General features: G+C 47.7%; 31 protein-coding genes (1 of these 31 cut by a window edge). 1 reads left to right on the forward strand and 30 read right to left on the reverse strand.

The genetic code is table 11. From position 1 onward, the window contains the following. The 10 genes from JFC11_RS08635 to JFC11_RS08680 all read right to left on the reverse strand — a co-directional run. Positions 1-236, reverse strand: partial view of a glycosyltransferase family 2 protein gene (locus JFC11_RS08635; protein ID WP_198349224.1) — the start only. 2,074 nt of this gene lie to the left of the window's left edge; the window shows 236 of its 2,310 coding nt (coding positions 1-236); its start codon is at positions 234-236; its stop codon lies beyond the left edge, outside the window. 9 nt (positions 237-245) lie between these two features. Continuing rightward, positions 246-3,380 (reverse strand): glycosyltransferase, encoded by a 3,135-nt coding sequence (locus tag JFC11_RS08640; RefSeq protein ID WP_198349226.1) that lies wholly within the window; start codon positions 3,378-3,380, stop codon positions 246-248. Between the two features lie 28 nt (positions 3,381-3,408). Further along, positions 3,409-4,575 (reverse strand): nucleotide sugar dehydrogenase, encoded by a 1,167-nt coding sequence (locus JFC11_RS08645; RefSeq protein WP_038485898.1) that lies wholly within the window; start codon positions 4,573-4,575, stop codon positions 3,409-3,411. Between the two features lie 72 nt (positions 4,576-4,647). Next, positions 4,648-5,991 carry a phosphoglucosamine mutase gene (glmM, locus tag JFC11_RS08650; protein ID WP_038485902.1) on the reverse strand — a complete coding sequence of 448 codons (1,344 nt, stop codon included), beginning with the start codon at positions 5,989-5,991 and terminating at the stop codon, positions 4,648-4,650. A 539-nt stretch (positions 5,992-6,530) separates the two neighbouring features. Further along, positions 6,531-8,378: a glutamine--fructose-6-phosphate transaminase (isomerizing) gene (gene glmS / locus JFC11_RS08655; RefSeq protein WP_095603273.1), complete on the reverse strand. Its 1,848-nt coding sequence runs from the start codon at positions 8,376-8,378 to the stop codon at positions 6,531-6,533. A 2-nt stretch (positions 8,379-8,380) separates the two neighbouring features. Next, positions 8,381-8,614 (reverse strand): hypothetical protein, encoded by a 234-nt coding sequence (locus JFC11_RS08660; protein ID WP_198349227.1) that lies wholly within the window; start codon positions 8,612-8,614, stop codon positions 8,381-8,383. Positions 8,615-8,746: 132 nt separating this feature from the next. Next, positions 8,747-9,517 carry a 3'(2'),5'-bisphosphate nucleotidase CysQ gene (gene cysQ / locus JFC11_RS08665; protein ID WP_198349229.1) on the reverse strand — a complete coding sequence of 257 codons (771 nt, stop codon included), beginning with the start codon at positions 9,515-9,517 and terminating at the stop codon, positions 8,747-8,749. Between the two features lie 97 nt (positions 9,518-9,614). Further along, positions 9,615-11,519: a sulfate adenylyltransferase subunit CysN gene (gene cysN / locus JFC11_RS08670; protein WP_198349231.1), complete on the reverse strand. Its 1,905-nt coding sequence runs from the start codon at positions 11,517-11,519 to the stop codon at positions 9,615-9,617. Then, positions 11,519-12,421 (reverse strand): sulfate adenylyltransferase subunit CysD, encoded by a 903-nt coding sequence (cysD, locus tag JFC11_RS08675; protein ID WP_038485914.1) that lies wholly within the window; start codon positions 12,419-12,421, stop codon positions 11,519-11,521. Before cysD ends, cysN begins: the two co-directional genes overlap by 1 nt. 115 nt (positions 12,422-12,536) lie before the next feature. Further along, positions 12,537-13,349, reverse strand: coding sequence for a helix-turn-helix domain-containing protein (locus JFC11_RS08680; RefSeq protein ID WP_198349233.1), 813 nt, complete (start codon positions 13,347-13,349; stop codon positions 12,537-12,539). A 139-nt stretch (positions 13,350-13,488) separates the two neighbouring features. Between JFC11_RS08680 and JFC11_RS08685 the strand changes: the two genes are divergently transcribed. Continuing rightward, positions 13,489-15,216 (forward strand): SLC13 family permease, encoded by a 1,728-nt coding sequence (locus tag JFC11_RS08685; RefSeq protein WP_198349235.1) that lies wholly within the window; start codon positions 13,489-13,491, stop codon positions 15,214-15,216. 39 nt (positions 15,217-15,255) lie between these two features. Here JFC11_RS08685 and JFC11_RS08690 read toward each other — a convergent pair whose 3' ends face one another. From JFC11_RS08690 to rfbA, 20 genes are all read right to left on the reverse strand, one after another. Beyond that, entirely contained in the window at positions 15,256-17,382 is a 2,127-nt protein-coding gene (locus JFC11_RS08690) for a heparinase II/III domain-containing protein (RefSeq protein ID WP_232482828.1), read from the reverse strand. 139 nt (positions 17,383-17,521) lie between these two features. Further along, positions 17,522-18,244, reverse strand: a complete 723-nt coding sequence (locus JFC11_RS08695; RefSeq protein ID WP_198349238.1) for a DUF6270 domain-containing protein — start codon at positions 18,242-18,244, stop codon at positions 17,522-17,524. Positions 18,245-18,352: 108 nt separating this feature from the next. Continuing rightward, on the reverse strand, positions 18,353-19,390 hold the full coding sequence (locus tag JFC11_RS08700) for a hypothetical protein (protein WP_198349240.1): 1,038 nt from the start codon (positions 19,388-19,390) through the stop codon (positions 18,353-18,355). Between the two features lie 112 nt (positions 19,391-19,502). Next, on the reverse strand, positions 19,503-20,093 hold the full coding sequence (locus JFC11_RS08705) for an LbetaH domain-containing protein (RefSeq protein WP_198349241.1): 591 nt from the start codon (positions 20,091-20,093) through the stop codon (positions 19,503-19,505). A gap of 37 nt (positions 20,094-20,130) precedes the next feature. Then, complete coding sequence (locus tag JFC11_RS08710; RefSeq protein ID WP_232482829.1) at positions 20,131-25,419, reverse strand: glycosyltransferase; 5,289 nt, start codon at positions 25,417-25,419, stop codon at positions 20,131-20,133. Positions 25,420-26,016: 597 nt separating this feature from the next. Next, positions 26,017-27,780, reverse strand: coding sequence for an FkbM family methyltransferase (locus JFC11_RS08715; RefSeq protein WP_198349243.1), 1,764 nt, complete (start codon positions 27,778-27,780; stop codon positions 26,017-26,019). Positions 27,781-27,821: 41 nt separating this feature from the next. Further along, a complete protein-coding gene (locus JFC11_RS08720; RefSeq protein WP_198349245.1) occupies positions 27,822-29,243 on the reverse strand; it encodes a phosphomannomutase in 1,422 nt (473 codons plus the stop codon). A gap of 2 nt (positions 29,244-29,245) precedes the next feature. Further along, positions 29,246-30,679 (reverse strand): mannose-1-phosphate guanylyltransferase/mannose-6-phosphate isomerase, encoded by a 1,434-nt coding sequence (locus JFC11_RS08725; protein WP_232482830.1) that lies wholly within the window; start codon positions 30,677-30,679, stop codon positions 29,246-29,248. A 100-nt stretch (positions 30,680-30,779) separates the two neighbouring features. Further along, positions 30,780-33,038, reverse strand: coding sequence for an asparagine synthetase B family protein (locus JFC11_RS08730; RefSeq protein WP_198349250.1), 2,259 nt, complete (start codon positions 33,036-33,038; stop codon positions 30,780-30,782). A gap of 8 nt (positions 33,039-33,046) precedes the next feature. After that, complete coding sequence (locus JFC11_RS08735) at positions 33,047-33,979, reverse strand: hypothetical protein (RefSeq protein ID WP_198349251.1); 933 nt, start codon at positions 33,977-33,979, stop codon at positions 33,047-33,049. A gap of 12 nt (positions 33,980-33,991) precedes the next feature. Continuing rightward, a complete protein-coding gene (locus JFC11_RS08740) occupies positions 33,992-35,530 on the reverse strand; it encodes a heparinase II/III domain-containing protein (protein ID WP_198349253.1) in 1,539 nt (512 codons plus the stop codon). Further along, positions 35,531-36,688, reverse strand: coding sequence for a glycosyltransferase (locus tag JFC11_RS08745; RefSeq protein WP_198349255.1), 1,158 nt, complete (start codon positions 36,686-36,688; stop codon positions 35,531-35,533). Continuing rightward, positions 36,681-39,899 (reverse strand): glycosyltransferase, encoded by a 3,219-nt coding sequence (locus tag JFC11_RS08750; protein WP_198349257.1) that lies wholly within the window; start codon positions 39,897-39,899, stop codon positions 36,681-36,683. The genes JFC11_RS08745 and JFC11_RS08750 overlap by 8 nt, the downstream gene beginning before the upstream one ends. 107 nt (positions 39,900-40,006) lie before the next feature. Next, the gene (gene wecC, locus JFC11_RS08755) at positions 40,007-41,287 is read right to left on the reverse strand and encodes a UDP-N-acetyl-D-mannosamine dehydrogenase (protein ID WP_198349259.1); all 1,281 of its coding nucleotides are present in this window, start codon (positions 41,285-41,287) and stop codon (positions 40,007-40,009) included. A gap of 160 nt (positions 41,288-41,447) precedes the next feature. After that, the gene (wecB, locus tag JFC11_RS08760; RefSeq protein ID WP_198349261.1) at positions 41,448-42,566 is read right to left on the reverse strand and encodes a non-hydrolyzing UDP-N-acetylglucosamine 2-epimerase; all 1,119 of its coding nucleotides are present in this window, start codon (positions 42,564-42,566) and stop codon (positions 41,448-41,450) included. Positions 42,567-42,678: 112 nt separating this feature from the next. Continuing rightward, a complete protein-coding gene (locus JFC11_RS08765) occupies positions 42,679-42,993 on the reverse strand; it encodes a hypothetical protein (protein WP_198349262.1) in 315 nt (104 codons plus the stop codon). Positions 42,994-43,076: 83 nt separating this feature from the next. Beyond that, the gene (locus JFC11_RS08770) at positions 43,077-45,482 is read right to left on the reverse strand and encodes a coiled-coil domain-containing protein (protein ID WP_198349264.1); all 2,406 of its coding nucleotides are present in this window, start codon (positions 45,480-45,482) and stop codon (positions 43,077-43,079) included. Continuing rightward, on the reverse strand, positions 45,479-47,305 hold the full coding sequence (locus JFC11_RS08775) for a coiled-coil domain-containing protein (protein WP_198349266.1): 1,827 nt from the start codon (positions 47,303-47,305) through the stop codon (positions 45,479-45,481). Before JFC11_RS08775 ends, JFC11_RS08770 begins: the two co-directional genes overlap by 4 nt. 41 nt (positions 47,306-47,346) lie before the next feature. Continuing rightward, the gene (gene rfbC, locus JFC11_RS08780; protein WP_198349267.1) at positions 47,347-47,895 is read right to left on the reverse strand and encodes a dTDP-4-dehydrorhamnose 3,5-epimerase; all 549 of its coding nucleotides are present in this window, start codon (positions 47,893-47,895) and stop codon (positions 47,347-47,349) included. Positions 47,896-48,146: 251 nt separating this feature from the next. Continuing rightward, on the reverse strand, positions 48,147-49,037 hold the full coding sequence (gene rfbA, locus JFC11_RS08785) for a glucose-1-phosphate thymidylyltransferase RfbA (protein ID WP_038485957.1): 891 nt from the start codon (positions 49,035-49,037) through the stop codon (positions 48,147-48,149). Between the last annotated feature and the right edge of the window lie 130 nt (positions 49,038-49,167).

The following is a 49,167-nucleotide window of genomic DNA, read 5'->3' on the forward strand; positions in this document are numbered from 1 at the left end:
CATTTTTCTAAAAGCATTTGATAAGCAGGCAACTGGGGAGGCGTCTCTCCTGTTGGCACTGAAATCAGTGTTACCAGGCCCTGCTCAGCAAGCACCGACAAGAATTCGTTCGTGCCATCAGTACTGTCGTTATCAGCCATTAAAAAATGGCTGGCCCCCACCGCAAGATGGAACGCCAGCCACTCAACCAAGCTGTCTAATTCATTTTTAACAATGGCAGCAATCGCAAGCTTCAAATAAAACCCCTAGTCATTCGATACCAGATCAGAAAATTCATCGCGCTGGATGAGTGCGTAGGCGTTGGCTAAAGCCTTGCGTAGCTCAGCGGCGCTAAAGCACGCTTGTGCACGGTGTCGAGCAGACTGCCCTAGCTGCCTGCACTGGTCAGGATCATTCGTCAACATCGCCACCTGCTGGGCAGCCATCAATGAGTCACCAAAAGGAACTAATATGCCAGTAGTCGCATCGCCATTTTCAGCAGCAACGACAAGCTCACCCAATGCGCCCCAATCATACGCCACAACAGGCCTAGCCGCGGCCATCGCTTCTAACACAGTACGGCCAAAAGACTCCTGGAAACGAGATAGGTTCACCACGATATCCAGCTGAGCCAAGGCTGCCTCAGGATTTTCCACATAGCCCGCAAAACGTATATTAGTAGGCGCTTTGCCTTGAGTTTGACGACGCAGCAGGTCATCAATAGCGGGCGTTTGCGCACCAAACAGCACTACTTCAACCCTTGGGGCCAAGGTGAATAAATGACCCGCCATTGCTTCTACATCTTTCAAGCCTTTTTTAGCCACATTACTGCTCAACATACCCACGCGAACGCCGCTTTTCTGAGTAAAGCCAACGTCTGGCAGTGCAAGCAAGGGCAACATATCAATAGTGTTAGGTACGATCGCAAGATGCGCAGACGAGCCAGGCAATGAAAACGCCTCAGCCACACACTGAGAATTTACGATAACGACATCTGCAAGCTGATGCACGTGGTTCACAAGCTCATTCGGCGTCGCCCCGAGCAATGCACATAAGCTCTCATCGAAGGCAGGCAGTTCTCTCACATGCACAAGGGAAGGAATACCTGCACGCTTTGCCGCAAGGTATGGCTCATGCAGCACCGCCGTATTGCCATGCAGTGCCTTAACGTTATAGCGAGATAGTAGCGCTTCAAACTGGGCTACCGTTGTCTGGTCGGCTTGTTTGCCTACCTGCCACCAACCATAGGGCATTACGACCAGTGCACGACAACGTGTTAGCAGCGCCTGTTCGTAGGCCACGTTGCTGGCTTCCGGGAGTGTTACCACTACGTTCCAACGCAGTTCGCCCATCGCGTCTAGCACATCTAGCAGGCTGCGTTCCGCGCCAAACAGCGTACTGCCCGCCTGATGAGCACAAAGCATTACGGTAGGCCGGTTTGCAAAAGTCCGCTTACCCTGCCATTCGGGCAGTGGCTGATAACCCTTTGCCTGCCCCACACTTAGAAAATGAGCCAGCGGATTAAGGTTAGTTTCTGCAACCTCCGGATAACGGCGCATATAACCAGAGGTCGAAAAACCTGGGCCAGGATCACGCCCCTCGCCTGCACCACTTTCCATGTAGTGGCTTAACGGCTCTACCGGCGTCTGTTGCAAATCGATATAGCGGGTAAGGTACCAGCCCGCATCTAACAAGCCAGACTCACTCACCAGCTCAAACTCACTTGGTGGGGGATTCGGAGGAGCCGTCTCTCGAAGCATGCCTGCCGGAGCGGTAAACAATCGCTCCGTAGGCGCGATAGGCATATTCAGCCCCTGTCTCAACCCCTGTCTCAACCCCTGTTTCAACTCCTGTGCCGACTGATGCCAGCGCCCTGCCACTTGCATATAGCGGAAACGATCGCCGGTGAATTGGCTCACCAAATGAGACGAGGCATGCTGGCTTAACGAACCACTATCAGCGAGTCCAAAGGAAAGCGGTATGCATGGCAGCACGTCATTAACGCTGCCTGCACCGAAGGCGGCTTCTACCCGCCAGCGCCATTCAGTATCCGCATTGACCTTTACACCATCCCAATAGCCCAGGGCTTCAAACACCTCACGACGGAACATCAGCGACGACATGTTTGGATACACCCAGCCGTACTCATCCAACCGCCAACGGTGGAACATAAGCTCAGGAGTTACCCGCACCCAGTGAGACAAACAGGCTTTTATGGTCGGTTGTTCCATTAACGCCCGGCATTGCAGCGAAAGCTTTTGAGGATGCGACCAGTCATCGCTATCGTGGGTGGTAATAAATGGAGCAGTGGCCGCCGCCATACCCGTATTACGGGCAGCGTAAGCTCCTTGATTATGGGAGTGACGCAGCAACACCAGTTCTATATTTGGCGGCAAACTGTTCTGAAGCTGTTCGACCTTAGCAACGCTACTATCGGGGCTAGCATCGTCCACCACGATAATTTCCAAGCGCACGTCGCGTTGGCAAAACAAGCTAGTTAGCGCCATCGTAATCGTACGTTCCGCGTTATACAGCGGAATAATGACGCTCACGTGAGGAGTGAAGGGTGAAGGGTGAGTGGTGTGAGGTAAATGGTGAGGAGTAGCGCCACTACCGCTTGATAAGCCTCCACCGAAGTCAGTATCGGAATAATCAGGCGCGAGATTATACAAATGCAGCAGCTGTTCGGGGTCAGCTAAGGTAATTGGCTGCAATCCCTGGGCCTGAAAATAGCGATTAATTACCGCCAAACGCTCCAGATCTGTATCTGGAGTTAACCGTTCTTTCGATAAACTGAACGCATTCGCCTTGGCTAACGCGGTATCAGCATGGCCTGGATAATGCGCTTCTAAAAACACGAGCGCCTGAGCTAACGCGCTTTTACACTGAGAAGAATCGTCAGACTGCTGGCAGCAAGCGTCTACCACCAGCAATGCTGGGCCAGCAAAGCCAAAATTCGGAAGTTTCCCTTCCGGCAGCAGAACCTCTAACACCGCTGACCAGTTCGCCTGCCAGGCGTACCACCGAGCAAGCTCCCAACGAGCGGTTAAGCGCTCAAGTGGCGTTGCATTATTAGCAGTAAGTAAACGTTGCAAGCGTGGCAACACAACGGCTTCAGCCCCACGCCACAACGCGTGCCCCCAGCCAATGGCTTGATTGCGACATGGTAAGCGCCCTTCTGCCTTACCATGGTGCTGGTAATGCTGCCAAGGGTCGATACCGGCCTTGGCCACATCTGGATACGCAGCCAGGTACCACTGGGCATCAAAGACATCGTTATCAAGGAACTCATTATTAAGCCCTTGGTTAAGCCCTCCCTTAGAAGCACTTTTAAGGGGGGCACTGGCAAGTGATTTACCGGTATTTGCCTTACGTAACCACTTAGCTAAAAAAGAGAGCATGGCAACCTATTATCAAAACACACTAAGCTTAATCGCTGCCGAACAGGTCACGGGTATATACTTTATCCGCTACATCCTGCAGCTCATCCACCATGCGGTTCGCCAAAATCACATCGGCTTTTTGTTTAAACACATCTAAATCGCGCATTACTTCAGAATTGAAGAACTCATCTGCATCAAGCGCCGGCTCATAGACCACCACTTCAATACCCCTAGCCTTTAATCGCTTCATCACACCCTGCATAGCGCTGGCACGAAAGTTATCAGAGCCAGTTTTCATAATCAGCCGGTACACGCCCACCACTTCTGGGTTTCGGCGCATAACGGATTTTGCGATAAAATCTTTACGGGTACGATTTGCCTCAACAATAGCTTGAATTATGTTGCTAGGCACATCTTGATAATTGGCCAGCAACTGCTTGGTATCTTTCGGCAAACAATAGCCGCCATAACCAAAACTTGGGTTGTTGTAGTGTTTACCAATGCGCGGATCCAAGCCCACACCCTCAATAATCTGCTTAGCATTCAACCCATGCGATTCCGCATAGGTATCCAGCTCATTAAAGTACGCCACGCGCATCGCTAAATAAGTATTAGCAAACAGCTTGATGGCCTCAGCTTCCGTGCTGTTAGTCAGCAGAACATCAATATCTTTCTTAACCGCCCCTTGCTTTAGTAGCTCGGCGAAGACCGCTGCACGCTCGGAACGCTCACCCACAATAATTCGCGAAGGATAGAGGTTATCGTGCAGGGCCTTTCCTTCACGTAAGAACTCTGGAGAAAACAACAGGTTTTGTGTGTTAAAACGTTCGGCGGCTTCCGCGGTATAACCGACAGGCACGGTAGATTTAATAACCATCACCGCATCAGGGTTAATACGCATTACCTGAGTAATCACCGCCTCAACGCTTTTGGTATTGAAGTAGTTGGTTTCTGGATCGTAGTCGGTCGGGGTAGCAATAATGACAAAATCCGCCCCTTGGTAAGCGGCCTCGGCATCCAGGGTTGCCGTAAAGTGCAAGTCCTCCCTCTCAAGAAACGCTGTCACCTCAGCATCCTCAATCGGAGAAACACGGTTATTTAGCTTTTCGACCTTTTCAGGAACGATATCAACGGCCACCACCTCGTTGTGCTGAGCCAATAACATCGCGTTTGAAAGACCCACGTAGCCCGTGCCAGCGACTGCAATTTTCATCCACCCTCACCTAAAGTCGTTACATACGATGCCAGACTATTGATTTAAAACGCTTAACTAAAAACCGTCAGGTTAGCCAGTGGGTAACGCTTTGGCAATATGCTCTGCACACCATTTCGCCAACTGCGCATCACCCGCTTCTACCATCACGCGAATCAACGGCTCAGTGCCAGATTTACGTAGCAGCACACGGCCATTGGTAGCGAGCTTATCTTCAGCCTCGGTAAGCGCTTTCTTAACCGGCACACTTTCAAGTGGGTCTTCGTTTTTACTGGCTTTAAAACGCACGTTAACCAACACCTGGGGCAGCTTGCTCATGCCTTGTTTAGCCACATAAAGCGTCGTGCCCTGGTTGAGCAATGAAGTCAGCACGCGCAGGGAAGCAATCACCGCATCTCCCGTAGAGGCATGGTCCAGGCTCAGCAAATGGCCAGAGCCTTCCCCGCCTAAGCGCCAACCTGTATTTTTTAGCTGCTCCATCACGTAGCGGTCGCCTACTTTTGCGCGCACAAAAGGCACTTCAATCGCAGCCAATGCTTGCTCAAGCCCCAGGTTGCTCATCTGGGTGCCAACAATGCCGCCCGTATAACCAGCATCTTTGGCATCTTTCGCCAACAAAAATAGCAGCTCATCGCCATCAACGACGGCCCCTGTGTGATCAACCATCATCAGACGATCGGCATCACCATCCAACGCGATACCAAGGTCGGCTTCGTGCTCTAATACGGCTGTGCACAGGCTGCGCATAGAGGTCGCACCACAGTTCGCATTAATGTTCACACCGTTAGGCTGGTCATGAATGCTAACAACCTCAGCACCTAACTCTTTGTAAACAGCAGGCGCTACTTTGTAGCCAGCACCATTCGCGCTATCCACTACAATTTTCAGCCCGCTCAAGCTTAATGTGCTGGGCAGCACGGCTTTGCAGTATTCGATATAACGGCCAGCCGCATCGTCTACACGGCGCGCTTTACCCAATGCTTCTGAACCTACACACTCCATACCGCCTTCCAGGGCAATATGGAGCTTATTTTCAATTTCCTGCTCTTGGGCATCAGTTAGCTTATAGCCCCCTTGCCCAAATATTTTGATACCGTTGTCGTCAAACGGGTTATGAGAAGCGCTGATGACTACCCCGGCATCTGCACGGAAGGTAGAAGTAAGGTACGCTACACCCGGTGTAGGCAGAGGCCCAACCAGCGCCACATTAACACCCGCCGCTGAAAAGCCCGCTTCTAACGCAGACTCCAACATGTAGCCACTGGCCCGGGTATCTTTGCCAATCAACACTTCTTTAATACCTTCCGCCCCCAGCACTTTGCCAGCGGCCCAACCCAACTTCATTGCAAAGTCCGGGGTCATGGGGAATTCGCCAACACGGCCACGAACGCCATCGGTGCCAAAATATTTACGCATGTCAAAACCTGAATAGTGAGTGGTGAATAATGAAAAGTGAATGGTGAGCCCCCCCGCGGGTGCGCTGACGCTTACGCCGCGCTACAAAACCTGTGCATTCAATACGTTTGTAGCGCGGTGTAACGAATCTCGCGAGGAACAAGCCAATGAGGCACCCTCAGCGGCAGCCCGACGTGAAAGACGGCAGAACAACGCTCAACGGCACTAAATCCCGCCACACCCAGCTCTACCACGCGGGTGCGCTGACGCTTACGCCGCGCTACAAAACCTGTGCATTCAATACGTTTGTAGCGCGGTGTAACGAATCTCGCGAGGAACAAGCCAATGAGGCACCCTCAGCAGCGGCCCGACGCGAAAGACGGCAGAACAACGCTCAACGGCACCAAATCCCGCCACACCCAGCTCTACCACGCGGGTGCGCTGACGCTTACGCCGCGCTACAAAACCTGTGCATTCAATACGTTTGTAGCGCGGTGTAACGAATCTCGCGAGGAACGAGCGAATGAGGCACCCGCGAAGGCGGCGAAGCCGCCCCTGGATTACTCCACGGTGACGCTTTTCGCCAAGTTACGGGGCTTGTCTACATCCGTGCCCTTAACCAGCGCTACGTGGTAAGACAACAGTTGCAGTGCTACCACGTGCAACACGGGCGAAAGCAGGCCGTAGTGTTCTGGCATCACCAGTACATTAACGCCTTCACTCGGCTTAACAGCGCTACCACCATCAGCAAACACATAAAGCTGACCGCCACGGGCGCTCACTTCTTGCATGTTAGCTTTTAGCTTTTCAAGCAGCTCATCATTAGGCGCCACCACCACCACTGGCATGTCTGCATCAACTAATGCTAGCGGGCCATGCTTCAGTTCCCCAGCAGGGTAAGCTTCTGCGTGGATATAGGAGATTTCTTTCAGCTTCAGCGCACCTTCCAACGCAATCGGGAAGTGGCGGCCACGGCCTAAGAACAGCGCATGATGCTTATTGGCAAAATGCTTCGACCACGCCTTGATGCTTGGCTCTAGCGCCAGCACTTTTTCGACCGCGATGGGCAAGTGGCGCAGCTCATCCAAATAGGCTTTTTCATCTGCTTCATCTAGCCGCTGATTCGCTTTTGCCAACAACAGCGTAAGCAAAAATAGTGCGCTGAGCTGAGTGGTGAAGGCTTTCGTAGAGGCAACACCAATTTCCGGACCAGCACGGGTAATAAAGCGCAACAGCGTTTCGCGCACAATGGCAGATTCAGGTACGTTGCAAATCGCCAATGTATGGGTGTGCCCCATTGATTTAGCGTGCTGCAACGCGGCGAGGGTATCAGCGGTTTCGCCCGACTGAGAAATAACCACGACGAGCTGATTAGGATTCGCTACGCTGTGGCGATAACGGTACTCACTAGCAATTTCAACATGGCACGCAATACCGGCGACTTGCTCAATCCAGTACTTAGCCGTCATACCCGCATAGCTAGACGTACCACAGGCCAGAATCAATACGGAATCTACCTGCTCAAAAACGCCTTGCGCTTCTGCGCCAAAAATACCCGGCTGCAGTTGACCTGCACCGCTCAGCATTTCCAGCGTGTTACCCAATGCCTGGGGCTGCTCAAACATCTCTTTTTGCATGTAGTGATTAAACTCGCCTAGCTCAACTGCATTCGCAGAAAGGCTAGAGGTAATCACTTCCCGCTGAGCGGGCTGGCCAAGCGCATCAACCAACGTGATCGAGTCACGCGTTAAGCGCGCGACATCACCATTTTCCAGGTACATCATACGCTGAGTGACAGACAGCAGCGCCGAGGCATCTGAAGCGGCATAGTGGCCGTCATCAGCAATACCTAACATCAGCGGCGAACCTTCACGAGCCACCACTAAGCAATCCGGCTCTTCTTCGCTTACCACTGCCAGAGCAAAAGCGCCTTGCAATTGCGCCACAGCACAACGCACTGCAGAAAAAAGATTTTCCGCTGGTTCGCCAATTTCGCCTTTAAAGCAGGCTTGAATGAGGTGCGCAATGGTTTCAGTGTCGGTGTCTGAAGTGAACTCGTACCCTAACCCCTGAAGCTTTTCACGGAGGGTTTCATAGTTTTCAATGATGCCATTGTGCACAACGGCTAACCCGCTAGAAATATGCGGATGAGCGTTACGTTCAGCAGGAACACCGTGCGTTGCCCAACGGGTGTGCGCTATGCCCACATTACCCACTGCCCCCTTCTCTGCAACGCGGGCTTCCAGTTCAGACACGCGGCCTTTAGCACGGGCGCGCACCAAAGTTCCGGATGCATCTAGCACGGCTAACCCAGCAGAGTCATAGCCGCGGTATTCAAGCACTTTCAAGCCTGACAGCAAAAACGGGGTACATTCCATTGCGCCAATGGCGCCGACGATTCCGCACATACTCAATCCTTTAATAACGACTTATAACGACGATGGCTTTCACTCGCATGCAAAGAGCCATGTGCAAAGAACCATTTGCAAAAAACGACTAGCAAAAGGCCATTTGCAAAGGACTGTTTACAAAGATCCATCACAAAGACCAGCCTCAAAGACCATTCACAAAAAACAGTCACAAAAATCAGCGGCAGAAGACCGATCACAAGAGACCAATCATTGCCTGTATAAAGACCGTTCATGGAAAGCATCCCATGAACAGCCTCTTAAAGGGGAGCATCTTACACTCCCCATGGCTCAGCCTTCAAAGCATGTCCTTCAAAACATGGCCTTCAAAACATGGCCTTCAAAACATGCCCTTCAAAACATGCCCTTTACGCATTTCCCCAAACAATAAAATATGGGTTGAGCTTTTCGCTAGGGTTGGCATAGCTAAGCGGCTCGCCTTCTAGCGTTTCAACCCGGCCACCCGCTTGAAGCACGACCGCATGAGCGGCGCCGGTGTCCCAAAGGCAGGTAGGGCCTAAGCGGGGGTAAGCATCGGCCTTTCCTTCTGCGATTAAGCATAGTTTAAGCGAACTGCCCATGGGCAGCATTTCGTGCTTGCCTAGTTTTTCAAGCCATGCTGCCAAGTCAGGGCTGGGGTGCGAGCGACTACCCACGACACGCCAAGCAGAAGCAGCCTCCGGTTTGCCCGCAACACAAATTTCATGGCGCTCGCCACTCGCTTCCACCTTGAATGCACCTAAACCCTCAGCGGCAACATAAGCGGTTTCAAGCGCCGGAGCGGTAACAACGCCCAACACGGGTTTGCCGTTTTCAATCAGCGCAATATTAACGGTGAACTCGCCGTTACGCTTGATAAACTCTTTTGTGCCATCAAGCGGGTCTACCAGCCAATAGCGACCATTGCTATCTACCCCGGCAAAGCCTTCTGCATCTTCTTCAGAGAGTATTGGCAACTGCACTGGAAGACTTTGCAGGCCACGCATAATCACATGATGGGCAGCTTGATCCGCTTCAGTTAATGGGCTTTTGTCTTCTTTTTCTTCCACGCTAAATTCGCGTGCATAAACCGCCATAATGGCATCGCCCGCTTCACGAGCAATACGTTCCACAGAATCCAATAACGCTTGATCAATCATCTTGTCATTTCCTTATGATTAAGCCACCAAACAGCGACTAGCTGCTTGGTGGCTTATCAGTATTTACATTACACGTTTAACCTACACTGCGTGGAGATCAGCTAATCAAGCCACGCTCCCGTAATGCCTTAATCACACTATCAGCCGCTTCTTCGGCACTCATTTCTGAAGTTTTCAGATGAATATCTGGTGACTCAGGTGCTTCATACGTTGAATCAATGCCCGTGAAGTTTTTCAGCTCACCGCGACGGGCCTTTTTATAAAGCCCCTTAGGATCCCGGGCCTCCACTACATCAAGCGGCGCATCTACAAAAATCTCGATGAACTCACCCGCTTCCAGCAAATCTCGCGCTAGTTGACGCTCGCTGCGGAAAGGCGAAATAAACGCGGACATAACGATCAACCCGGCATCAACCATCAGCTTGGCGGTTTCAGCTACACGGCGCACGTTTTCAACCCGATCAGCATCGGTAAAGCCTAAGTCACGGTTTAAACCATGACGAACGTTATCACCGTCCAGTAAGTAGGTATGCTGGCCCTGGGTAAATAGCTTTTTCTCAACCAAATTAGCGATCGTTGATTTACCAGCACCAGAAAGACCTGTGAACCACAGAACTGCGGGCTTCTGGCTCTTCGCCAACGCACGTGCCTGCTTATCAATATCCACATGTTGCATATGAATATTCTGGCTACGACGAAGGGCAAAATGCAGCATACCTGCACCCACCGTATTGTTCGTCATACGGTCAATCAGGATGAAGCCACCGGTATCGTGGTTATCTTGATAAGCATCAAAAGCAACCGCACGGTTGAGGCTAATCGTGCAGATACCAATGCCGTTCAAATCAAGCTGCTTGCCAGCCGTGTGTTCCAGCGTATTAACGTTAACCTGATATTTAATATCGGTAACGGTCGCTGACACCATCTGGGTGCCTAGCTTCATTAGGTAGGGGCGGCCCGGCAGCAGCGGCGCCTCATGCATCCACACCAACGTTGTTTCGAACTGATCAGCCGTATGCGCAGGCTGCTCTACACCGGAAATGACATCACCCCGGGAGATATCAATTTCATCTTCCAACAGTAGCGTTACCGACTGGCCTGCCACCGCCTCATCCAAGTCACCATCAAAGGTGTAGATGCGTGACACCGTACTGGTTTTACCAGAAGGCTGAACACGGATCTGATCGCCAGGGCGAACAACACCGCTTGATACCATGCCACTGAAACCACGGAAATCCAGGTTAGGACGGTTAACCCACTGCACTGGCATCCGGAAGGGAGAACGCTGCAAATGCTCGGCATCTAGCTCTACGGTTTCCAAATAGCCCATCAGTGTAGTGCCGTGATACCAAGGCATGTGCGGGCTTGGCTCAATAACGTTATCGCCTTTTAATGCCGACATGGGGATAAACGTAATATTTTCCAAACCGAGCTGTTTGGCAAACGTACGGTACTCTTCAACGATTTGGTCAAAACGCGCTTTAGAGTAATCTACCAAGTCCATTTTATTGATGGCAACGACGACATGCCGCATGCCCATCAAAGACATTAAAAAACTGTGGCGACGAGTCTGTGTCAAAATGCCGTGGCGCGCATCAACCATCAAAATAGCAGCGTCTGCCGTGGAAGCACCGGTCACCATGTTACGGGTGTACTGCTCATGCCCAGGCGTATCAGCAACGATAAACTTGCGCTTTTCGGTGGAGAAAAAGCGATACGCTACATCGATAGTGATGCCTTGCTCGCGCTCTGCTGCCAAGCCATCAACCAGCAGCGCGAAGTCCATGTCGCCGCCCTGAGTACCGAACTTTTTAGAGTCAGCTTCAATAGCAGCCAACTGATCTTCAAAGAGCAGTTTAGATTCAAACAGCAAGCGGCCAATCAGGGTGCTTTTACCGTCATCGACACTGCCACAGGTAATAAAACGCAGCAGGCCTTTATGCTCGTGGGCCTTCAGGTAACCTTCGATGTCTTCGGCAATGAGTTCAGATGAATGCGACATTAGAAGTAACCCTCTTGCTTTTTCTTCTCCATGGAGGCAGCGCTATCGTGATCAATCACACGCCCCTGACGTTCTGACGTCTTGGTCAACAGCATTTCTTGAATGATGGCAGGAAGCGTATCGGCTTCAGACTCCACCGCCCCTGTTAGGGGGTAGCACCCAAGCGTACGGAAACGAACCTTGCGCATCATCGGGACTTCACCCGACTCCAGCGGCATGCGCTCATCGTCCACCATGATCAACGCACCATCGCGTTCAACCACCGGGCGCTCTGCTGAGTAGTAAAGCGGCACAATGGGAATATTCTGCAGATGGATATACTGCCAGATATCCAGCTCGGTCCAGTTAGAGATGGGGAACACACGAATAGACTCTTTAGGGTTCTTACGCGTGTTGTACAGCTTCCACAGCTCAGGACGCTGATTTTTCGGGTCCCAACGGTGTTGAGCAGAGCGGAAAGAGAACACGCGCTCTTTGGCACGAGACTTCTCTTCATCACGACGAGCACCACCAAAGGCCGCATCGAACCCGTACTTATCAAGCGCTTGCTTCAGGCCTTCAGTTTTCATCACATCGGTGTGAATCGCCGAGCCGTGCGTAAACGGATTGATGTCTTTCTCGATCCCTTCCGGGTTAATATGCACCAGAAGATCCATGCCGATCTCTTCGGCCATTTTATCGCGGAATTCATACATCGCGCGGAACTTCCAACGCGTGTCTACGTGCAAGAGCGGAAACGGCGGTGGTCCAGGCGCAAACGCCTTACGTGCCAAGTGCAGCATAACCGCAGAATCTTTACCGACGGAATACAGCATGACTGGATTTTCAGCCTCGGCGACCACTTCGCGCATAATCTGAATACTTTCTGCTTCCAGACGCTGCAGATGGGTGAGTGATGTCATCATCTATCCCAATGTTATATGAAAAAATCGTTCTCAAGTGGCCACTCGGGGCGCTGACTTAAAAACCCTTAACTTCAGCAATTTACGCAACTAGTGCGGCCCTATTAACACAGCCCTATATGGTAAGCGTAAAATCAGCAGGCACTGGCACTAGCCAAAACGCAGGCTGCTGCGCTAACCAGTCAGTAACTTCTGGGCTAGCTGAAAGCAAAGCCCCATGAAATACCAGGGCAGCAGCACCGGATGAATTTAATGCATCAAATACCGCTAAGTAATCTTGCGCTTTAGGCGGCTTTTTAAAGCAACGCATTAATAACCGCCCCCTGGGGCCATGCAAATAAATCTGGTACACGGAACCGGATGGACGAGCCACCCGCCGAACACCACCTTGCCAACGTTGGTCCGCATCTTTCAGCTTGGTAAAAACGGGAGCCACCGCGCTGCGAAACCAACGCCCCTCTTGGGAACGCTGCTTTGCTAGGTAGTTATTTGCTAGGTGGCTATTTGTTAAGTACTCAAGTTTCCAAGGCTTATGCTTCAACCCTTGCGCTTCCCACCAGTGTTCAATCGCCCGCTGAGATAGCACAACGCCGTGTTGCGTACTAAGCCATTCAGCCAATCCAGCACTGCTCCAACCTGGTGCTAGGTGCAATAAACTATTTCGTGGCTCCTGATAAAGCGCCTGCCACAAAAGCGCCTGGACATCTGTCCCAAGGACGTTAGCCTGACCTTTTAAACGCCCGCGGGGTTTGACGGGTACCGCTGCCCAGCCGCCTTCACGAAAGGCCTTCCAAGCAGCCGAAACAGTCGGCGCAGAAAGCCCTGTTTGCTGGCTGGCTACCGCAACGGTATGGCCGTCTAAACGAAGCTTAACCGCCTGCTTACGGCGTTCGTTTAGCAATTCAGGCGATAAATGTTTAATGGCCAATATTGAGCATAAACCTTTGATTTAAAACAATTAATAAACAACACATAACGCTATCGTTGGCAATTATTAGACACCATCATAAAAGCCCGCGTAGAATCCAGCAAGTTTCTAACATGAATTATGTTTTGTAAGGATTAACATGAGCCCATGGGCCGTTTTGTTATCAATAGTTGTATTGCTGGTACTGTTAATCAGCGGAAAAGTTAAGCCTGCGATTGCCTTTGTTACCCTTGCTGGCCTGTTTTTGCTGTTTGGGTTTGTTGATACCAGCACGTTGCTAATGCAATACACCAACCCCGCATTGGCTACGCTACTCTTACTACTATTGGTATCACTTGCATTAGAGCGCTCGCCACTGCTGGACTGGCTTTCCCGCCACTTACTCAAAGGCCACCCCCGCTTAGCCACGGCTCGGCTAATGGGCAGCACCGCGGTGCTTTCTGCATTTTTGAACAACACCGCAGTCGTTGCGGCATTTTTAGGGGCTATTTCCCGCCAACAGCGCATTGCACCATCACGGCTATTAATTCCGCTTTCTTACGCCTCGATTTTAGGAGGGATCACTACGCTGGTAGGCACATCCACTAACTTGGTGGTGAATTCATTTAATCTTAGCGCCAGCGGTAGTGAGCTAGGCATGTTTCAATTCAGTTTAGTGGGGGTGCCCGTTGCATTAATCACGCTATGCATACTGCTATGGCGGGCGAATGCCCTACCTCACCATCGCTTGGAAGACACCGACGAAAAGCTCTCCTACTTTCTTGCTGCAGATGTAGAAGCCGACTCACCGATGATTGGCAAGAGTATTGAAGAGAACGGCTTAAGAAGCCTAAATGGGCTTTATCTATTGGAAATTGAACGCCAAGGCCGCCTAATCAGCCCCGTTGCGCCAGAAGAACGCCTTCAAGCGGCCGATACGCTCGTGTTTACTGGAGAAGTGAGCAAAGTTCAGGCACTACAACGCTTTCCTGGGCTCAATCTATTTGGTCATCAAGCTGATAACTTGCTAGCCACCAATTTAGTAGAAGTGGTTATTTCCCACGAATCAGAACTTTCCAGCAAAACACTACAGGACGTCGATTTCCGCAGTATGTTTAGTGCAGGGGTTGTCGGCATACGTCGTGGCGGCAAACGTCTGGAGGGTCAGCTTGGCAAAATCCCCCTGCGTGTAGGCGACTGCTTGCTCCTCGCCGTAAGCGCCGACTTTCGCCAACACCGCAATATAGACCGTAACTTCCATCTGCTCAGTGGCAGTTTCACACGCCCGCAGCTTACGCTAAAAGAGAGCATTATTACGCTAGGTGGGTTTGCAACAGTTATCGCACTCGCGACAGCCAACTTACTGCCGCTGTTTCATGGTTTGCTACTATTGTTGGGCGGCCTATTGCTATTAAAAGTGATTAGCCTGGCAGAATTACGTCGCCGTTTTCCGTTTGAGCTTTGGCTAATCATTGGTTCTGCCTTAGGGATAGCGCAAGCGTTAGAAAACTCAGGAGCCGCCGCTGTCCTGGCAGGAGGAATGCAGTGGATGTTTAGCGGTTACGGCGTTTACGCTGCCTTTATTGGCTGCTATCTACTAACCCTATTATTAACCGAAACAGTCACCAATAACGCCGCTGCCGCCCTGGCTTTCCCTATTGCCTGGAGCACCGCCCAAGCCTTTGGTGTCGACCCTTTGCCATTTGTGATGGCAGTTGCCTACGGTGCAAGCGCCTGCTTTTTAATTCCCTTTGGCTATCAGACCCACCTGATGGTGTATTCACCAGGGCGCTATAAAATTACTGATTTCTTCAAGATTGGTTTACCCGTCAGCATCACTTACTCGGCCGCAGTATTGGTTATAACACCCATGGTGTTCCCTTTTTAGGCTATTTTGGCTAGGGGCACGCGTCATCAACTAGCCACCTCAATTAGCCAACTCGGCTACTTTGAAGCCATGCCGCTCAGCCCATTGCTGACACAAAGCTTTTAAGGATACATTCATATTATCCGCTAACCACACCTGTGCAGTAGGCGCTAAGCGTGGCAACAGTATGGGCAAAAGCTTACAGAGCAACGCTTCTAGATATTCGTCTGAAAAATCTGATGTGCCAATAACCAATAAACTTATGCCTTTAAGGCCCCTTAAGGCATGCTCAGAGACAGCCCCTTCTTCGCTATCAGCCGCCCCTGTAAGCGACAACGACTGCGCCCATAGCCCAAGCCCTTTGCTCTCCAACTGAGCCTCTACGTGCTGACGGGCATTATCACTGTCAGTCATGACAGACACAAAGCCCCGGCTTTTATCCTGGTGCAACCTGCCTAACCTAGAAGCTAACGCGTTATTACCCAATAACAACGTGTGCTGCCACAACCCTGTTCGGTCCATCAAAGCGGCCAGTGCTTCAAGGGAATCTCCATTGCTTGACTGAGTATGTGATGCAGCAAGTCTGCGCTGTGGCGATAGTGTCAGGTGAAACCTTGTGGTCACCTCCAATGAGCTACTCGGCGCAAACACAACTTGCAATAGCTGGCTAGACTCAAGCTGGTTTGCCTTAGTAGAAAAAGCACTGAAAACACGCTCTTCTTTCCAACCACTTACCACCGATAAGCTATCAGGTTGCGCGCCTTGAATTTCCATTAGCAGCTGGCTGCCCGTCGCGCTGCTGATGATCGCACGATTACCTTGAAGACTAATCTTCTTATCTTGCGGAAAGTGCCACTGCAAAATCACTTCGCGAGGCTGTGCATCATTGCAGTGAAAACGTTCAACCACTGTTAACTCCTGCTGTGCCGCATTCAGGGCGACGCGACGCTTATGCGCAACTTGGGGCAGGACATTCAAGGTCATGTCAATAAAAGGAGAAGAGGACGATTCATCAAACGTGGTTACTTCCCAGGCACTCAGACGATGCTCAAAGTCCGCATCATAGCCAGCATCCGACACCAGAGGGATATTATGCGCTGCACGACTGCGCATATAACGGCGTATCGGATCTTTGCCGCTATAGTTATATAAACCTGAGTCAATTAACCAATCCTCGCCACCAGCATAAAGACTAATATGCCCTTCATCTTGTTGGTGATGATAGCGGCTGGAACAACCCACTTTTACGATGCAGTGTAGCGCGTTACGGAAACCCTCCTGACTGGGCCATAAATCGCGAAACACAGCATAGCCAGAGCGGGGATAAACCACGTTAACTTCTGGTGGCCGCTCCCCCTGCTTGCCATTCGTCAATGCATACAGTAGATGTTGATATTCCGCCATATCGCCAAAAGCATCGCGGTACATATTGGAAGTAGGCAGCTGTTCAGTATCTCCAATCGGCGGTAAAAGGCCATCGGGGCGGAGTATATGGGTAATAAAACGCAGTGCTTTGTGGGCAAATACATCGAACTGGCTAGAGAGCCCTCCTAGCACTTCATCGGGATAATCCTTGATGATTCCCAGAAAAACCTTGAAGACAAAAATATGGTATGCAGGGCTGTTTTCAACATGGACGCCTTCGTCCGTAAATGAAAACGTCAATTCACTGCTGATTCGCTGTTTAGCTATCTGCTGCCACGTTAAGGCCTGCTCACCTTCAAACACAGTTCCGAGCAACAACAGCACACGGGCTTGCTCCAACCCATGGTTAGTATGTTCGGAATAGAAACTGTCCTTGGCTAGCCATTGACCGTGTATTTCTACTGCCCTCTCCACATACGCTAAAAATTTAGCGTTTGATTTTGCCCAGTCAGAAGCGTAACGACGACAGTAATAGGTTAGTAGCACCAGCTGCTCAGCTCTTAGTGCGGTAGCATGGTCATGCCAAATAAACTCAAAAGGATACGTCGTATCTGTTTCCAGATAGGTATCCAACCATGACGCAACTGCTTCGCGAGCGCAGTCCAGCACAGCATCATTTTCAGAGGAACGGTGGTAAGCCATCAAATAAGATAAAAACGACAGCCAATTCAACCGCCACTGCCAACTGCGGTCTTTAAGCGGATCTTGCTCCCAGTCGCCCCAGCCACTAAAGTTAACAGCCTTGAAAGGGCCTAGCACCATCTGATGCTCATTGAAAATTTTATCACCATATGACTGGTTATTTTTAGATTTTATTAAATTCTCAAGACGCGAATACACACACATATCAAAGGTGTCATTAAATATGTTACCGCTCATAAAACTTGGCATTAAAATAGCCTTACTTGTAAAAACTGGATAATTTATCAAGTTGAAATTTATAAAATTCATCTACAAAGTGATATGGACTCAGTCCCCAGCGATGGTTTGGATTAGCCATCAATACAGAGTCTGGATATTCTATAAATTGCTTATAAGATATATCCTTCTCAATAACTCTGTAGATAAAGACAAGCAAGTCATTAACCTCAGCCGCAAACCTTTTGTCTTTTTCTTCAAAAACACCACCACCATGAATCCTATCTGTTAAGAACAACTTATTTATAACAATATTATCTACTACACCCAGCTGCTGAGCTTTGGCAAAAAATTCATTCCAAGCAATTTTAAACAATTCTTTCTTTTCATCCGAAAAACGACGAATAGTCCGCCGTGTAGGTATTTTTTTTATTTTATTAATCTTCGCCAACTCTGTGGTTCTAGTCAAGATGCCGCCGGATGGCGTTTCAATTAAATCAAGGCGTTCAACTAGAAAATCCATGATAAGGATATTATCGCTTAAGGATCTAAAAAGAGAGTCTTTGGCTGTTTTAGTCACATCAGCTTGAACCATCCTTTTTTGAAACGGCGAACTGACCAAACTGTAATCAAAAGACTCTTTTGGGGGTGGAGAAAACATACTAACAACAGAAGTTCTCGCAATGTAATTAACAACTGAATAGCTATTATCAAAACCAAAAGCATCCCGACTACAACAGCCACCATAAACTGCTATTCTCTTCACAAACACCTCTCAAAATAACTCATCAACTTTAATTAACTTTTCAGCTTAATTAAATCACATAGCGCCATAGCCAAATATATTTAAAATCTGCTCGATATGAATCTACAATTAAAAAAGGCTCAACAGCATTTCGGCTCTTCTATTAGGTGCTATATCCATGGACCTTAGCGCCATTTCTTTTGCTACCTCTTTGTTATCATCTCTGTATAAAAACCATGCTTTTTCAGCCAAATAAGTTGAGTTTTCAACATTTTCTTCAATATCAATACATTCATTTATCACAAGAGAGTCAATCAATTCTGTCAAACAACCAAGTTCTTTAACATATTTCAGTAATTGATGACCTGCGTGAGGCAGAGGATGCAGCTTACAGTTATCAGAATATGGAAGTATCAACCCTTCAAGAAATTTCACATCTTCGACTTTATAAGGATCGAAAAAAATATTTACATTACCCTTAGAGGTTGGTGTGTCACGAATTTCTTTATGCTTAAAGTTCAACCCTTTAAATCTTTTCTTTATAAATTTTGGATGAGCTGAATTTTTAGGAGAAATCGCGATAACATTAGCATTTATTACTCCTGCATAATAAAGAGCACAGTAACCACCGAGACTCGCTCCATAATTTATATTTGATGACGTTAGGTAATTTCTAACAGCCTCGTGAAAAATGCTCAAACTTAGGTCTTGGTACTGACTATCCCCATCCTGATTAACAGATATCAAATTAAAATTTCTTTTTTTACAATATTTTAAAGCAAATGGAAGAGACTTTTTTCTTGAGCGGGTTCCGTTAAAAGTTATAAACGTCACTTCAGCATGATTATCAAAAAATAATATTCTAAAATTCTCACCTTCTGCTATATTTCTTGATCGGTATTCAGTGTCGTCAACCAAGTACTTAACTTTTTCTCGAATAAAAAAAGATTTGGCAAGGTACTTCACCCTTTCACCATTAATAGCAAAAAAAAACCTAACTGAATACACACCTTCGCCGTACCAAGAGAATACCTTTTCTTTTTTTTTCGTATAGTGCTGCTTTTCAACTACCTCGCCATTTTTTATAAGATAAGCTGCGTAACTCCCTTTAAACGAAGACTCACACTTAATCTTTCCGTTCATATAATAAAAATAAGAATCATACATCAAATTCACCAAAAAATTTTAAACTAAATTAACATTTTACATTAAAAATACAGCAAGCTCTTAATGTCAATTTAAAAATTTTCATAACTTTACTTGCTAGCATAGAAAAAAATCACATATCAGGAAAACAAGACATATATTCTTCTTTTCCAGCTTCTTTAGTGTAGTGAAAAAAAGATCGATACTTTAGACAATTATCTTTAGTTATTTTAATTTTCTTACTCGCAGGCTGCCCGACATAAACTGAAAAATCTTCAACATCAGTTACTACAACAGAATTAGCCCCTATAATACTAAACTTACCTATATTCACCCCACCAAAAACCCTGCAACCTGCTGCTATGTAAACATTATCTTTAATATTAGGAACAAAAAACCTAGAACCATCATCATTAGTCCCAAATTTACCTGGAGAACCTCCGATAGTTACTCCTTGCCCTATGGCTACCCCATTGCCAATAACCGCATCTTTATGCAACACAGTACCAATACCACCATAAGCGAATTTAACACCCTCCCCTAATTTTGTCTTAGGTGACACCACTGAGTTATGGATAAGAAAAATTAAATTTTCAATCTTTTTAATCTTCTTTTCATCCCCTTTTTCTACATAGGGTTGTGCTTTTTCCCATAAATAATATATAGAAGGTATTGCATCCAAAGCATCGTTATAAATATCTAAATATCTTTCTAGATAATCCATAGAGACTCCAAGAGTGAAATTGGATAAACAATCAATATCAACATGAATGTAAAATCTGCTCTTTAACAAGCTGCAAATCAAAATCTGATCTAGAGAGATTTAAATATAAATTTTGGTTAAATATATTATTCTGAATTCCCCTTACTGCCTTTTCAGTATCCAGGTAGACCCACTCCTTCGGATAAATCTCATCCGCACCTTCCCATGGCAATACAATGGGGGTACAGCCACTGGCCGCGCCTTCGGCTACCGCTAGGTGGAAGCTTTCGTGGTCACTTACCGAAAGAATGAAATCAACCCCTGCATACCATTGGGGCATATCATTGCCATGCGGGTCGAAAATCACGGCATCTTTTAGAAGCGGGTCATCTTGTAGTCGACGATACTGTTCTTCATACCAAGCCATTTCTTCAGGCCGGTGCATGACCATCCAAGCAAAGTCTTCTGGCCGCTTTCCTTTTACCCGCAGAATATAATCGGTGTCTTCTTTGCGTAGCTCTTTCAGAATATCCAGCGCACGGTCTAAGCGCTTGCTTTGCGGCACCATACCGACTAAGCCCAACACTTTGCCATTAGTGGGTTGTCGCGGTACCGCCTGCATGGCATCGATATCAACGCCGTTATAAATGACCACGCCATTTTTCTTCAGTGCTGGATTGCGTTGCTGGGCGTTACGCAGCATATGCGGGCCGACAAAAATCACCTTATCAAAGGCATCGAAGGGCACTTGGTCAAACAACACATTGCGCAGTTCTTGAGCGTGTAAGCGCCCTACCAATCGTTGTCCTTCAATTTTATGCTTGGCATACCAAATAGCGTTACCCAGGGTCCACTCACAGAACACGGTATCGGCTTGGCGCACTAAGCGCTTACTAGCGGTTTCATTGTGATGATTATGGCCGGTCCAAAAATCTAGCAATACCCGCATCCCTGCTTTCGTGAAGTAAGGATAAAACGGCTTAATAAATTTGAGATCGTGCCCTGCAATCACGACCGTTTTCTTAGGTGGCACATTGGGAGCCTTAGCATGAACTTGAGGTGGTTTGCGAAGCGTCAAGGTGGGCTTACGCGACCCCCATTTCTGAAGCTGGGAAAGTGCCATTTCCGCATCTGGGCGAAGCAACTGCAATGACGTATCGATAGAAGAATTTTCCACTGCCACCCCCGGCCAGGCACCTTCTTCAAGCACCGCTTGTCGACTGAAAGCAATGCGCTTATGGGGGGCATAAAACGTTGGCCAAATCAGGTCTTCGAGGTCTTCCGCTTCCAATCCTTCCAACGCACGCGGATTAGCCAGCAACCAAAGCGTTTCTGCAGCCACACGTTCGCCATCCGGCGTTGCGCAGCGAATACCCTCCGCTTCTAGCTGGGCACGAGTACCCGCCTGCCATTCACGACTAACAATACATATCGGGCGAACGGTTTGTGCTAACACGCGCTGCGCACCCGCCGGGGTCATTTCAGACGTATAAATAGAGTACGCCGGTGGTTCGGGTGCCTGAACAACCATGCCGGCAGTGCGCAGCATTTGGGTCAGGCGTAGCTCTGTGGTGTGGGCACGCATAACCGCACGGGCACCTTTCAGCGCCACGCGCCAGCGGTATGCAGGATAATGCATCAGATTTTCAAGCGCCTGGGCGGCATCGCTTTCGGTGCGAACCACATGACCCGCCCCTTCCAGATAACGGTTCATGCCAAGGGCTGGGCCGGAAAGCATAGGTGAGCCGCAGGCAGCGGTTTCCACAACACGGCGCGAAAACATTGTTGGCGAATCCAGCACCGAGTTGACATTAATTTGCACCGGATGAGCTTTGTAAGCCTGGATCATCTCCTCATAACTGAGGCTGCCTGCCACATAGTTACCCAAGCCGCCAGGGTATTTGTAGGGCGATGTGGGATCATCGTGCTGGCGATCATAAAGCGTCAAGCCTAAGGGGGCTGCCGCGCTCATGATTTTGTCCATGTATTCGGTGCGCTCAGGATAGCGCTTACCATAATAGGTACCGCCATAAGCGGCCGTTGGCTGCCATTCACGGGTAGAAGGCAGTAAGTTGTGAATCTTCGGTGAGGCATAGAACGGCGCGCTACTGGCCGTTTGAGTCAACGCACCGGGCGTAGTGAGGTAGGGAATAATCCGCCGACTATCGGTCGTAAACACATGGTCACACTTAGCGGCGGTCGCGCGGAAGCGGTCAAAGTGAACCGGGTCTTCCTTATTCCAGAATAACGACGGAATACCCTTGCGGCGGCAATGCGTCAACAAGGCATCAAGCGTTGCAAACTCATGCACGCTGTAATGCCCTACTTGGCGGAACCACTGCCAGTCATTGCCCTTCCAAGCGGATTCTACAAACAGCGCATCAATGGGCTGTTCTTTAATCTGCTCACGCCAGTTGTCCGGTGAAAGCGGCACTACTGTGACGGCACTTGCCAGCGTGTCGGTCGTGAACGTATCGCCAATCAACCCCAGCGTTAGCTGCGAAAGGGTTTTAGCTTCGGGCTCTTGCGCCTGCTGGCGTGAAGCCAGCGACTCACGCAACTGCTGCAAGCTACGGGCATAAATACTAGTAACGTGATTCCAGGTGCGCTCTCGGTCAATCCAAGCACGGGCTGCCTTGCCCAAACGCTCACGCTCTGTGGGGTTGTTGATTAGCGCTTCAATCGCATCGCTTAGCGCCACCGCGTTGTCTTTTTCAAATAACCGCGCACGTTCGCCAGTTGGGCCCGCCATTACCTGATGGGGCGACACATCGGAAAGCACCACCGCCTTCCCCATTGCCATAGCTTCAAGCGGTTTGAGTGCCGATACCATTTCAGTAACCGCTGAGGAAAGCCGCGGTATCGGCATAATATCCATGCACGATAAATAACGTGGCACCTGTTCAAACGCTACCCGCCCTGTAAAGCGGCAGTTCTTTTCAATTCCTAACGTCTTGGCGGTGGCTTTAACGGCATCAATAACCTTGCCATCCCCCACCAGCACAAAGACAAACTCTTGCCCCCGTGACTTAAGCTTAGCTAACGCTTCCAGCAGCAGTTCCAGCCCTTCATAGGCTACCGCGCTACCCGCATAACCGATAACCGGTACACCCGCAGGTAGTTTTAGTTGGCGCGCCACGTCGATATCGGCAGGCCTTGGGGTAAAGCGTTCAGCGTTAACGGCATTAGGTACTACCGTAATTCGCTCACGCGCTACGCCCCAACTGGCGAGTTCATCGGCCAGTTCTTCGGTTAGGGTAATAACTAAATCTGCCTCGAGAGCAGCCTGCTGCTCTAGTTCACGCATCAGTTGGTAACGTTCGGAGCCTGCCCATTCAGGCTGGGTAGAGGCTTGCGTGATTTCCCACAGACCGCGAACTTCATAAACAAACGGTAAACCCAGGCGTCGTGCCGCTATTAACGCTGGCAAGGCGGTAATATGATTCGACGCTGCCACGATAACTTCCGCACCACTGGTTTGCGCTTCACGCAGGTAGTGGTCAGCAGCCTCTGCTAGGTAGAGGTCCAGCGGAGTTTTGGCAAGGTTCCAGCCAGCACACGCCGCGTAGGCCACGCCATCGACAGTGGCTTCATGGTAACCACGGGGCAATCCTTTAGCGCCGCCGTCCCACGGAAAGCCAGGTCGTGTCGTCGCACGCACGTTCCAGCCAGATTCTTGCAAGCCCACCGCGATACCATGAGAGCGAGTCGAATAGCCGTTAGTGGCATGGGGAACCGACTGGTGTAAACAGTACAACACTTGCTGGCGGCGGCTCATCAGCCCGGCGTTGGGTTGGCGAGGCGGCAGCGCCATACCACCTTTAAGGCGCGCTAAGCCCGCTACGAAGGCCTCGAAATCGCGCTTAGGTTTATCAAATTTAACCCCACGAGCTTGCAGGCTTTGTAACGCCAGCAGCGTATCGGTCAGGCGACCCTCTTTATAGAACCATTGGCTGGCCATTGAGTAAGTAACGTCGTCTAAGCCTTCAGGCTCATTCTGGGGTTGCGGCAACGCTAATAGCGGTGTTGGCTCGTTTACCACCATTTCCAGGGTCTCTACCATTCCCTGAGTCAAGCGGCTAAATGTCAGCACGTTGGTGTCTAGCCCTTGAAGAACAGCGTTACTCTGCACGCCTTCCTGCTCAGCACTCTGCTCATTACTTAACCGCTCAACACGTACATCTTCCAGTACTTGCGCCATGGCAGCGACTAACGCCTCTACGTCATCCGCTTTGGCAAAGCTAACCCCCTTCACCACCGGGCAAGCATCTTCTAGAGCAGGAAGCTTCGACATGACCAACCGCTTACCATAGGCCAGCGCTTCCAGTACTTTTGTGGGTGGAGTCAGCTCACATAGCGGCACGGCTTTACGTGGAATAACCACACAGTCCATAAGCGCGTAATACTTCGCTAACTGCTCTTCAGATGCCCGGCCTACTTGAATGAGCCATGGTTTATCTGCATCACGCTGATGACTATTAACAGCGCTGGTGAGCGGCTGCTCATCTCCCACCAGTAACAACTTAATGTTAATACCTTTACTTATCAGTGATTCACAGGCTTGAAACAGGACATCCAACCCTTCGTAAGCATGAAAGCTACCAAGGTAACCAATAACATTGTCACCTTCCCAGATTTCCAACTGACGCTTCAGTCCTGCGTCAATAAACTGAATCTCAGGCAACTCGCGGAGGCCATTCGGTACGACACTAATACGCTGCGGCTGAACCCCACGCTTAATCAATTCCGCTTTCATTGATGCATTAAGGGTAAAGACTTGGTTAGCGTTACGAGCAATAAAACTATCCCGCGCTGCCTCTTCTCGAAAACCTAGTGTGTGGGCATACCCTGGCTCGCGGGCATCGTTGGCAATCTCCCCGAAGCTGCGCACTTCAAAGCAAAATGGTAACCCCATCCGCTTCGCCGCCACCCAGGCAGGTAACGCCGTTTCCCAATTAGACGCAGCCACCACCACCGCAGGCCGATACACCCGAAACCGTTCAACAAAACACTCCACACTGGCATTCAAATTAGCCAGCTGCCCCCGCGGCACCACACCATAAGGCCAGCGCGATTGAATGTAGGTTACCCCATTCACCTCGACATCAGGCGAAAGTTCGCGTTTGGCATAAAATGCCCATGGGCATCCAGGGCGTACAAGACACAGCACCTCTAACCCCTGATGGTTCAGTGCTTCTGCAATACCCTGTGTGCGAACTGCATCACCATTGGTCGCGTCGTACTGACCATGATTAACGACATAAGCCACCCGCCCAGCAACCGGCTGAGCAATAAAAGGAAGGCGATGCTGGGCTAACTGTTCCGCGTGTTTAATCAGGGCGTCCATGTAATACCTGGTCAAAAAGTGAAATTTATAAATAAAAGTAAAGAATTCGATGCGGTGATACTTGCACACCATGATACAAGTAAAGCGAAAAACCGACAGAATAGAAGGTTTGAAGATACCTCGTTACGGATATAACAGCGTCCTTCCTAGCCTCGCCCAGCCCCATCATTCCCGAACCGATCCCATATCCGGCCACGCCCCATACCCGTCATTCCCGAATGGGGTTATCGGGAATCCAGTTTGACCTTACCCGCTTAGGCCCGGCCACCTGAATCAACTTGGATTCCCGCTAAGGGCACGCGGGAATGACAGAGTGGCAGGACACACAGGAATGACGAAGTGGCTTGGTAGGCAGGAATGTTAGTTCAGAAAGCCCACCCCATAACCGTCACTCCCGAACCCACCCCATAACAGTCATTCCCGAATGGGGTTATCGGGAATCCAGTTTGACCTTATCCGCTGAGGCTCAGCCGTCTGAAGCAACATGGATTCCCGCTAAGAACACGCGGGAATGACAGAGTGGTAAGACACGCAGGGATGACGGAATGGTAGGACACGCAACCTATGCTCAAAGAAGGCACAATTTCTCACAGGCTATCAACGCCTCTCTTCAGGCAAGGAGAAGTCTAAACCTAGCGCTTTTTCAGGATGCATACCCTGACTCGATAAAGATGAGGCCACATCAAAAAAATCAGCATACATTGCGTTAGCTGTGCTATGTCCCTTCAAATAATTTTCTGACTGATAACTTTTTTGCCTATCACGTGGCAGAATTTTTGAAGCTGGGGGCAACCATATTATTTCAATATCGTTCTTAATAGCAATGTCATGCAATGCATTACGATACGAAGCGTTGGACAATTTTTCAGCATAAAGAACACTGTCTAGAGGTAACCCATCGAACAACACCCGCAACGACGATACATCAGCTTCAATATCAGCAAGAAACTGACCTCTTAACAATATCAGTGTTGGCGTTTTTATTTTTTTTATTAGGTCTAAACAGGCAGATTCAAGACCTTGAGAGTCTTTAACCAAATATTTTTCGAAACCCTTATCACTTATACATTCTGAAAAATTATCTTCAGGCTCAACACTTACACCGAATCTAACACAACGGCTAACAGCATACTTTTCACCAAACTCAAAACCCTTCACTTTTAACAGATTTATAAAATCCGCACTTCCGCCTAACTGAATAAAACTTTTAAAGTTGGCAGCATAACTCAAAAGAGAAATTTCAATATCTTCAGAACCTAAGCTCAAACCATATAACCAGTTAAAAACTGCAGCATGTTTACTGGGCAAGCCTAAAGCATTCTTTACAGCTGATTCTGGGCGATAACCAACAACGGGATGTTTAACAAATATTCCGACTGCTATTTTTTTATCGGGCATGCTTTTTTCACGAACAAACCCCTTTATTTCAACTTTTTCGGCACTTTCATTTATGGTAAAGGATGCAGCTCCATCAGATGAATACCAAGCCTCGTCAGTTTTTTTGCCATTTTCCATTAAGTAAAAGGCATACTCAACATCATCTGTAAAAAACCTATCATCTTTTTTTGACCATACTTTTACTAGGTTACCACTTATTTCATAACCCAAGGCCAGCGCACTTTTAATAGTTTTATCAACAGGCCATCTTTCTAATTGACTCTCAATGAGGCAAGCACTAGCGTGCTCCAAAGCAGACTTAATAAACAATGGGCTGGCAAAGTTACTAATATTGGTGAAGTAATGATCATGACCCGCCACAAAAAAGCGGAAATAACCTAGCTCCTCCAACTCATAATCAATATTATCACCTGCGTAATGTTCAATCTGAATAAATGCGGGCGAAGCAATTAGCACCTCCTTAGCGCCGCGAATAACATTTAGCTCATGTCCTTCTACATCTATCTTCAATCCTAGAACTTTTCCCTTTAAACTTATCAAAGAGTCGATAGTCACTGACTCAATATCTTTTGTATCCTTAAATATCTTTGGGTCATGAATCGAAGAATCAACGACACTATTGACACCTGACATTGGCAAATGAGTGCCAAATTTCAAAACACCAATTTTATCCGACACAGCTGAATTACTAGTTATTAACTTACCATCCACACTATTTAAAAGTGTATTTTTTTTCAACTGCTCATAAGCGTCATTATCAGGCTCAAATGCATAAACTTTTCTAACAGAGTCTGACAAGGTGGAAAGCAAGCTATACACCCCGACATTTGCACCAATATCAAGAACAACCTCGGCCTGTGAAAACTCCAGAAAGCTCAAGAAAAGAAAAGGCTGAAAAGGCTCTTGCTTAAGTGTCATTTTATAACGATCACTAGAAGCATCAGACCATAAAAAAAAGTTCATACAGCCCTCTTTTATTTTTACAGATTGGTTTATCCGACATTTTATTTTCTGACTTTTTGTAATACATTAACAACTAATGCTTCCGCTTCTTTTTGTGTTTTAGCTTCAGTATAACAGCGCAGTTCAGGCGCATTACCTGAAGGGCGAAAATGTACGATATCACCATTATCAAAAGTAACACGCAGCCCATCTGTGGTATCCACGTTGATGATGGTGTGCTTGAAACCAAGCGCTTGCTGCATGACGGCCAGATTTTCTTGCCATTGAGCCAACAGGTATTTGCTCTGATCCGTAGGAAAGTTCTTGAGACGGTCACTAGCTGTATAACGTGCTGGGATTTCTTCTACCAAGACAGAAAGCGCTTTGCCTTTGCGGGCTGCCGCCACCATAAGTGTTAATGCAGGCAGCAAAGCATCACGTGTTGGCAATGCATCAAGACACTTCTCTCCCTCTACCAACGCAGTACCGAGAAGAAAGCCACCATTAGCCTCAAAACCTGCTACACGGTTATGTTTGCCAGCAAGGCGTTCCATTGCTGAAAGCACATAGGGAGAACCAATACGGGTTCTCTCCACCTGATCAAAAACACCACACGTTTCTATAGCCGTATTGCAGCTGACAGGAACAGCTAATGCCTCAATGCCGAGTTCACGGGCACACAGTAAACCAACAATATCACCACGCAGCCAGTTCCCCTTTTCATCAGCCAGCAGAGGGCGGTCACCATCACCGTCAGTGGTCAGCAGTGCATCCAGTTGATACTGACTTGCCCAATCTCTGCCTTTGATACGGTCTTCACTGCTAACGGCTTCAGTATCTACCGGTACAAACTCCTCGCTGCGCCCTAGAACCACGACCTCAGCACCTAGTGCCTTCAACACCACTTGGTTGAGATCACGCCCCGCAGCAGAATGTTGATAAAGCCCAACCCTTAAGCCATTAAGCGGTTGCCCTGAAAACCATTCGCTGTAACGGGAAAGATAACGACAGTTGGCAGCCTCATTCACTGGTGCACGCTCTATGGTGCCCAGTACGGGAAGCTCGTCGGCCACCTGCATGATGGCCTGTTCATCTGCCTTGGTGATTTCCCCCTCAGGTCGGTAGAATTTGATACCGTTACGATCAAAAGGAATGTGACTACCGGTAATCATGATAGCAGGCACACCATCTGCCATCGCCTGAAGCGCTAATGCGGGCGTTGGTAGCACACCATAATCATACACCTCAATATCCAGCGCTCTGGCCGCCGCACTGCAAACTGCAGCCATGGCAGGGCTGCTCGGGCGACGATCCAGCCCTATGGCCAGCTGGTTGACTTCACCATACTCACGCATGACAGACAAAAAAGCGGCCGTAAAGGCCGCACATACATCATGCTCGAACTGCTCTACCAGACCTCTTGCCCCACTGGTACCAAAGGCAATACCACTCTGCTCAATAATATCCTTGATGACTTTTGTCATTATCAACACCGACCGTAGTTATCTTCAAAACGGACGATATCATCTTCGCCCAGATAATCACCACTTTGGACTTCAATCATTACCAGTTGAATGATGCCCGGGTTTTCCAGGCGATGTTGATGCCCGGCAGGAATATAAGTTGATTCATTGGTACGTAGCAAAATTTCTTGGTCACCATTCACGACTTTCGCCGTTCCTCTCACAACTATCCAATGTTCACTACGGTGGTGGTGCATTTGCAAAGACAGGGACGCTCCCGGTTTGACCTCAATGCGCTTCATCTTGAAGCCTTCACCTTCTTCCAACACTGTGTAGGTGCCCCATGGCCGGTGAACAGTCACATGATGCTGATGAAGCTCATTGCCGTTAGCTTTTAGACGCTGAACAATTTTTTTGACATCCTGGCTGCGATCCTTATGTGCAACCAACAAGGCATCAGCAGTATCCACAATCACCAAATCTTCAACACCTACCGCTGCTGTCAAGCGGTGAGGGCTGCGGATATACGTATTGTGGCAGTCTTCAAGCTCCGCTGCTCCCACTACGCGGTTGCCTGTCTCATCCGGTTCTACAAGGTCTGCCATGGCCTGCCAGGAACCAATATCGCTCCAGCCCAGGTCACAGGGCACCACGGCTACCCGCTCGGACTTCTCCATCAAGGCATAATCGATGGAATCATCGACCACTTGACCAAAGGTTTCAGGCATCAACCGGGTAACCGTGTGCCCTGCTCCCTCGCTGTGACTGGATGCCTCCAGCGCAGCCATCACGTTATGAACCAGTTCAGCTGCATGAATGTTCAGTTCATCCATCAAGGTACCCACGCGGAAGCAGAACATCCCAGAATTCCAGAGGTGCCGCCCTCCTTCCAAATACTGCTCCGCTAATTCAAGGCTTGGCTTCTCAACAAAACGCGCTACATCAAGTACCTGGTTCGAGGCTACATTGTCACCCACGGATACTTCAATATACCCAAACCCAGTTTCAGCATGAGTTGGCTTAATGCCAAAAGTCACTAATTTTCCTTCCGATGCTGCTTCCGCAGCTAAAGCAACCGCTTCATTGAAGGCTTCTTCATTTTTCACCAAATGATCGGCTGGTAAGACGAGCATTAACGCATCATCGCCATAGCGCTCTTTAAGCTCCACAGCAGCCGCACAGATAGCCGGTGCCGTATTACGCCCAAAAGGCTCCAGCAGATAATGAAGCGGTATAGAAGGCGAAAGTTCGCGGTACTCATCCTCAGTGCGGAAGAATAACTCGCAATTAGTGACTGTAGTCACACTTTCAATAACACCAGCATTCTTTCCTCGCAAAAATGTTTTTTGAAGCAGCGAAACCCCATCATCCATCTTAATAAAAGGCTTGGGATTTGCTTCACGAGAAACGGGCCAAAGGCGTGAGCCTGCACCGCCAGCAGCAATAACAATATTCAAACCAACACCTCGTAAAAACACTCAACGAAATTAGCGAAAAAAAACAATAATTTCCCAAAAAAATATTAACAGCAATATTAAAAATAGCAATTGATAAAAATTATTCAAAAATCACACAAGGCTCATTGATAATATATGCAGTATCTAAACAAAATATTTTAACAGATTTAATCACAGGCTTTTCTTCAATATTAAACACTAGATCAAAAGCTTTCCCACCATCTCTTTTCAATAAACCCATCGTATAACACTCTAGGCGATTATGCCAAGAAAAGCCTTGAAGCTTTATACTATTCCCTTCCTGATCAAAAAAAGAAAGCCTAACTGATACTTTGTCTTTTGTTTGAGGACTTCTGGCAATAACTCCTTTTATTCTAACATTTTTTCCGACCTCACCATTTACATTCGCATGCCAAGGCTTATCTTGATTTAGCAAAACTGCTGAATCAGCTATCTTAAACTCTAAATCAGGATCAGCCAGCGCCCTCTTTTGATTGACTAACTGGGTAATACTTTCTGTGCAAGCCCTTATTCTATCAAGATAAACACTCTCTTTATCAACTTTCCCCAAGTCACTAGACAGCATCCCGCCAATCTCTTCTTCAACTTTATTAACTTTATCATACCGCAAAAAATCATTTTTGAAGGTTAAAATTAACGCTACTGAAAACACTGAAGAAAGAGAAGAAGCTACAGATCTTGGCATTTTCTCATAAGGAGTCTTCAGCCACTCACCCACTAGCCGATAGTTTAAAAAATCAAGACTTTCTCTCTGATCAGAAAGAATTCCAGGAAGTATCTTTTTAACCAGAGTAAAAAATTCCTCTCGTTCTGAAGTATGCCCCACAAACTTATGCTCTGGCAGAGCAGAATCAAAGAAATAAGGAAGCGAGCTTAGCAAGTCATGGGAATACTCAAAGCCATTTGAAGATAAAACCTCAGGTAACTTTTTAGACCAGTTATCGTTGCAAAACGGTAGGTACGGGAGCTTCTTATCACCTTTATACATTAAATAAAACAACATGAATTCACTATCGATGAAACGATGCGAGATACCAGATAGCGCTCTAGAGAACTTGTAGTTCATAAGCGGATTTATTTGACAACCGCCAATATTTTGCATCATAGAACCAAGCGTGGCTTGCGCGCAAGGAGTTCTATTAAAGGCAACATGGTAAGCACTATACTTAGCCTCCGGAATCGTATCTAAAACCGAAGTCATATTTTTCTTATATTTATAAAAAATGTCATCAAAATAATCAGGAGTAATAACTTTATTGGGGTCGATATAATTCTTGTGGCCCTCTAAAAAATATTTTTTTTCTAACTTATTTACAGGATACTTGAAAGATACTTCATGGCCGCCAAAGCTAGCAACATTAGACCTTGTGAATTTTCTCCATCCCCAGAAGCTTGCAAGGCCTTCATTGGCATTTAATGTCTGTGCTATTTTTCTTATAAGTCCACCGGATTCAGGCACTGGCTTATTAAAACTTGAAACATTGTTCCATTTACATCTCTGCTCACCTAAAGATCTAATGACCTCCTTAGCTGCAAGTACTTCAGGAGAATATGATGAACCTGTTGTTCTCAAGGAAAGGTTTTTATCAATTGAACTGTAATAATTAAGCATAGCAAGAACAGCACGGCTATCCTTTCCACCGGAGAGATTTAAAGATTTTGGAAACTCACTCTCCATAATAGACTTATAGTCATTCAATCCTTCATCAACTAATGCAATAGCTTCTTCGACCTCTAGATTTGAAAAAACTTCAGAATAATCTGGATCTTTAAGATCAAAACCTTGTTCATAGTGATATAGTATATGTTGGCCAGGCATAAGCTTTTTTATACCATGAAAAACGGTTGAGCTATCTATCATATGCCCTTTCCCTATAAGCTTAGCTAGTCCTTCAGCATTCAAGCTAGGACTGGACAAGCAAGCTAACAAGCCAACCCGATTAGATATTGCAAAGTAGTCTTCAGTTTCAACATAATAGGAAAGTTCTAGCACACCAAACGAGGCGTACCCAGACAAAAATTTTTCATTTAAAAAGACAGATGATAAAGGAAATCCGATTTTTTCATGATCAATTTTTTGATCAGCACCAGTCAAAATTTCAAATAAATATTTTTTTACTTGCGGATTTGATAAACCTTGTACAAACAGCTGACCAGAAACATCTTCTACAATAGAATTGTCAATTACGCTACCCCATTGCCATACATAAATTAGGCTTCTTTTATTAGCTACGTAACAAAAATTAGCTTTATCACTATCAAAAACATATGGCAGGAAATCATTGTACTCTGGAAGAGGTTTATCTTTTTTTGAAAAAATAGAAATGTAAACTGACATAAAAAACCTTAGATTAGATAATTAGGCAAAACATAGCCCATTTCACAAGAAAGTTGAGACAATTCTTTGACCAAGAGGTCGCAAGCTTCCTTATTTACATGTCTTTCTTTCTTATTATTGAAATTTATTGATTTACCACTTCCTACAAAACCCCTAGCATCAGTTAATTTCAATCTATCCTCCCATACCCCTGGGAATTTCTCCTTAGCAACTAATAGTAAATCATAAACCGATGAAAGTGGATCATTGACTAAATCCTCATACCTTACAACATCGTCAAAAGCATTTGAGCTTTTACTTGCCAGGAAATAAAATCTTTTCACATTATTTATTTGCTTTTCCAAATAAGCTATATCCGAAGCTCTCGGATCAACTTCTTTTCTATAGTCATCTTTACGGAAGGTACGCGAATACGCAATATCAAATGGGTTACGCATCAGAAGGATGATGTGATGCCCCCCCATCTCCTTGACAAACCTAGTCGGAGTATCAGGGCGCAAGTGCATTATATTAACTGGAACTATATCAGATTTATTCTTCTTCACTCCTCTCGAAGGGAAATAACTTACCAGATCAAACAGCATCATCCGCTCTTTTTCGGAAAGATCCCCCTCACGACATAGTCGTAACAACTCGGGAGGATAGTAAACTTCCTTGATTAGATCAAAATTCCCGAGTGACGAGAGTATTTCACCCAAGAAGTGACAACCAGAAGAACCACAACTGATGACGTATAAGGTTTTCCGCCCTTCTTCGTATCGCTTTTCGAGATCTTCTTTCAAGCGAGCTTGCAAAGCATCATTATCAAACTCCTTTACCATCTCACGAGCTTTCACAAGTTTCTCACGGTTACGGTGATGAAACAGAGTGTCATCTGGCCAAAAAGTATCAGGCTTGAAGATATAGTTTTTCAAAATTTCATCAAAAATTATTTTGCTCACTAGAAACCTCTTCTATCCACGCTTGATTGAAAGCTGCCAGCCAATCACGTCAGCATTGCCCGACACGACCAAAGAAGGTGCTGAAACCGACTTGGAATGCCCTGTACACCTTTCCGTCTGCTGGATAGCTAGCGATGCAGGGTCAAGGTTGGTAGTAAGAATTAACCGAACACCATAGTCATATTTGGTAATTGCATACTCCCCCTCTCGCAATGGGGCAATTTCGCAGCCTTCCGCAAAGTTGTAATAAACCTCCCACTCTTCGCTCGCCGCTACGGCTTCGTGGATATAGAGTTCATTGCTGTATGCGAATAGTGAACGACTGTGCGAAGAGGATTTGAAGTCCGCCTTTCCACGCAATCCAGAACGGTTGTAGTCAACATCAATTGACAGCTTTTCCAGTTCCTGTTGATTCGATGTCTTCAAGGAGAGAGAGTTATGGCCCCTGGACGCCCTGTACCACTGATATCTTATCTTTGATCCATACTTATAAGGCCCACCAGCATCCACCATAAGGAAACCAAAATCGGCAAACCATATATCAGTATGCAGTGGTGAAGCATGGCCATGCGCGCTTTCCGCATTATGGGAAAGCGTTAGGAAATGAACGCTATCATCATTGGCACCACCACGGTAGTAACCGATCTTGTCCAAGCGACGCCAATGTTCGGCCAATGCACTGTTTTCAGGCATGAACTTTTTCTGATAGGAACTGAGCATTCGACCATGCGCCGAATCACCCGAAGCTGGCATACTTCCATCTGGAAATGAAATCGCCGCTATATGACTATTCAGGTTATTTTCGATCAGCTCGGCGTCGACATTCAATCCAGCTGATAAGCCATTCATAGTTTCAATAACATTCTTGACAATAACTAGATCAAAAAAACAATAGGCTATTGACTGTTCTAGAGAGAAGCCAGTTTCTTGGTCAATCAATTCGTTTATAAAGCCCTCAATTTGATCTCTGAATTTATTTTTCCCTTCTTCATCAGTAGTCGCGTGAGCGTAAATAAAGGCTGCTAGTAAATGGAAAACACGGTGATTGTTATTCTTCCATTTTTCGTTATCTAATATTTCGACAAGATATCGGATAATCGCTTTTACATGGTCATCTATCTTTTGTATTACCGCTTCACCAAGCACACTTCTGACGACCAGCAGCTCTTTTAATTCGAGCAACACACACAAACGCTCACAGATTGCGTGGTCATCCCAGAGCATATTCCAGGCACCTGAGCGCTCTTCATCTGGGGTAATATCTAGAACACTCTCGACAACCTTAAGAGCGGCTGAAATCTTTTGTTTATCGCCACCTGACAGGACAGGTATCACCCAGCCAAGTGAGTAGAAATATAGTTGTAACGTTTTATCTTCTTGATCAATTACTTCATAAATGTTTCCTGAAGAGGGAATAATCATAGGTTGATGGCCAGGATGCACCAAGATTTCAACCTGTTGTTCACTGACCACTACCACTTTAGCATTTTGAGGATAGTCTGATAAATGCTTGATCCAGGTTACATAAGGAGAAGACGAATACTCTACCAATTAGGCCACCACTTGCTTAATATTATTAAAAAAAGAATCTGACACAGCAGCAGGAACCAATCCTTGCTTGGCATTCGCCAGCCCCTCCGGCGAAACTATTTGACTATCGGCCAAATAGCACATTTTCTCGAATAGTTCGGTATCACTGGTGTTCTCAAAGGTGACACCACAGCCGCTGGTTTCTATATCCAGAAAACCACCGCTATTAGGCCCCAACACCGGAAGATCAAAAGTAATCGCCATCATCGCTGCCCCGGAATTCATGGTCCGCCGATAGGGGCATACCGCAATATCCGCCGAACGGAAATAGACCTGCAGCTTGTCGTGAGGCACTGGGGTCATATCGAGGATCACGTCAGGCTTACCTTCGCCCCAAGCGGTAATCTTTTCGACCAACGCTTTATCCGATGGTAACCCGGCAATAACCAAGCGGGTTCTCTTTCTCGTCTTGCCGCGAAGTTGATCATAAGCGGCCATAAGCCGATCATACCCCTTATACTCCATGATCGCACCGAAGGAGAGAAAGACAAACTCGTCTTCATCAATCCGCAGTTGGGTACGTGCCTCATCACGGGATATTTCATCCGGCTGCGCGCCTTCATAGGTAGGGTGAGGCACTACAAACATCTTGCTCTCATCTAGCGTATAAAACTGTTCCGTTAGTTTGGCGCTGTCGCTTGCCATCACATGCAGAGCATCGGCGGCATCGGCCATCATCTGGTGAATCTTCCTATCCTGCTCGACCCAAACGGTTTCATGAGGCATTACGTTGTGAACGGTCCATACAATTTTGTGGTCATTCTCCTTAATGCGGCGCAACAGATTTTCCCAATACACCACAGCCTCATTCGCCTCTGTCTCGGTCTTTGCCTGACCTGTTTTGCCATGAATCCAGTGGAAGTGGCAAATCACTTTACCAGGCCAGGGAATATCACCGCACAGCCCAAGGTCATGTATAGGAAGAATACTGACGTTAAACCTCTCCTGAGCGGAATATAAAAGCGCCTGAAATTGATTGCGCTGAGCAACTGGCCCATAAGCCAAGACAAAGTGGTCGTCCGGGTTGTCAAATAGCTCGGCACTTATAACATCGGTTGATTTAGCCAGTTTGGCACACTCTTGCCAGAGCTTTTCAGGACGGTCGATAATATTAAGCATCCAGCACCTCTCTGGCAGTCACATTTTCTTCTATCAAGCGACGATAGATACTCTCATAGCGTTTGGCATTAGCACTCCAGGTTCGCTCAGCAAACACCCATTGTTTTGCTGTAGCTACCTTGCTTTCACGAAGTGTGCTGTCTTCAATCAATAACTTTAACTTTTCTACTAGGCTTTCAACATCAGCAGGTTTAGCCACTAGCCCACGCTCTTCATTTTTGCCTACAATTTCCTGCAGCGCGGGTAAGTCAGTCACAATAATTGGTCGTTCCAAAGCCATTGCCTCATAGGGTTTAAGAGGCGTTACCCAGTCAGCGGCATAATCTGGAATACGCGGAATGACAAAGAGATCTATTGCCTTGTAATAAGCATTTATCTCGTTATGGTCAATTTCACCAGGGAAACAGATGATGTCTTTCATTCCTAATTTAGCTGAAAGATCCTCAAGGCTTGCACGTTCAGGGCCGTTACCTACTAACAAGCCACGAATATCCAGGCCAGTCTTATGCCTTAACTGGTGAATGGCTTCAATAAGGTATTTATGCCCTTCTCGACGAGACATATTGGAAATATAGCCAACTATAAAATCAGCACCTTCAAGCATAGGGATAGAAGCCGATTCAAATACCTTACCTAAATATTTACTTTCATCAATCGCATTAGGAATAACCTCGATTCTATCCGGCCTGACTCCACGCTCAATCAATATTTTCTTCATACTGTATGAAATGGTCGTAACGAAATCTGCCTCTTCCATACAGAAGTTTTCTTTAATCACACGTAACTCAGTTCGTTCCAGATCCATCACATCACTGCGCACAGGCGTCCAGGTATGTTCATGAAACGAACGAACTTCGTATAACAATGGTAAACCAGTCAACTTTTTCAGGGCCAGTGCTTGCAGAGCCAATTCATAGCCCCTGACCCCAGACGCTGCATGAATAAGGCTGGCTCCGCGAGCTTTTAAAATCTTGGCTATATGAAAAGCTGAATAATTAGTCCGATCAGGCAGGGCAAGCCCCCTCAAACCATCAGTATTAGCCCCAACTCGAAAATGTTCGATCCCTTCAATAATTTCGTGGTTTTTCACTCCCTCTACGCCTGCAAACCTTGGATAACCAATTGGAGTAATAATGTATGGATCAATGCCAATACGCTGCTGAGATAATGCCGTATTCAAACAACGAATAGCCCCTCCGGTATTTTCATAGGGATAAGCAGTTTTATGCAGGTGGGCAACCGTCAATTTATTAGTAACGGGTAGATTCAATTGTTTATCAAAATAAGCAATTTCAGGCAACCAAGTGCGATTCAACTCCACCATTTCTAGAATGGCCCCATTAAGCTGCGCCAAATCATTACGATGCTTAGAAAGTTCGTATTTATAGCTAAGCAGTGCAAGCCGCAGGCTCGCGGCACCTTCTTTATGCACAAAGGGTTCTAAAAGCTTAACCCAACCCAGCCCAGGCACTTGGCGCGTTAACCAAGCTGCAGAATCAGCAACGCTAACCTTTCTTAAAAAAACTTCACTTAATTTCAAACCTCTTGGGGCAACAAAAGCCACAATATCTACTTCAACTCTGACAATACCTATAGGGATTGAAAAAACTGAAACCTTGGCAGTGCCAGTACTTCTATTTGTATCGATATATTGATAATGGGAATAAGCTTTCGATGCAGAAAATCCTGGTAATTTTTCTTTAATCAGACTACCACTATCATCAAAGAACCTGAAGCTTGCGACTACGCCTCTTGGGTCCCCACCCACTTCATCTTCAACATCAAATTCGAGACAATATAAACCACTAACTGTAATATCAAGACTGATCTTATGAGCTTTTTTAGAACCAATTTTTATTTGAGATGAGCTCGTTTCTTTACGTTGAACAGCCTCATTCAAACAGCTCAAAAATGCATCACAGCTTCGCTCATCGTCATAAAACAGGTAAAATCTATGATTGGATAAATTAAAGCAGATTTGTTCTATTCTAAATTGCTCGGCAAAGCTCATTAGCTCAAAAAAAGGCTGTTTCAGCTCATCTAAAAAGGCATCCGCATAGTGAAGGTGCTCTTTCATAACAGGCAATGAAAGCTGCTTCGCTGCAATTATTGCTGGTAGTGCTACAGAAAAGTCACTGCTAACAATGACGGCTTCAGGACGCACTTCTTTAAAGTGATTACTATAATATTCAGTTCTAGATTTTAAATAAGCTTCTGAACTAACTGCCCCCCCACCTTCCGAAGAGTCATAGTGCATACCAGTATTTTCTTGCATATAAGCACTTAACTTCGGAACGCTATTGTTTTTATTAATATCAAAAGGTTCAATAAAAACAGGTCCGTAGTCATTCTCACACAATAATGCGAAAAGTTTTTGTGTGCGTTTCGCATATCCCTTAGAAATGTTCTTTTGGCCGTGGTTTACCACTACCGCAACACGTCCTTTAATACGTTCCGACGATGCAGCATATTTCGTTTCAATCAACCGGTATGCAAGGTCAATAAGATCGTCGGCTTTGGCGGTTGTTACGCTCTTTTTACTACCTGGTCTACCTCCCCTGAGTAGCTTCGCAATACATTGAGTCGATATATTTGGCAATCCTTGATCTTCAATCTGATTCGCAATTCTCTCTATGGCTTCTCCGGCTACACCACTCCTCAATAGCGCCGCTCTTGATTGCTCACTCCTTACAAACAGATGCAAAGCCTGTTTAGCAACAAACAGACTCTTTGGCTCAACTACATCACCAGATATATGATTATTACTTTCTACCCCAAAGAACGCTAACCCTAACCGTTTTGCTGCTATCCATGCGGCCAACCCTACATCAGCCGTTTCCGCCAGAACTGCCGCAGGACGATACACACGTAATAGCTTGACCAGTTTCTCTACGGTAGCCTCTAATGTAGCACGCGCGCCCCCTAAAGCACTGCTGGGCAGCATTGAGTGAAGATAACGCACACCGTTGATATCTGCTTCTGGTGTAATGTGCGGATTACCTTCCGTTTGATCCCAGGGCCACCCTGGGCGGACGATACAAAGGGCTTCAAGGCCTCGTTGGTTAAGGGCCTCCGCTAGTTGCTGTGTGCTACCGTTGCTCGCACTGTGGCCTTCGTTAACCACATAAGCCAAACGCCCTTCTATCGGCTGGACAATGGGGGTTGAAGCTTGGCTTGCAAGCTGTTGGGCGTGGCGTAACAAATCATCCATGTATTTGGCCGTGAATAGTGAATAGTGAATAGTGAATAGTGAATAGTGAATAGTGAGATGTTAACCCCTCCCTATTCACCATTCACAAACGCGAAGCGCTTACTTCTTTAACCTAGTAATCCTACTGCGTCGATCACGCTTTCTTTAGCACGTACATTCTCAGCACTAGCAATAAACGACTTGTGCTTAACGAGTACGCACACCACATCTGCTTGGGTAAGCGCTTCTTGCAGCGTGGCCAGCGTGGTGTTCTCACCTTGTAGTGTTTTTGGTAACGATTTGATATTGGGTTCTACCACTTGCAGGCGGCAACCTAGTTGCTGTACCTGCTGAGCAATGCCCAGTGCGGGGCTTTCACGAAGGTCATCAATATCTGGCTTGAAGGCAACGCCCAGGCAAGCCACGGTTAAATCGCTACGCGTGGCACTCGGATTTTGCTGGTGGTAATAATCTAGCGCTTCTTTGACGCGGCTTAACACCCACTGGGGTTTGTCATCGTTTACTTCACGAGCCGCGCGGATGATTTTCGCTTGCTCGGGGCAGGAATCTACAATAAACCATGGGTCTACAGCGATACAGTGGCCACCAACACCTGCACCCGGGGTGAGGATATTGACGCGTGGGTGGCGATTGGCCAGGGCGATCAGTTCCCAAACATTGATGTCTAGTTCATGACAGATGGTGGAAAGCTCATTGGCGAAGGCAATATTCACATCACGGAAGCTATTTTCGGTCAGCTTAGCCATCTCCGCGGTGCGGGCGGTGGTGGTCACACAATCGCCTTCTACAACGATTTTGTAGAGTTGACTGGCTACCTCGGCGCACTTAGGTGTCATGCCGCCAATCACACGGTCATTTTCTACTAGTTCACGGATAACGTGACCCGGCAATACGCGTTCCGGGCAGTGGGCAATACGAATATCCGATTCTTCACCGTGAGTTTGCGGGAATGTCAGGTCTGGACGAGCTTCCGCTAACCAGGCGGCCATTTGCTCAGTAGCGCCTACCGGGCTGGTAGATTCCAATACCACCAAGTTACCGGGCTTAAGCACCTTAGCCACGGCTTTGCTCGCGGCTTCGATATAGCTTAAATCTGCCTTGTGATTTTGGCCATTTTCATCGGTATGAAACGGCGTAGGCACGGCAACCAGAAAGGCATCGGCAGGTTCTGGTGTGGTAGTCGCGCGCAGGTAACCTTCTTTCACTGCCGCGTGAACAATCATGTCCAGTTCCGGCTCAACAATGTGGATTTCGCCATTGTTGATGGTGTCGACAGCATGTTGGTTAACATCAACACCGATAACGTTCTGCTTGCGGGAAGCAAAAACAGCAGCAGTAGGTAAGCCAATGTAGCCCAAGCCGATCATGGAGATAGTATCGAATTGCATGTTTCATTCCTTGATAAAATTTATTAGCCACGGACCCTCACGGACGACACGGACAAAACCATAAATACTTTTTAGCTTTTAAGTTTTTAGGTTGCTTTTGACCTTGTCCGTGTTTTCCGTGAATGTCCGTGGCAAAATCTGTGGCAAAAAATTTGTCAGCTTATGAGCTTGCTAGCACGTCGCGGATGCGTTCGCAGGCTTTGCCGTCACCATAAGGGTTGTGGGCATAACTCATAGCGGTATAAGCGTCGTTATCGGTTAGCAGCCGAGTTAGCTCGCTGGTAATGGTCGCCACATCGGTGCCCACCAGTTTAACAGTGCCTGCTTCAACGGCTTCGGGGCGCTCGGTAGTGTCACGCATAACCAATACGGGCTTGCCTAGCGAAGGTGCTTCTTCCTGAATGCCACCAGAATCCGTGAGGATAATGTGGGCGCGGTTCATTAAGTAGACAAACGGCAGATAGTCCTGCGGCTCAATCAGATGAACGTTATCCACTCTGGCCAACAGGCGGTTAACCGGCTCGCGGACGTTGGGGTTGAGGTGTACCGGGTATAGAATCTGGGTATCCGGATGGCGCTCGGCGGTATCGGCTAGGGCTTGGCAGATACGTTCAAACCCGCCGCCAAAGCTCTCGCGGCGGTGGCCAGTTACTAGAATCAGGCGCTTGCTTTCATCCAGCATGGGGAACCGCTTGGCCTGTTCAGCAGCTAGCACTTGATTAGTTTCAAGCTTATGAGCCACTTCAAGCAGCGCATCAATCACGGTATTGCCGGTTACATGAATAGTGGCTGGGTCAGTGCCTTCATTCAGTAAGTTTTGCTGCGAGGTAGCCGTAGGAGCAAAATGAACAGCCGCCAGCGCCCCAGTAAGCTTACGGTTGCCCTCTTCCGGCCAAGGTGAGTATAGGTTGCCGGTACGAAGGCCTGCTTCAACATGCCCTACGGGAATCTGCTGGTAGTAACACGCCAAGGTAGTGGCAAATGTAGTGGCGGTGTCGCCATGCACAAGAACGATATCAGGTTTAAAGTCTTCTAGTACCGATTTAAGCCCTTGGAGAATGCCGCAGGTAACGTCATTGAGATCCTGCCCCGGCTTCATAATGTCCAGGTCATAGTCTGGGGTAAGTTCGAATAATGCGAGCACCTGATCCAGCATTTCACGATGCTGAGCAGTGACACATACACGGGCTTCAAAACGCTCATCCATGGCTAGCTGCAGTGCAAGCGGTGCCATCTTAATGGCTTCTGGGCGTGTACCGAATACAGTGAGTACTTTCATTCCTTGCCTTCTATTCAATTATCGATCCAATGACGGCCTAAGTGCCTCGCCTTAATAGCCCTGCGGCGTATTGCTTGGGCGTACTGGCATGCCACTCTCCTACTTGCAACCTTTAGCCAACATCTTGCAGTCGGTATTCCAGCTCTTGGCAACGTCGGTAGTAGTGTTCCAGCAGTTCCTGGGTTTCAGCCAGTTGCTGAGCAACGGGAATGGCATCAACGCTTTTAGGTACGCTTCTGGGCGCGACTCTTGGAGTACCCATCACTGCGTGGCCAGACTTCTGTAATCGCTGTTCACAAATATTAATATTAACATCAAACAGGTGTTGACCGTATTGATAGGCCGCTTGTTGATAAAGAGCTATCGCGTGTTGGTAATCGCCTTGATTGAAGGCGCTGTGCGCGCGTTTAACGAGGTCTTTTTCCATGGTGTTGGCTCGTGGGTTTGTGAGGTTTGAAGAGCAAGGCGTGAGGGGCACAAGCCTTGCTCTTACCTGTCTATTACTTCCGACTAGCCTTCTAGTTTGAGGCTGTGGGCATTAGGCAGGTTTAGCCATTGGGCTGGGCGTTGGCGGGTTTCAAGCAGGGTATCCCAACGGGTGGTTAGCTCACTTTCCTGCGGGTAGTTATTACCTTCCAAAACGACATCTAGCCGCTGCGTAGGTAGTTGTTTCAGTAGTAGCGGCAAGGCCACTTCTCGACTGTGGCCTGCTTCAGGTAGCGTTTCTCCTACTATGCAGAGTACTCGGGCATCTTCTGGCAACCATTGATTAAGACGCTGTAACGTGCTTTCTGCTGAGTAAAACAGTGCTGTTTGGTCGTTGGCCTGGCACTCACCCCACGGGGCGTAAACCACATTCACCGCGTGGCTAAGACGCTTATTGTCTAGGCTCGCTTTCAGCTCGTTACTGACCGTTTTCTGGTGCTGAATGCTCACGATGGTTTGCGGTAAGTCATCATGAGAAAGTGTGACCTCATTATGAGTCTCTTGACGCTGGCCGTTTTGCCTAATTAGTCGTGGTTGCTCTGTTCGAGCATTGATAATGCTCTGAGCAAGCAACTCTGTCGTGTGCGTACTACCGAAGACCACTACTACATCATGATGGTGGGTATCATAGTGCTCTAGCAGCGCCATAGCGTAACCGGGTGCAAGCTGGGTACTCACTGGGCGCTGCCCGTGTTGCAGATAGTGTGTCAGCGCCTGCTCATCACGCTGCTGGCGAGCACTTCGGGTAACGTGTTGGCCAAGCGCGCTGGTCGTTTGTTGAATATAGCTGCGCTGTTCACCAAACAGTGCTTCTAGCTTGCTTTCTAACTGTCCAAAACGTTCGTTACTTTGCTTTAACATAGCTAGCTGTTCGTTGAGCTGGCTGACCATGGCGTCTTTTTCAGTTAGCTGCTGTTGGGCTTCCGCTAGCTTAGCCTCAGCTTCTTCATGCTGTTTTTTGCGATTGGCAAAGTAGCGCTGGTAGTTCTCGCGCTCTTCTTCACTAAGCGTTAATTTTTCTTGAAGGCTTTCTACCTGAGCCTGCTGCGTTTCTAATTTCGCTTGCAGTGCCTTAATTTGCTCAGCGCCCTCTTCTGCTTGCTGCTTGCGGTTCATAAACCAAACATGGGTTTCTTCCAGTTTTTTCTGTATTTTTTGCCCGGCTTGCTCAGTATTTTGTAACTGCTGTTCTACATCTTCATATTTCTGTGTTACATCTTTAAGTCTTTGCTCACTTTCCTGGTGTTCTTTTTGATGCTGCTGGCTAGTCTTGACCGCTTGGTTTAGCTGCTTCTTCAGCGTATCTCGTTCTTCGGTTAATTGGCTTTGCTGAGTAACACGCTCTACCAACTGAGCATCTTTTTCCTTCAGCAGAGTCAACTTTTCTTCCAGCTGCTGCCTAGCTTTCTCGGCGCTTTGGTTGAGGTCTAGCTCGGTTTCCAAAAGCTTTTTCTTCAGCATAACAAGCTCTACGTTTAGCTGTTCAAGCTGGGCATGGCGCTCGTTAAGCTCTGCACCTTTTTCTTTCAGCTGCTGTTGGGTTTTCTCGGCGCTTTGCTTACTGCTTTCCTTGGTTTCAGAGAGCATTTTTTTCAGCACATCGTGCTCTTCTTTAAGCTGCTGAAGCTGACTATCACGCTCGCTCAACTGGGCATCTTTTTCTTTCAGCTGAGTAGCGCTCTCGTCCAGCTGTTGCTGGGCTTTCTCGGCGCGTTGCTTGCTGTTTTGTGTAGTTTCAGCAAGCTCATTTTCTAGTGTGTCTCGTGTTGCACTTAGCTGACTAAGTTGAGCTTCATGTTCGGCCAACTTGGCCTCGGTGTCTTTTAGCTTGTTATAGAGTGGGTTGCGTGCAAACCCAAGAAGGAAAAAGTCAGGATCTTCGGCATCCTGAGCAACCTCTTCAAAACCCTGCTGTTCGCACCACTGCAATAACTCAATACTGGTTGCCATCCCTTCGTAAAGGCGCAGCGGGCTGGTACGCACCCACAGATGGGTTAACTGATCAAGCAAGCCTGAATGGTTAAATGCTTGCAACAGGCTTAGCGCAATTTCCGGCTGTTCGATAATCAAATGAGTGAGCGTTGCTTGGCCTAAGCCAGCCTGTTTTAGCGCTTGCGGTAACGTTTGAGTATCTACTGTTTGCTGACGAGCCTTGCCAAGCCCTGGATAAAGGCTAGTTAGCTCGCCAGCCGGAGCCAAGCTGGTAAACTCTTGCAGCGTATAGGCATAGCACACCGCTTCTCCACCGGGCGGCGTTACTGGTTGTTCCGCAAGGTATAAACCAGGTAAGGCTTTCACTAATGCCTGCTGCCGCTCAGGCATTGGGTAAAGTGGTGCCAATAAGGTGACATGGTTCACATGTTTTAGCAGCGTTTCGCTCTCTTCACGAAGCGGGCCAATATGTACTAGCAGGTCAACATTCTGGCTCATGCTTTAGCCCCCTTCGCTATTGTTTGAAGCGCTGACAACTGGTATTGAGGTGGGTGTATCTCGCGATTTTCCTCTTTTCCATAGCGAAGGTAATGCAGTAATGGATGCTGACCAGAGGCGGCGACATCTTCATAGTGAGTAAGATAAAACTCTGTACTAAACAGTGGCCCTGGGTGGCGTCCATCAATCGCGCCAAACTTGATGAAATGCTCTGCGGGCTTGATATTGGCCTGAGCTACATCGGGGTATTGCTTGCAGTACCACTCGGCATCAAAAAGCGGGCTGGCTTCCAGCGCGGCGATCTGTTTAGGTAGAGCCTTCTTGTAGCTGCGGCTTTCACGATATGCCGTTGAAGCATGGCGCTGGGCATGCACTCGTAGCCACTGCACCAAGCGTTCCAACCGATGTATACGCTGCTCACTTTCCGTGCGCAGTGTATTGAGTTCTGATTGGCGTTTTTCCAGCTGCCGACGGAGATATGCTTGATCTGAGGCGCTTTTTACTAGCTCTTGTTGGTTTTGCGGGTATACCGTGGATAACTGTTCAGAGAGTGTTTGCTGCTCTATATACAGTGATTCATATGCCTGCTGAACCTGCTGCAGGGTACTCAGCAGCTGCGCACTCTCTTTCTGAACTGCATTCAGAGTTTGCTGGCCGACCTCTTTTTCTTTGCGCTGAGAATCGAAAGCCTGTTTGAGAGCTTCGTTTTCTTTTTTCAGAGATTGAGTATTTTGCTGAGTAACGTTTTGCTCTTCACGCTGAGTTTCAAGTGTTTGCTTAAGTAACTCGTTCTCTTTTTTCAGCACCTGATTATGTCGCTGGGTAGCGTCATTCTCTTTGCGCTGAGTTTCAAATGTTTGCTTAAGTGCCTCGTTTTCTTTTTTCAGTGCTTGATTGTGTTGTTGAGTAACGCCTTGCTCTTTGCGCTGATTTTCAAATGCTTGCTTGAGAGCTTCGTTTTCTTTTTTCAGTGCTTGAAGCTGTTGCTCTAGCTCTTGCAAGCGCTGTGCATCCTGCTTGGATAGTTCGCGCTGTACTTGAAGCTCATTTGTTCGTTCAGCCACAACCTGCTGAGTGCTTTGAAGCTGTTGTAGCAATAGAGCGTGCTCATCACGGGCACTGCTCAGCTCACCTTTCAGGCGGGCAATATGCTGTTGTTGACGTTCCTGGGCGGCGTCTGCCTCTTGTAACGCTCGGGCACTGCGTCGACCTTGCTTACTTTCTGTTTGCCGGGCGTGATATTCACTCAGTGCTGCTTGAGTTATCTGCGTCTCACAACTTTCTTCAATCGGGCACTCTTGGCTGCTGGCTACCAAATAAGCGTGGGTATCTTTTAATGCTTGAGATTGGCTGCTTATATAGGCTGCTGCTAGCTGATAAATCGCATTATCACAGCGGTCTAATAACGGTGCCTTAACCACCTTTAACTCACAGCCAGGAAGGTAACCCGCCAACGTTACTTGACGGCGAGCTGAGCGAAAAAGCGCCAGTAAGCGCTTGGCTTGTGCTAGCCAATCATTTAGCGCTTCCTCACCTGCTACCCCATTTGCCAAGCTAGCCGCCAGCCAGGCATCAGGCTGCGGCCAAGCGATGATGCACTCACTCGCTGTGTCTTTCTTTAACCAGTTTTTAAGTAACGCTAACGCTTCTTCACTAAACGTATCAATCACCAGCAATTGATTTTCAGCGGTACCTGCTTCACTTGTATTGGGCTGCCACTTCGCGATGTCGCTTAACGTTATTTCAGTCGCGTTTTGCTCGCGCACGGCGGCACCTGATTCGGCCTTGAATTTATCTATTCCTACGTACACGACTAAGGACATGGTGAGAGCAGCTCCATTCTCATCTTTTTCAATCATTAATTTTAATTAAAACGCGGGGCATTTGGCAAACTTAAGCCTTGTGTATCTTTGGCTGAAAGTACCGGAGATTGCTGGCTTGCCAGGGGCCACTGAATATTAAGGGTGGGGTCATCCCAACGCAGCGATACTTCATCCCCTGGGGCGTAGTAATCGGTGCATTTGTACTGAAATTCGGCTTCTTCACTGGTGACATAAAAGCCATGGGCAAAGCCGGGGGGCACCCAAAGCATTTGTTTGTTCTGTTCGCTGAGCGTTACACCTACCCACTGGCCGAAGGTTGGCGAACTTTGACGCATATCTACCGCCACATCGAAGACTTCGCCTTGAGTTACCCGCACTAGCTTGCCTTGAGGCTGTTGGTGCTGGTAATGCAAGCCACGCAAAATGCCATGGGCGGATTTGCTGTGATTATCCTGCACGAATGTGTGATGACCACAGTGAGCTTCGAATTCGCTTTGGCGAAAGGTTTCCATGAAGAAGCCACGCTCATCACCGAAGACTTGGGGGGTAAGGAGCACAACATCAGGAATGGCGAGTTTTTCGTATTGCATTAAACATCCTTTAGCCATTGCCAAATTTGTTTAGCCACGGATGCTCACTGAAAATACGGATAAAATCGTTTAGGCCACGGACACTCACGGAAAACACGGACAAGGTCAAAAGCAACAACCAATAAAGTCAAAAACCAATAAAGTCAAAAACCAATAAAGTCAAAAACCAATAAAGAATTTAAGGTTTTGTCCGTGCCGTCCGTGAGTGTCCGTGGCGAAACAGGTTTTCAGTGAGTGTCTGTGGCTAGGTATTATCGTTTGGTTATCAAAAGGCGCTGTAGGTACTTGCCGTATTGGGTTTTGGCGAGTGGCTTGGCCAGTTCGGCTAGGCGTTCGTCGCTAATCCACTGGTGCTGCCAAGCGATCTCTTCAAGGCAGGCGATTTTTAGACCTTGGCGGTGTTCAATGGTTTGCACGTATTGGCTGGCTTCTAGCAAGCTGTCGTGAGTGCCGGTGTCTAACCAGGCAAAGCCGCGGCCAAGGCGTTCTACGCGTAAATCACCACGCTTTAGATAGGCGTTATTCACACTGGTAATTTCTAGCTCGCCACGCTCAGAAGGCATTACGTTTTTGGCGATTTCAACAACATCGTTATCGTAGAAATATAAGCCAGTAACAGCATAAGCCGACTTGGGCTTTCTCGGTTTCTCTTCGATAGAGATCGCGTGGCCCTGCTCATCAAATTCAACTACGCCAAAGCGTTCAGGGTCTTTCACCAAATAGCCAAATACCGTCGCGCCCGATGTGTGCGAACTGGCGCGCTTTAGCTGATCGGAAAAGTGCTGCCCATGAAAAATGTTGTCGCCTAATACCAAGCAAACGGGGCTTTCGCCGATAAACGCTTCCCCAATGATAAACGCTTGGGCTAGTCCATCGGGGCTAGGCTGCTCAGCGTATTCCAGGCGAATGCCAAAGTCTTCGCCGGTGCCTAGTAGGTTTTGGTACTGGGGAAGGTCTTCCGGCGTTGAGATAATCAGAATATCGCGGATACCGGCCAGCATAAGCACCGAGATCGGGTAGTAGATCATCGGCTTGTCATAAATTGGCAGGAGTTGCTTGGATACACCTCGAGTAATGGGATGTAACCGCGTACCAGAGCCACCGGCCAAGATAATGCCTTTTCTTTGTGAGCTTTGGCTCATAGGGGTCTCTTTAATCATTTTCGCTACGTATTATTGGCCACGGATACTCACTGACAACACGGATAAGGGCAAAATATAACAACAAAAAATCTGTGGGTTTTTATCCGTGGATTCCGTGAGCGTCCGTGGC

Source organism: Vreelandella alkaliphila (assembly GCF_016107625.1).
GTDB lineage: Bacteria > Pseudomonadota > Gammaproteobacteria > Pseudomonadales > Halomonadaceae > Vreelandella > Vreelandella alkaliphila.

Coding starts and splice junctions, on each gene's coding strand:
- JFC11_RS08640 (WP_198349226.1), bottom strand. CDS start 3,380: ATGCTCTCTTTTTTAGCTAAGTGGTTACGTAAGGCAAATACCGGTAAA.
- JFC11_RS08645 (WP_038485898.1), bottom strand. CDS start 4,575: ATGAAAATTGCAGTCGCTGGCACGGGCTACGTGGGTCTTTCAAACGCG.
- glmM (WP_038485902.1), bottom strand. CDS start 5,991: ATGCGTAAATATTTTGGCACCGATGGCGTTCGTGGCCGTGTTGGCGAA.
- glmS (WP_095603273.1), bottom strand. CDS start 8,378: ATGTGCGGAATCGTCGGCGCCATTGGCGCAATGGAATGTACCCCGTTT.
- JFC11_RS08660 (WP_198349227.1), bottom strand. CDS start 8,614: ATGAACGGTCTTTATACAGGCAATGATTGGTCTCTTGTGATCGGTCTT.
- cysQ (WP_198349229.1), bottom strand. CDS start 9,517: ATGATTGATCAAGCGTTATTGGATTCTGTGGAACGTATTGCTCGTGAA.
- cysN (WP_198349231.1), bottom strand. CDS start 11,519: ATGTCGCATTCATCTGAACTCATTGCCGAAGACATCGAAGGTTACCTG.
- cysD (WP_038485914.1), bottom strand. CDS start 12,421: ATGACATCACTCACCCATCTGCAGCGTCTGGAAGCAGAAAGTATTCAG.
- JFC11_RS08685 (WP_198349235.1), top strand. CDS start 13,489: ATGAGCCCATGGGCCGTTTTGTTATCAATAGTTGTATTGCTGGTACTG.
- JFC11_RS08690 (WP_232482828.1), bottom strand. CDS start 17,382: ATGGTGCTAGGCCCTTTCAAGGCTGTTAACTTTAGTGGCTGGGGCGAC.
- JFC11_RS08700 (WP_198349240.1), bottom strand. CDS start 19,390: ATGTATGATTCTTATTTTTATTATATGAACGGAAAGATTAAGTGTGAG.
- JFC11_RS08705 (WP_198349241.1), bottom strand. CDS start 20,093: ATGGATTATCTAGAAAGATATTTAGATATTTATAACGATGCTTTGGAT.
- JFC11_RS08710 (WP_232482829.1), bottom strand. CDS start 25,419: ATGGACGCCCTGATTAAACACGCGGAACAGTTAGCCCAGCATCGCCTT.
- JFC11_RS08715 (WP_198349243.1), bottom strand. CDS start 27,780: ATGAACTTTTTTTTATGGTCTGATGCTTCTAGTGATCGTTATAAAATG.
- JFC11_RS08720 (WP_198349245.1), bottom strand. CDS start 29,243: ATGACAAAAGTCATCAAGGATATTATTGAGCAGAGTGGTATTGCCTTT.
- JFC11_RS08730 (WP_198349250.1), bottom strand. CDS start 33,038: ATGTCAGTTTACATTTCTATTTTTTCAAAAAAAGATAAACCTCTTCCA.
- JFC11_RS08745 (WP_198349255.1), bottom strand. CDS start 36,688: ATGCTTAATATTATCGACCGTCCTGAAAAGCTCTGGCAAGAGTGTGCC.
- JFC11_RS08750 (WP_198349257.1), bottom strand. CDS start 39,899: ATGGATGATTTGTTACGCCACGCCCAACAGCTTGCAAGCCAAGCTTCA.
- wecC (WP_198349259.1), bottom strand. CDS start 41,287: ATGCAATTCGATACTATCTCCATGATCGGCTTGGGCTACATTGGCTTA.
- wecB (WP_198349261.1), bottom strand. CDS start 42,566: ATGAAAGTACTCACTGTATTCGGTACACGCCCAGAAGCCATTAAGATG.
- JFC11_RS08765 (WP_198349262.1), bottom strand. CDS start 42,993: ATGGAAAAAGACCTCGTTAAACGCGCGCACAGCGCCTTCAATCAAGGC.
- JFC11_RS08770 (WP_198349264.1), bottom strand. CDS start 45,482: ATGAGCCAGAATGTTGACCTGCTAGTACATATTGGCCCGCTTCGTGAA.
- JFC11_RS08775 (WP_198349266.1), bottom strand. CDS start 47,305: ATGTCCTTAGTCGTGTACGTAGGAATAGATAAATTCAAGGCCGAATCA.
- rfbC (WP_198349267.1), bottom strand. CDS start 47,895: ATGCAATACGAAAAACTCGCCATTCCTGATGTTGTGCTCCTTACCCCC.
- rfbA (WP_038485957.1), bottom strand. CDS start 49,037: ATGAGCCAAAGCTCACAAAGAAAAGGCATTATCTTGGCCGGTGGCTCT.